Source organism: Rhodococcus sp. RCBS9 (assembly GCF_029457415.1).
GTDB classification, from domain to species: domain Bacteria; phylum Actinomycetota; class Actinomycetes; order Mycobacteriales; family Mycobacteriaceae; genus Rhodococcus_F; species Rhodococcus_F qingshengii.
In genome coordinates this window covers 56,070-111,093 of sequence record NZ_CP120422.1, presented here as the reverse complement: position 1 = coordinate 111,093, position 55,024 = coordinate 56,070, and the positions used below count along the sequence as shown (strand labels likewise).

Annotated in this window: 61 protein-coding genes, 2 tRNA genes and 1 riboswitch (2 of these 64 only partly in view); of the genes, 36 read left to right on the top strand and 27 right to left on the bottom strand. The window is 61.5% G+C overall.

What is annotated here, in order from left to right; translation table 11 throughout:
- Positions 1–217, top strand: partial view of an Ig-like domain-containing protein gene (locus P0M12_RS00645; protein ID WP_277377353.1) — the 3' end only. 1,022 nt of this gene lie to the left of the window's left edge; 217 of the gene's 1,239 nt are visible here — the last part of the coding sequence; its start codon lies beyond the left edge, outside the window; the stop codon is at positions 215–217.
- A gap of 14 nt (positions 218–231) precedes the next feature.
- Positions 232–1,008: an alpha/beta hydrolase gene (locus tag P0M12_RS00640; RefSeq protein WP_042924086.1), complete on the top strand. Its 777-nt coding sequence runs from the start codon at positions 232–234 to the stop codon at positions 1,006–1,008.
- On the opposite strand, the gene P0M12_RS00635 is transcribed toward P0M12_RS00640, so the two are convergent.
- Positions 1,000–2,604 carry an MFS transporter gene (locus tag P0M12_RS00635; RefSeq protein WP_277377352.1) on the bottom strand — a complete coding sequence of 535 codons (1,605 nt, stop codon included), beginning with the start codon at positions 2,602–2,604 and terminating at the stop codon, positions 1,000–1,002. The genes P0M12_RS00640 and P0M12_RS00635 overlap by 9 nt on opposite strands.
- 128 nt (positions 2,605–2,732) lie before the next feature.
- On the opposite strand from P0M12_RS00635, the gene P0M12_RS00630 reads away from it, so the two are divergent.
- The 5 genes from P0M12_RS00630 to era all read left to right on the top strand — a co-directional run bounded on the left by P0M12_RS00630 (position 2,733) and on the right by era (position 7,488).
- On the top strand, positions 2,733–3,428 hold the full coding sequence (locus tag P0M12_RS00630; RefSeq protein WP_080726650.1) for a TetR/AcrR family transcriptional regulator: 696 nt from the start codon (positions 2,733–2,735) through the stop codon (positions 3,426–3,428).
- Between the two features lie 199 nt (positions 3,429–3,627).
- Complete coding sequence (locus P0M12_RS00625; protein ID WP_223304543.1) at positions 3,628–4,629, top strand: PhoH family protein; 1,002 nt, start codon at positions 3,628–3,630, stop codon at positions 4,627–4,629.
- 48 nt (positions 4,630–4,677) lie between these two features.
- Positions 4,678–5,220 (top strand): rRNA maturation RNase YbeY, encoded by a 543-nt coding sequence (ybeY, locus tag P0M12_RS00620; protein WP_003944525.1) that lies wholly within the window; start codon positions 4,678–4,680, stop codon positions 5,218–5,220.
- Positions 5,221–5,241: 21 nt separating this feature from the next.
- The gene (locus P0M12_RS00615; RefSeq protein ID WP_003944509.1) at positions 5,242–6,546 is read left to right on the top strand and encodes a hemolysin family protein; all 1,305 of its coding nucleotides are present in this window, start codon (positions 5,242–5,244) and stop codon (positions 6,544–6,546) included.
- A 24-nt stretch (positions 6,547–6,570) separates the two neighbouring features.
- Positions 6,571–7,488 carry a GTPase Era gene (gene era, locus P0M12_RS00610; protein WP_003944451.1) on the top strand — a complete coding sequence of 306 codons (918 nt, stop codon included), beginning with the start codon at positions 6,571–6,573 and terminating at the stop codon, positions 7,486–7,488.
- Here the strand turns inward: era and P0M12_RS00605 are convergent.
- Both P0M12_RS00605 and P0M12_RS00600 read right to left on the bottom strand, forming a co-directional pair.
- A complete protein-coding gene (locus P0M12_RS00605; RefSeq protein ID WP_030536607.1) occupies positions 7,485–8,036 on the bottom strand; it encodes a TetR/AcrR family transcriptional regulator in 552 nt (183 codons plus the stop codon). The two genes, era and P0M12_RS00605, sit on opposite strands and share 4 nt — an antisense overlap.
- A gap of 4 nt (positions 8,037–8,040) precedes the next feature.
- Positions 8,041–9,459 (bottom strand): amidase, encoded by a 1,419-nt coding sequence (locus P0M12_RS00600; RefSeq protein WP_162113805.1) that lies wholly within the window; start codon positions 9,457–9,459, stop codon positions 8,041–8,043.
- Between the two features lie 329 nt (positions 9,460–9,788).
- On the opposite strand from P0M12_RS00600, the gene kdpF reads away from it, so the two are divergent.
- The 6 genes from kdpF to P0M12_RS00570 are packed head-to-tail and all read left to right on the top strand — an operon-like array spanning position 9,789 to position 17,556.
- A complete protein-coding gene (kdpF, locus tag P0M12_RS00595; protein WP_007731078.1) occupies positions 9,789–9,887 on the top strand; it encodes a K(+)-transporting ATPase subunit F in 99 nt (32 codons plus the stop codon).
- Positions 9,887–11,572: a potassium-transporting ATPase subunit KdpA gene (gene kdpA / locus P0M12_RS00590; RefSeq protein ID WP_003944472.1), complete on the top strand. Its 1,686-nt coding sequence runs from the start codon at positions 9,887–9,889 to the stop codon at positions 11,570–11,572. Before kdpF ends, kdpA begins: the two co-directional genes overlap by 1 nt.
- Entirely contained in the window at positions 11,569–13,674 is a 2,106-nt protein-coding gene (kdpB, locus tag P0M12_RS00585) for a potassium-transporting ATPase subunit KdpB (RefSeq protein WP_042924094.1), read from the top strand. Before kdpA ends, kdpB begins: the two co-directional genes overlap by 4 nt.
- Before the next feature lie 6 nt (positions 13,675–13,680).
- Entirely contained in the window at positions 13,681–14,331 is a 651-nt protein-coding gene (locus P0M12_RS00580) for a potassium-transporting ATPase subunit C (protein ID WP_050654653.1), read from the top strand.
- 7 nt (positions 14,332–14,338) lie between these two features.
- Positions 14,339–16,879, top strand: coding sequence for a sensor histidine kinase KdpD (locus tag P0M12_RS00575; protein WP_058039501.1), 2,541 nt, complete (start codon positions 14,339–14,341; stop codon positions 16,877–16,879).
- A complete protein-coding gene (locus P0M12_RS00570; RefSeq protein WP_003944545.1) occupies positions 16,876–17,556 on the top strand; it encodes a response regulator in 681 nt (226 codons plus the stop codon). The genes P0M12_RS00575 and P0M12_RS00570 overlap by 4 nt, the downstream gene beginning before the upstream one ends.
- Positions 17,557–17,565: 9 nt before the next feature.
- Here the strand turns inward: P0M12_RS00570 and P0M12_RS00565 are convergent, their stop codons facing one another.
- Together P0M12_RS00565 and P0M12_RS00560 are read right to left on the bottom strand one after the other, a co-directional pair.
- Positions 17,566–18,546 (bottom strand): zinc-binding alcohol dehydrogenase family protein, encoded by a 981-nt coding sequence (locus P0M12_RS00565; RefSeq protein ID WP_054781575.1) that lies wholly within the window; start codon positions 18,544–18,546, stop codon positions 17,566–17,568.
- Positions 18,543–19,004, bottom strand: a complete 462-nt coding sequence (locus P0M12_RS00560) for a MarR family transcriptional regulator (protein ID WP_030536603.1) — start codon at positions 19,002–19,004, stop codon at positions 18,543–18,545. The genes P0M12_RS00565 and P0M12_RS00560 overlap by 4 nt, the downstream gene beginning before the upstream one ends.
- Before the next feature lie 121 nt (positions 19,005–19,125).
- Between P0M12_RS00560 and dinB the strand changes: the two genes are divergently transcribed.
- Positions 19,126–20,424, top strand: a complete 1,299-nt coding sequence (gene dinB / locus P0M12_RS00555; RefSeq protein WP_277377342.1) for a DNA polymerase IV — start codon at positions 19,126–19,128, stop codon at positions 20,422–20,424.
- Here dinB and P0M12_RS00550 read toward each other — a convergent pair.
- Both P0M12_RS00550 and P0M12_RS00545 read right to left on the bottom strand, forming a co-directional pair.
- Positions 20,421–21,701 (bottom strand): LLM class flavin-dependent oxidoreductase, encoded by a 1,281-nt coding sequence (locus tag P0M12_RS00550; RefSeq protein WP_162113807.1) that lies wholly within the window; start codon positions 21,699–21,701, stop codon positions 20,421–20,423. The genes dinB and P0M12_RS00550 overlap by 4 nt on opposite strands.
- Positions 21,701–22,465: a 3-oxoacyl-ACP reductase gene (locus P0M12_RS00545; RefSeq protein WP_046379952.1), complete on the bottom strand. Its 765-nt coding sequence runs from the start codon at positions 22,463–22,465 to the stop codon at positions 21,701–21,703. Before P0M12_RS00545 ends, P0M12_RS00550 begins: the two co-directional genes overlap by 1 nt.
- 17 nt (positions 22,466–22,482) lie before the next feature.
- Positions 22,483–22,576: riboswitch (TPP riboswitch) on the bottom strand.
- Between the two features lie 138 nt (positions 22,577–22,714).
- Here P0M12_RS00545 and P0M12_RS00540 point away from each other — a divergent pair.
- Complete coding sequence (locus P0M12_RS00540; RefSeq protein ID WP_054781580.1) at positions 22,715–23,149, top strand: DoxX family protein; 435 nt, start codon at positions 22,715–22,717, stop codon at positions 23,147–23,149.
- Positions 23,150–23,251: 102 nt separating this feature from the next.
- Positions 23,252–24,241 (top strand): diiron oxygenase, encoded by a 990-nt coding sequence (locus P0M12_RS00535; protein ID WP_003944493.1) that lies wholly within the window; start codon positions 23,252–23,254, stop codon positions 24,239–24,241.
- Here the strand turns inward: P0M12_RS00535 and P0M12_RS00530 are convergent.
- Entirely contained in the window at positions 24,238–24,987 is a 750-nt protein-coding gene (locus P0M12_RS00530) for a TetR/AcrR family transcriptional regulator (protein WP_003944575.1), read from the bottom strand. The genes P0M12_RS00535 and P0M12_RS00530 overlap by 4 nt on opposite strands.
- Positions 24,988–25,083: 96 nt before the next feature.
- Between P0M12_RS00530 and recO the strand changes: the two genes are divergently transcribed.
- Genes recO through P0M12_RS00515 form a run of 3 tightly spaced genes read left to right on the top strand, consistent with a single transcriptional unit; the run spans position 25,084 to position 27,093 of the window.
- On the top strand, positions 25,084–25,899 hold the full coding sequence (gene recO, locus P0M12_RS00525; RefSeq protein ID WP_029255636.1) for a DNA repair protein RecO: 816 nt from the start codon (positions 25,084–25,086) through the stop codon (positions 25,897–25,899).
- Entirely contained in the window at positions 25,856–26,674 is an 819-nt protein-coding gene (locus tag P0M12_RS00520; protein WP_003944543.1) for an isoprenyl transferase, read from the top strand. The genes recO and P0M12_RS00520 overlap by 44 nt, the downstream gene beginning before the upstream one ends.
- Positions 26,671–27,093, top strand: a complete 423-nt coding sequence (locus tag P0M12_RS00515) for a YbjN domain-containing protein (RefSeq protein ID WP_019749000.1) — start codon at positions 26,671–26,673, stop codon at positions 27,091–27,093. Before P0M12_RS00520 ends, P0M12_RS00515 begins: the two co-directional genes overlap by 4 nt.
- Positions 27,094–27,098: 5 nt before the next feature.
- Here P0M12_RS00515 and P0M12_RS00510 read toward each other — a convergent pair whose 3' ends face one another.
- Together P0M12_RS00510 and P0M12_RS00505 are read right to left on the bottom strand one after the other, a co-directional pair.
- Positions 27,099–27,530, bottom strand: a complete 432-nt coding sequence (locus P0M12_RS00510) for a Fur family transcriptional regulator (protein WP_003944514.1) — start codon at positions 27,528–27,530, stop codon at positions 27,099–27,101.
- Positions 27,531–27,541: 11 nt separating this feature from the next.
- Positions 27,542–27,829, bottom strand: a complete 288-nt coding sequence (locus P0M12_RS00505; RefSeq protein ID WP_223257795.1) for a metalloregulator ArsR/SmtB family transcription factor — start codon at positions 27,827–27,829, stop codon at positions 27,542–27,544.
- A gap of 294 nt (positions 27,830–28,123) precedes the next feature.
- On the opposite strand from P0M12_RS00505, the gene P0M12_RS00500 reads away from it, so the two are divergent.
- Together P0M12_RS00500 and P0M12_RS00495 are read left to right on the top strand one after the other, a co-directional pair.
- Complete coding sequence (locus tag P0M12_RS00500) at positions 28,124–29,515, top strand: glycine--tRNA ligase (RefSeq protein WP_003944491.1); 1,392 nt, start codon at positions 28,124–28,126, stop codon at positions 29,513–29,515.
- 94 nt (positions 29,516–29,609) lie between these two features.
- The gene (locus tag P0M12_RS00495) at positions 29,610–30,191 is read left to right on the top strand and encodes a dihydrofolate reductase family protein (RefSeq protein WP_064074761.1); all 582 of its coding nucleotides are present in this window, start codon (positions 29,610–29,612) and stop codon (positions 30,189–30,191) included.
- On the opposite strand, the gene P0M12_RS00490 is transcribed toward P0M12_RS00495, so the two are convergent.
- Both P0M12_RS00490 and P0M12_RS00485 read right to left on the bottom strand, forming a co-directional pair.
- Positions 30,166–30,657, bottom strand: coding sequence for a MepB family protein (locus P0M12_RS00490; RefSeq protein WP_054781578.1), 492 nt, complete (start codon positions 30,655–30,657; stop codon positions 30,166–30,168). The genes P0M12_RS00495 and P0M12_RS00490 overlap by 26 nt on opposite strands.
- Positions 30,658–30,705: 48 nt before the next feature.
- The gene (locus P0M12_RS00485; protein WP_054781579.1) at positions 30,706–31,071 is read right to left on the bottom strand and encodes a nuclear transport factor 2 family protein; all 366 of its coding nucleotides are present in this window, start codon (positions 31,069–31,071) and stop codon (positions 30,706–30,708) included.
- Positions 31,072–31,302: 231 nt separating this feature from the next.
- Here P0M12_RS00485 and P0M12_RS00480 point away from each other — a divergent pair, with 231 nt between their 5' ends.
- Positions 31,303–32,016 (top strand): helix-turn-helix transcriptional regulator, encoded by a 714-nt coding sequence (locus tag P0M12_RS00480; protein ID WP_277377338.1) that lies wholly within the window; start codon positions 31,303–31,305, stop codon positions 32,014–32,016.
- On the opposite strand, the gene P0M12_RS00475 is transcribed toward P0M12_RS00480, so the two are convergent.
- Together P0M12_RS00475 and P0M12_RS00470 are read right to left on the bottom strand one after the other, a co-directional pair.
- Positions 31,991–32,728, bottom strand: coding sequence for a polyprenol monophosphomannose synthase (locus P0M12_RS00475; protein WP_003944487.1), 738 nt, complete (start codon positions 32,726–32,728; stop codon positions 31,991–31,993). The genes P0M12_RS00480 and P0M12_RS00475 overlap by 26 nt on opposite strands.
- Before the next feature lie 99 nt (positions 32,729–32,827).
- Positions 32,828–34,894 carry a TPM domain-containing protein gene (locus P0M12_RS00470; RefSeq protein ID WP_030536592.1) on the bottom strand — a complete coding sequence of 689 codons (2,067 nt, stop codon included), beginning with the start codon at positions 34,892–34,894 and terminating at the stop codon, positions 32,828–32,830.
- Between the two features lie 180 nt (positions 34,895–35,074).
- Between P0M12_RS00470 and P0M12_RS00465 the strand changes: the two genes are divergently transcribed.
- Together P0M12_RS00465 and P0M12_RS00460 are read left to right on the top strand one after the other, a co-directional pair.
- Positions 35,075–35,653: a YdcF family protein gene (locus P0M12_RS00465; protein WP_128638009.1), complete on the top strand. Its 579-nt coding sequence runs from the start codon at positions 35,075–35,077 to the stop codon at positions 35,651–35,653.
- A 5-nt stretch (positions 35,654–35,658) separates the two neighbouring features.
- Positions 35,659–36,957 (top strand): deoxyguanosinetriphosphate triphosphohydrolase, encoded by a 1,299-nt coding sequence (locus P0M12_RS00460; protein WP_007731110.1) that lies wholly within the window; start codon positions 35,659–35,661, stop codon positions 36,955–36,957.
- Positions 36,958–36,970: 13 nt separating this feature from the next.
- On the opposite strand, the gene P0M12_RS00455 is transcribed toward P0M12_RS00460, so the two are convergent.
- Positions 36,971–38,521, bottom strand: coding sequence for a serine/threonine-protein kinase (locus P0M12_RS00455; RefSeq protein WP_277377335.1), 1,551 nt, complete (start codon positions 38,519–38,521; stop codon positions 36,971–36,973).
- Positions 38,522–38,593: 72 nt separating this feature from the next.
- Here P0M12_RS00455 and dnaG point away from each other — a divergent pair, with 72 nt between their 5' ends.
- Entirely contained in the window at positions 38,594–40,513 is a 1,920-nt protein-coding gene (dnaG, locus tag P0M12_RS00450) for a DNA primase (protein ID WP_007731115.1), read from the top strand.
- Position 40,514: 1 nt separating this feature from the next.
- On the opposite strand, the gene P0M12_RS00445 is transcribed toward dnaG, so the two are convergent.
- The gene (locus tag P0M12_RS00445) at positions 40,515–40,766 is read right to left on the bottom strand and encodes a hypothetical protein (protein WP_003941570.1); all 252 of its coding nucleotides are present in this window, start codon (positions 40,764–40,766) and stop codon (positions 40,515–40,517) included.
- Positions 40,767–40,902: 136 nt separating this feature from the next.
- Here P0M12_RS00445 and P0M12_RS00440 point away from each other — a divergent pair.
- Positions 40,903–40,975: transfer RNA gene (locus P0M12_RS00440), tRNA-Asn, on the top strand.
- Between the two features lie 53 nt (positions 40,976–41,028).
- Here the strand turns inward: P0M12_RS00440 and P0M12_RS00435 are convergent.
- Both P0M12_RS00435 and P0M12_RS00430 read right to left on the bottom strand, forming a co-directional pair.
- On the bottom strand, positions 41,029–41,760 hold the full coding sequence (locus tag P0M12_RS00435) for a site-specific integrase (protein ID WP_277377333.1): 732 nt from the start codon (positions 41,758–41,760) through the stop codon (positions 41,029–41,031).
- On the bottom strand, positions 41,733–42,239 hold the full coding sequence (locus P0M12_RS00430; RefSeq protein WP_277377331.1) for an Arm DNA-binding domain-containing protein: 507 nt from the start codon (positions 42,237–42,239) through the stop codon (positions 41,733–41,735). The genes P0M12_RS00435 and P0M12_RS00430 overlap by 28 nt, the downstream gene beginning before the upstream one ends.
- A gap of 767 nt (positions 42,240–43,006) precedes the next feature.
- Here P0M12_RS00430 and P0M12_RS00425 point away from each other — a divergent pair.
- A complete protein-coding gene (locus P0M12_RS00425; protein WP_277377329.1) occupies positions 43,007–43,753 on the top strand; it encodes a phage Gp37/Gp68 family protein in 747 nt (248 codons plus the stop codon).
- Here the strand turns inward: P0M12_RS00425 and tcmP are convergent.
- The 4 genes from tcmP to P0M12_RS00405 form a co-directional block, all read right to left on the bottom strand.
- Entirely contained in the window at positions 43,737–44,750 is a 1,014-nt protein-coding gene (gene tcmP / locus P0M12_RS00420) for a three-Cys-motif partner protein TcmP (RefSeq protein ID WP_277377328.1), read from the bottom strand. The two genes, P0M12_RS00425 and tcmP, sit on opposite strands and share 17 nt — an antisense overlap.
- Positions 44,751–44,997: 247 nt before the next feature.
- Positions 44,998–45,540, bottom strand: coding sequence for a hypothetical protein (locus P0M12_RS00415; RefSeq protein WP_277377326.1), 543 nt, complete (start codon positions 45,538–45,540; stop codon positions 44,998–45,000).
- Between the two features lie 46 nt (positions 45,541–45,586).
- The gene (locus P0M12_RS00410; RefSeq protein WP_277377325.1) at positions 45,587–45,964 is read right to left on the bottom strand and encodes a hypothetical protein; all 378 of its coding nucleotides are present in this window, start codon (positions 45,962–45,964) and stop codon (positions 45,587–45,589) included.
- A gap of 22 nt (positions 45,965–45,986) precedes the next feature.
- On the bottom strand, positions 45,987–46,331 hold the full coding sequence (locus tag P0M12_RS00405) for a DUF2510 domain-containing protein (protein ID WP_277377324.1): 345 nt from the start codon (positions 46,329–46,331) through the stop codon (positions 45,987–45,989).
- Between the two features lie 89 nt (positions 46,332–46,420).
- Between P0M12_RS00405 and P0M12_RS00400 the strand changes: the two genes are divergently transcribed.
- Positions 46,421–46,768 carry a hypothetical protein gene (locus tag P0M12_RS00400; protein ID WP_277377323.1) on the top strand — a complete coding sequence of 116 codons (348 nt, stop codon included), beginning with the start codon at positions 46,421–46,423 and terminating at the stop codon, positions 46,766–46,768.
- Between the two features lie 117 nt (positions 46,769–46,885).
- Here the strand turns inward: P0M12_RS00400 and P0M12_RS00395 are convergent, their stop codons facing one another.
- Both P0M12_RS00395 and P0M12_RS00390 read right to left on the bottom strand, forming a co-directional pair.
- A complete protein-coding gene (locus P0M12_RS00395) occupies positions 46,886–47,671 on the bottom strand; it encodes an HAD-IA family hydrolase (RefSeq protein ID WP_277377322.1) in 786 nt (261 codons plus the stop codon).
- A gap of 132 nt (positions 47,672–47,803) precedes the next feature.
- Positions 47,804–48,001, bottom strand: a complete 198-nt coding sequence (locus P0M12_RS00390; protein WP_223304512.1) for a hypothetical protein — start codon at positions 47,999–48,001, stop codon at positions 47,804–47,806.
- A gap of 177 nt (positions 48,002–48,178) precedes the next feature.
- Between P0M12_RS00390 and P0M12_RS00385 the strand changes: the two genes are divergently transcribed.
- Positions 48,179–48,255, top strand: a tRNA-Ile gene (locus P0M12_RS00385).
- An 83-nt stretch (positions 48,256–48,338) separates the two neighbouring features.
- Here the strand turns inward: P0M12_RS00385 and P0M12_RS00380 are convergent.
- The 3 genes from P0M12_RS00380 to P0M12_RS00370 all read right to left on the bottom strand — a co-directional run bounded on the left by P0M12_RS00380 (position 48,339) and on the right by P0M12_RS00370 (position 50,553).
- Positions 48,339–49,445, bottom strand: coding sequence for a tyrosine-type recombinase/integrase (locus P0M12_RS00380; protein WP_210377369.1), 1,107 nt, complete (start codon positions 49,443–49,445; stop codon positions 48,339–48,341).
- 9 nt (positions 49,446–49,454) lie between these two features.
- A complete protein-coding gene (locus tag P0M12_RS00375; RefSeq protein ID WP_210377367.1) occupies positions 49,455–49,889 on the bottom strand; it encodes a hypothetical protein in 435 nt (144 codons plus the stop codon).
- Positions 49,890–49,953: 64 nt separating this feature from the next.
- Positions 49,954–50,553 carry a hypothetical protein gene (locus P0M12_RS00370; RefSeq protein ID WP_210377365.1) on the bottom strand — a complete coding sequence of 200 codons (600 nt, stop codon included), beginning with the start codon at positions 50,551–50,553 and terminating at the stop codon, positions 49,954–49,956.
- Between the two features lie 384 nt (positions 50,554–50,937).
- Here P0M12_RS00370 and P0M12_RS00365 point away from each other — a divergent pair, with 384 nt between their 5' ends.
- The 7 genes from P0M12_RS00365 to P0M12_RS00335 all read left to right on the top strand — a co-directional run.
- Entirely contained in the window at positions 50,938–51,141 is a 204-nt protein-coding gene (locus P0M12_RS00365) for a helix-turn-helix domain-containing protein (RefSeq protein ID WP_210377363.1), read from the top strand.
- Between the two features lie 462 nt (positions 51,142–51,603).
- The gene (locus P0M12_RS00360) at positions 51,604–52,383 is read left to right on the top strand and encodes a phage antirepressor KilAC domain-containing protein (RefSeq protein WP_277377313.1); all 780 of its coding nucleotides are present in this window, start codon (positions 51,604–51,606) and stop codon (positions 52,381–52,383) included.
- A gap of 12 nt (positions 52,384–52,395) precedes the next feature.
- Complete coding sequence (locus P0M12_RS00355) at positions 52,396–53,160, top strand: hypothetical protein (protein WP_277377312.1); 765 nt, start codon at positions 52,396–52,398, stop codon at positions 53,158–53,160.
- Positions 53,160–53,522, top strand: coding sequence for a hypothetical protein (locus P0M12_RS00350; RefSeq protein ID WP_210377358.1), 363 nt, complete (start codon positions 53,160–53,162; stop codon positions 53,520–53,522). The genes P0M12_RS00355 and P0M12_RS00350 overlap by 1 nt, the downstream gene beginning before the upstream one ends.
- The gene (locus tag P0M12_RS00345) at positions 53,519–53,698 is read left to right on the top strand and encodes a hypothetical protein (protein ID WP_210377356.1); all 180 of its coding nucleotides are present in this window, start codon (positions 53,519–53,521) and stop codon (positions 53,696–53,698) included. Before P0M12_RS00350 ends, P0M12_RS00345 begins: the two co-directional genes overlap by 4 nt.
- Positions 53,699–54,131: 433 nt before the next feature.
- The gene (locus tag P0M12_RS00340; RefSeq protein WP_210377354.1) at positions 54,132–54,959 is read left to right on the top strand and encodes a hypothetical protein; all 828 of its coding nucleotides are present in this window, start codon (positions 54,132–54,134) and stop codon (positions 54,957–54,959) included.
- Positions 54,959–55,024: the start of a hypothetical protein gene (locus P0M12_RS00335; protein ID WP_277377310.1), read on the top strand. It continues 513 nt past the right edge of the window; 66 of the gene's 579 nt are visible here — the first part of the coding sequence; it begins with the start codon at positions 54,959–54,961; its stop codon lies beyond the right edge, outside the window. The genes P0M12_RS00340 and P0M12_RS00335 overlap by 1 nt, the downstream gene beginning before the upstream one ends.

The window sequence follows — 55,024 nt, the reverse complement described above, 5'->3', positions numbered from 1 at the left end:
CGAGTTGGAGAGCACCGTCTGGGCGCAGGGAAACACCGACACCTCGCACGGTTGCCTCAATCTCAGTGCGGCCAATGCCAAATGGTTCTTCGATTTCTCGCAGCCGGGAGATGTCGTCGAGATCAAGAACACCGGCGGCGCTCCGCTGGAGGTGTGGCAGAACGGCGACTGGACCCTTTCCTGGGCAGACTGGGCCGCAGGCAGCGCCCTCGCCTGAGATAGATTTCCTCGGTGCCTCGATTCAAGATTCCGTACGGCCGACACGAGCAGCAGTTCGGGCATCTCTACGTTCCCGACGGAGTCGCTGACGGCCCGATCCCGGTCGTCATGCAGATCCACGGCGGCTTCTGGAGCGGGCAGTACGGATTGACTCTGGGCACCGCATTTGCCGTCGAACTCGCGCGGCACGGCGTCGCGGTGTGGAACATCGAATACCGCCGTCTCGGGGCGGGCGGTGGTTGGCCGGAGATGTCCGCCGACGTGAAAACGGCGTACGACGAAATCCCCGGACTGGTTGCCGGGAAGTCCTCGGCCGAATTGGATCTGAATCAGATTCGCTTGCTCGGGCATTCGGCCGGAGGACATCTTGCAGTGTGGCTGGCGGGGGAGAAGGACACGTTTACCCGGCCTGAACGGGTCATCGCACAGGCGGCCGCACTCGATCTGGCGTCGGCAGGCGAGCGTGGACGACGGATCAGCTTCATCGAGGATCTGTTCGGCGTTCCGTTCGACGCGGACCCGGATCTGTATCGCAGTGCGTCGCCGCAGCATCGATTGCCGATCGGCGTCCCCGTTGTGTGCGTCACGGGTGCGGAGGATCTGCAGGTGCCGGCCAAGGTGAGCTCCCGGTACGCGAAAGCCGCGGAAGCGGCTGGTGATCCCGTGGCACTGCGTGTGATCGAGGGCGAAGGACACGACGCATTTCTCTCACCCTCGACCGAGTCGTGGCGGGTCTCCCGCGAGTTGGTTCTCGCCGAAGACCCGCTGGCTCCGAGCACGTCAGACTGACGCGGGGTCGACTTCCACAGGGGCCTTCTTGCCCGGCAGGATGAACGCCACGACAACTGCCCCCACGAACAGTGCAAGACCGCCCGCCCAACTGGCCGCCGAAATCGCGTCGGCGTAGGCACTGCCTGCGGCGTCGAGCAACGGCCCTGCCTGAGCTGCAGCCAACGGGTTGCCTGCCATCTCTTCGGCGACCAACGAAGCGCCGCCGACGGATTCGCCCGACACCTCCATCGCGTACGCGGCCTGTTGTGCAAGTTCGCCCGTCAACTGCGGAACCTGCATTCCATCGATGAATCCGGCAATCGAATCCTTGTAGCTCGCAGCGAGGATCGAGCCGAGGATCGCGATACCCAGCGAGCCGCCGAGTTCGATGGCGGTGTCGTTGAGGCCACCCGCAGCACCGAGATCGTCCTCGGAGAAGTTGTCCATGATGGCGTCGGTGGCCGGCGGTTCGCTGAGACCGATGCCCAGGCCGAGCAGGATCAGTGGGACTGCGAACATCCAGTAGCCCGAATCGCCGTCGACCTGCGTGAGAATCAGAACGCCGATCGCGGCGACCACCATGCCGCCGACGATGGACGCCCGGACGCCGATCAGCGGAGTGATCCGCCCACTGACAACGGCGCCGATCGAAACGGCAATTGCCAAGGGCAGCAGACGAACACCGGTTTCGAGTGCGCCGTAGCCGAGGATGAACTGGAACTGCTGTGAGATGAAGTAGATGGCGCCGAAGGCGGCCAGGAACAGCAGAAGTACGGCGAGCGTCGCGCCGCCGACCATGCGCTGGCCGAGCTTACGGACGTCGAGCAGTGGCTGCGGGTGACGCAGTTCCCAGACGACGAACGAGACGAGGCCGATCGCAGCGAGTACGGCGGCACCGATGGGTCCGCCGGTCCACCCGAAGTGGAATCCGTTGATGATCGAGTACACGAGCGAGCCGATGGTGACCACCGAGAGTGCGCCGCCGATCCAGTCGATCCGGCCCAGTTGCTCGGCCTTGCTCGGCGGCACCAGAATTACGGCGGCGACGGCAGCGACTGCGGCGATCGGGACGTTGATCAGGAAAGTGATGCTCCAGGAATGACTGTCGAGAATCCATCCGGCCAACAGCGGACCGAGTGCAATCGCGAGACCCGATGTCGCCGCCCACGCCGCGATGGCGCGTGATCGCTCCGCTTTGGGAAAGGTAGCGACCAGAAGCGAAAGCGTCGCGGGCATGATGATCGCGGCGCCGACGCCCATGATCATTCGTGCCGCGATGACGGCGTTGGTGGTGTCCGCGATGCTGCCGAAGACGGCGCCGCCGGCGAACACGGCGAGTCCGGCAAGAAGTGCGCCGCGGCGACTGTACTTGTCACCGATCACGCCGAACAGCAGCATCAATGCGGCGTAGGGGACGGTGTAGCCGTCGATGACCCATTGAAGTTGCGTGCTGGTGAGGCCGAGGTCTCTGGTCATGTCCGGCGCCGCGACGATCAGCGCGGTATTCGCCATCACGACGATCAGCAGACTCAGGCACAACACCCCGAGCGCGGCCCACCGCCGTGAGTACGGCTGGTCCATCTCCGAGACAGGTTTGCTCATGAGTGTCGTCATGACGCGACTCCGTTCCTGATGATCGAAGACACTCCTCGATCTATTTGCACACTGATGTGTAAGTTAATAACTTGCACACCGATGTGCAACTATGATTGACCTAGATCACAGTTGGGCAGTCGAAAGAGGTGGAACGCGCGTTGACGCATTCGGGCACAGTCGTTTCGGGAACTGCCGAATCGGGCGGACGGCAGCGTCGTAGTCAGGCCGCGGCCAATCGCAATCGCATCATCGAGGCGGCGATCACGGCGTTCGCTGCTGATCCGGATGCGAGCATGGACGATGTCGCAAAGGCTGCCGGTGTGGTCAGGCGAACCGTGTACGCGCATTTCGACAGCCGAGAGGCGCTGATCAACGGCATCGTGGACGAGGCGTCGACCGATCTCGTAGCTGCGCTGAGCCAAGCCGGCGAGCCGCCCGAGCGCCCGGATCTGGCGACTGCCGTACTGGCATTGCTGTCATGGCCGGTCGGTGATCGCTTCCGGATGCTGCTCAGCTTTGCTCGCAAAGAGTTGGGGGAGCAGCGGATTCTCGATCTGATGGAGCCCGCGCGTGCCGTGAGTATCAGCGTCGTCGAGCGCGGTCAGCGTGACGGAACCTTCTCGAAATACCTGCCGGCCGAGACTCTGGTAGCGATGACCGAGGCGATCACGATCACTTTGTTCGATCAGGCCAACAGTGGGCTCATCACGGACTCGGGCGAATCCTTTGCCGCCGTGTGCCTGGTCATCGCGGGTATCAGTCCGGACAGAAGCTCCGAGATCGTCGCCGAAGCGTCGGAGTGGATCCGCGAATCGCTGCCGTCCGGTCGCCGCGAGGGTTAGGCCGGGACGATTAACAAGTGGGCCGTGTCCGACTCTGGCGCTAGACTTCGAAGTATCGAGGCTCACGAGTCGAGTGGGCTGATCGGACCAGAAAGCAGGCCATATTCACCACGTGAGTGAACACAGTGAACTCGACGGGAACCGTGTAACCACCATCACCGAGCGCGCTCTGCCCGCAGAGCGCACCGTCCGTTCGAGTATGGATCTGGCGCCGGAGACCGTGCGCCAAATCCTGGGGGCGACGGACGAGAATCTCACCGCGATCGAACGTGAGCTTCGTGCCGACATTCATGTACGTGGCGGAACCATCTCCTTGTCGGGGACGGCTGCAGACGTGGCGCTGGCAGAACGTGTGTTCAGTGAATTGGCGTCGCTGGCCGGTCGGGGGCAGCCCATTGCCCCGGACGCTGTTCGACGAACCATCGGCATGCTCACCAACGAGGTCGGCGAGTCTCCGGCCGAGGTGCTCTCCCTGGACATTCTTTCGCGTCGGGGCAAGACGATTCGGCCGAAGACCCTCAACCAGAAACGCTACGTCGACGCCATCGACGAGAACACCATCGTGTTCGGAGTCGGCCCGGCCGGTACCGGCAAGACCTACCTCGCCATGGCCAAGGCCGTTCAGGCGTTGCAGGCCAAGCAGGTCTCTCGGATCATCTTGACCAGGCCGGCAGTCGAGGCCGGCGAGCGACTGGGCTTTCTGCCCGGCACGCTGCACGAGAAGATCGATCCGTATCTCCGCCCGCTGCACGACGCATTGCACGACATGATGGATCCCGAGGCGATTCCGAAGTTGATGCAGGCCGGAGTCATCGAGGTCGCTCCGCTCGCCTACATGCGTGGCCGGACGCTCAACGACGCCTTCATCATCTTGGACGAAGCGCAGAACACCACGGCCGAGCAGATGAAGATGTTCCTGACCCGCCTCGGGTTCGGTTCCAAGATCGTGGTCACCGGAGACGTGACCCAGGTCGATCTGCCGGGCGGGGCCCGTTCGGGTCTGCGCGCGGCATCCGAAATCCTCACCGGGATCGACGATATTCATTTCGCCACTCTCGACAGCAGCGACGTCGTACGTCATCGGCTGGTCTCTCACATCGTCGACGCTTACGAGCGTCACGAATCGGATCGGTCCGGCGAGTTGGCGGTCGGAAACCGGGCGCAGCGCCGCGCTGCACATGCTCATTCACCGCGACGGTAGGCTGAGCGACGCATCAACCCCTACTTTTCCCAGGAAAGAGCGTCGCACATGAGCATCGAGGTCTCGAACGAATCGGGCATGGACATCTCCGAACCGGAGTTGATCAGCGTTGCCCGTTTCGTGATCGCTCGGATGGATGTCCATCCGGCGGCCGAGCTGTCGATGGTTCTCGTCGACTCCGCGACGATGGCGGATCTGCACGTTCGCTGGATGGACCTGCCGGGTCCGACCGACGTCATGTCGTTCCCGATGGACGAACTCGAGCCGGGTGGCCGTCCCGATTCCCCCGAGCCGGGGCCGTCGATGCTCGGCGACATCGTGCTGTGTCCGTCTTTCGCCGCGGATCAGGCTGACAAGGCCGGGCATTCACTGGCTCACGAACTTGCCCTCCTGACCGTCCACGGTGTGTTGCACCTTCTCGGCTACGACCATGCGGAGCCGGAGGAGGAGAAGGAGATGTTCGGCTTGCAGAACAGCCTCCTCGAAGAGTGGTACGAAGACCTTCGCCGTATCGACCGCGAAGCAGCACTGGCCGAACGCGATCAGAAGCTGCTCGGTAAGACCGGTTTCGTCGACGGAGTGGACCGATAACAGTTATCCGGGGGTTCTGTAGTGAGTAGCGCCATAGCGCTCTTTGTTCTGGCGATTGCTCTTGTCCCGGTCGGTGGTGTGTTCGCGGCCGTCGACTCGGCGCTCAACACCATTTCGTCGGCGCGGATCGACGAGATGGCAAAGGAAGAGCGAGCCGGCGCCGCGCGAGTGCAACGCATCCTGACCGATCGCCCGCGATACGTGAATCTGATGGTCCTGCTTCGCATTTTGTGCGAGATCACGGCCACCGTCGTACTCGTGGGCGGCCTGATCGACGTCCTCTCGCTGGGCTGGGCGCTGACCGTCACCGCGGTGATCATGGTTCTCGTCTCGTACGTGGTCATCGGCGTCGGACCGAGAACGCTTGGGCGCCAACATGCGTACTCCATCGCGATGGCCGCGTCGCTGCCACTGCTGTGGATCGGGGTTCTGCTCGGGCCGATCAGTCGCGTCCTGATCCTCGTGGGTAACGCATTGACCCCGGGTAAGGGCTTCCGCAACGGCCCGTTCGCGTCGGAAATCGAGTTGCGTGAACTCGTGGACATGGCGCAGGAACGTGGCGTCGTGGCCGACGAAGAACGCCGAATGATCCAGTCCGTCTTCGAACTCGGAGACACGTCGGCGCGCGAGGTGATGGTGCCCCGCACCGACATGGTGTGGATCGAGAACGACAAGAATGCCGGGCAGGCAACGTCGTTGGCCGTCCGCAGTGGTCACTCGCGCCTGCCGGTCATCGGGGAGAACGTCGACGACGTGCTCGGTGTCGTCTACCTCAAGGATCTGGTCAAGCAGACCTACCACCTGCCCGACGGCGGCCGGAACGTCAACGTCTGCGACGTCATGCGGCCCGCCGTCTTCGTTCCCGACTCGAAGCCGCTCGACAGCTTGCTGGCCGAGATGCAGCGCGACCGCAACCACATGGCGATACTCGTCGACGAGTACGGCGGAATCGCCGGGCTCGTCACGATCGAGGACGTCATCGAAGAGATCGTCGGTGAGATCGCCGACGAGTACGACGAGGACGAGACGCCGCCCATCGAGGATCTCGGTGACGGAATGTTCCGCGTATCCGCGAGACTTCCCATCGAAGACCTCGGTGAATTGTTCGATCTCGAACTCGAACTCGACGAGGTGGAGACCGTCGGCGGGCTGATCGGATACGTACTCGGCCGAGTGCCACTTCCCGGTTCCGAAGTGGAGTACGACGGTTTGATCCTGCGCGGCGAGGGAACCAATACGGGCCGAGGCCGGGTACGCATCAGCACGGTGTTCGTGCAGCGCATCCCGCCGTCCGAAGACGAAGAGACAGAAGACACCGATGACTGAGCGAGAGTTCAGCGAGGAGCAGTTATGAGCAAGAACGAATTCCGGTCAGGCTTCGTGTGTTTCGTGGGTCGACCCAATACGGGCAAGTCCACGCTGACCAACGCGTTGGTCGGCAGCAAGATCGCGATCACGTCCTCGCGCCCGCAGACGACGCGCCACACGATTCGCGGCATCGTTCACCGCGAGCATGCGCAGCTGATCCTGGTGGACACCCCTGGACTGCACAAGCCCCGCACTTTGCTCGGGCAGCGCCTCAATGACCTGGTTCGCGACACGTACTCCGAGGTCGACGTCATCTGCCTGTGCATCCCGGCCGACGAGGCCATCGGGCCCGGAGACCGCTGGATCGTGCAGCAGGTCCGTCAGATGGCGCCCAAGACCAAGCTTGTCGGCATCGTGACCAAGATCGACAAGGTCAGCCGCGACGCCGTCGGAAAGCAGTTGCTCGCGCTGTCCACCCTGCTCGGCCCCGAATCCGAGGTCGTTCCGGTGTCCGCGAAGTCGGGTGAACAGGTCGAGATCCTGGTCGACGTCCTCGCCGGTCTGATGGACGAGGGCCCGGCCTTCTACCCGGACGGCGAATTGACGGACGAGCCCGAAGAGGTGCTCATGGCCGAACTGATCCGTGAGGCTGCGCTCGAGGGGCTCGGCGAAGAATTGCCGCACTCTCTGGCTGTGGTGATCGAGGAGGTCATCCCGCGTGAGGGTCGCACCGAGAAGCAGGGCGAGATGCTCGACGTGCATGCGTTGCTCTACGTCGAGCGGCCCAGTCAGAAGGGCATCGTCATCGGTAAGGGCGGAGCGCGTCTGCGGGAAGTCGGTACCAGTGCGCGCCTGCAGATCGAGAAGCTGCTCGGTGTGCGGATCTTCCTGGAGCTGCACGTCAAGGTCGCCAAGGACTGGCAGCGCGACCCGAAGCAGCTCGGCCGGCTGGGCTTCTAGGGCCGGAGGACCCTGAGGATCGCCGCGCCGATGTCCTGCTCGTCGACGCCGGTGGCCAGGCGTCGGAGTTGGAGGCCGGTGATGACGGCGACGAGCGTCGATGCAATCGACTCCGGATCAGGCACACCGAGTGCCGTCAGAATCGTGACGGTCAAATCGTCGTAGGCGGCGAAGCATTCGACGGCGACTTCGTGGAGTTCGTGGTCGCGCCCGGCGGCGATGTACATCTCGAACGGCGCGATCCGCTCGGCCGAGAACGAAAGATCTCGCGTCACCTTTTCGGCTATTGCCGCGGCGTCCTCGACGCTCAGACCTTTGTCGCGGTACTCCTCGGCCAAGGCGCGCAGGCGCGTCGTCTCGTCTGTCACGAAACGAGACAGAGCAGCGCGGAGCATGTCCGACTGGCTCGCGAAGTGATACGTGATCGATCCGAGTGAGACGCCGGCCTGCGCGGCGATGCGCCGGTTGCTCACACCCGGGATGCCGTCGGTACCGACGACGTGCAGAACGGCGTCGAGTATTCGCTCGCGGACGTCCCGGTTACTCATCGGGTCACCACCACGGCTCGGGGCGGATCTGATCCCAACGCAGGACCGATTCCAATTGTGAAGCGAGGGAGACCAACAGAGGTTCGGTGTTCTCGTTGCCCATCAACTGCGCACCGATGGGAAGGCCGGTGTTGCTGAATCCGGCCGGTACGTTGACCGAGGGCCAGCCGAGGACGTTCCACGGCCACGCGTACGGGCAGGCGCCGGTCATGACCTTGTCTGTGTCCCAGCCACCGATGCCGTCGATCGCGGTCGCCATGATCGGTGGAGTTGCCGTCGTGGGTGCCAGGACGACGTCGTAGGTGTCGAAGATCGCTCCGATCCGCTTTCGCATCCGCGGCTCGGCCGCGCGGGCCGCGCGCAGAGGTGCGCCGCGAAGTAGCTTGCCGTTCTGGGCATTTCCGCGTGTTCTGGCATCGACCAGTTTCGGGTCGGGAACGCGTCCGAGCCAGTCGTGGACCCCGACGAGCGAGCGGGGCAGAAAGTTCAGGCCGAAGATCAGGCCGTATGCGGGATCGTCGACGACGACATGGTGTCCGAGTTCCCGCAGCGTGTCGGCGATCGAATGCACGGCCAGGCGCACTTCCGGGTCCAGCTTCACGGGAGTGGCGGTGAACGGATTGCGAAGGGAAAGCGCGATTTTCAGTTTTCCGGGGTCGCGTCCCACCGCGTCGCTGACGGTGACCGGTGTCGGCTTGTGGAGGTCGCCGTCATGGTTGCCGGCAGCGACGTCGAGCAGCAGTGCCGCGTCGGCGACGGTGCGAGCGAGCGGGCCGTTGACCGTCAGGCCGTAGAACGCTTCGGCGTCGGGCCAGGTGGAGATGCGCCCGCGCTGCGGTTTGATTCCGACGAGGTTGGTCCAGGCCGCAGGGATTCGGATGGAACCGGCACCGTCGGAACCGATTCCGGCGCTGACCAATCCGGCGGCGACGGCCGCGGCGGTGCCGCCCGACGATCCGCCTGGAGTGTGGTGACGCGACCACGGATTGCGCGTGTAACCGAAGGCTGAACCGCTCGTGAGCGGCCACTGGCCCAATTCCGGACTGTTGGTCTTGCCCACGATCACTGCGCCGGCGTCGCGAAGGCGTCGAATCATCTCCGAGTCCTCGGTCTTGGCCGGGAAATCGCCAGGGCAACCGAAGGCCGTGGGTTCGCCGGTGATGTCGACGTCGTCCTTCACTGCGATCGGCACACCGAGCAGCGGCAGACGCTCGCCGCGTGCGAGACGTCTGTCGGCCTCGGCAGCTTCCTCGAGTGCCTTCTCTCGCCGCACGATCTTGAACGCATTGAGGTGAGGCTGAGTGGCCTCGATCCGGCTCAGCGTTGCCTCCGTGGCCGCGACGGACGAGGTGGCGCCCGAGGCCAGACTCGCAACCTGGTCGACAAGACCGGGGGCGAGATCGTGGTCGGTTCGAGAAGTCATCAGGTTCCCTTCGCAAAACTGTTCGTTCGAACGAACAGTAACTTGTTTCAGTATTAGTGAACTTCGGTTTCGCGTCAAGATCGCGTCAAGACGCCAGGTCAGTGCGTAAGCGGATCGTCAGAGACGCGGAATCGGCCTTTCCGGAGGTCGAAGCTGAGAGAGCGCATCCGGTCGAGGGCGACCGCGCGTCATGGCTGCGATGCACAGCAGCACGGCAAAAGATTTCGAAGAGGGAAGCTCATGGCCGATCTGGCCTACGTTGCTCTGATTCTCGGCGGTTTTCTCGTGTGCGCGCTGGTACTGCGCGCCCTACAGGCGAGCGCTCCCAAATGACGGTTGCCGGTGTGGTCAGCGTGGTTCTGATCGCCGTCGCCGCGGCATTGGTCATTTACCTGCTCGTTGCACTCGTAGATCCTGAGAGGTTCTGATGTCGCCCGCTCTTGCAGCCGGCCTGCAGATCGCTTTTGTCCTCGTCGTTCTGGCAATCGCCTACGTTCCGGTGGGCGACTACATGGCGCGTGTTTACTCGTCGACGCGAGATCTTCGGGTCGAGAGTGTGATCTACCGCGTCGGTCGGATCGACTCCAGGGCCGAGCAGACGTGGTACGGCTACGCCGCAAGCGTTCTCGGATTCTCGCTGGCCAGCGCATTGTTCCTGTACTTCCTGCAACGGATTCAGGGAGTACTGCCGCTGAGTGACGGTCTGTCCGGGGTCAGTCCTGCCGTAGCGTTCAACACCGCGATTTCGTTTGTGGCGAACACCAACTGGCAGTCGTACACGCCGGAAACGACGATGAGCAACTTCGTTCAGCCCGTCGGTCTGGCGGTGCAGAACTTCGTCTCGGCAGCGGTCGGCATGGCGGTGGCCATCGCATTGGTTCGCGGCTTCATTCGGGTGGCCAGGGGCGGCGAGATCGGCAACTTCTGGGTCGATCTGACGCGTGGTTCTCTGCGCATCCTCCTCCCGTTCTCCTTCGTGATCGCCCTGATCCTGTTGAGCCAGGGAGTGATCCAGTCGTTCCACAGCGGTTTCGCCTCCACCGGCCTCGACGGCAATGCGGTCACCAACGCACTGGCCCCCGTCGCGTCCCAGGAAGCGATCAAGGAACTCGGCACCAACGGTGGCGGGATCTTGGCTGCCAACTCGGCGCACCCGTTCGAGAACCCCACCCCGTTGAGCAATGTCGTCGAGATCCTGGCGATCCTGTTGATTCCGGTCTGCCTCACCCGAACGTTCGGAACTCTCGTCGGGGATCGTAGGCAAGGCCTCACCCTGCTGGCAGTGATGGGAATCCTGTGGAGCGGGCTGCTCGCAGTCACGCTCGCTGCCGAATCCGGCGCACGCGGTGTTGCCGCCACAGCAGCTGGTTCGATGATGGAGGGCAAGGAAGTTCGCTTCGGAATCCCCGGATCGGCGTTGTTCGCGGTGGCGACCACGGGAACGTCGACGGGCGCGGTGAACTCGGCCCACGACAGCATGTCCCCCCTCGGCGGCGGCGCGGTCCTGCTCAACATGTTGCTCGGCGAAATTGCGCCAGGTGGAGTCGGAACCGGCCTCTACGGGATTCTTGTGCTGGCATTGATCGCAGTGTTCGTCGGCGGACTGCTGGTCGGTCGCACGCCCGAATATCTCGGCAAGAAGTTGGGTCGACGCGAGATCACCCTTGCGGCGCTGTCGATTCTGGTCATGCCCGCGCTGGTCTTGATCGGTACCGCCATCACCGTCATCCTCGGTTCGACCACCGGTTATCAAGGCAATGGGGGAGATCCGGGCACGCCGGGATCGATCCACGGGTTCAGTGAGGTGCTTTACGCCTTCGCCTCCGCCTCCAACAACAACGGCAGCGCCTTCGGCGGTCTGACGGTCACCAGCGACTGGTTCCAGTCGTCTCTCGGAATCTGCATGCTTCTCGGCCGATTCCTGCCGATCATCTTCGTTCTCGCTTTGGCCGGTGCTCTTGCCTCGCAGAAGAAGGTGGCGCCGACGGCCGGCACCCTCCCGACGTCCGGACCGATGTTCACCGGTTTGTTGACCGGCACCGTCGTTCTTGTTGCTGCACTTACATTCTTCCCGGCCCTCGCGCTGGGCCCGCTAGCGGAGGCTCTTCAATGACCGTGCGTATCAGTGAGAAACCCGTGGTAGCGCAAGACGCCGCCGACAAGGCTGATCCAGGGCAGTCCCGTCAAGTACACGCAGGCGTTTTCAACCCGCGGCAGATGATCACCGCGTTGCCGGGGGCCGTGCGCAAACTCGACCCACGCCACCTCGCCCGCAACCCGGTCATGTTCGTGGTGTTCGTCGGTTCCGTCATCACCACTGTCATGGCGATCGCCGATCCCTCGGTGTTCTCCTGGGTGATCACCCTGTGGCTCTGGTTCACGGTGATCTTCGCGAACCTCGCCGAATCCGTGGCCGAAGGGCGCGGCAAGGCGCAGGCGGCGAGCCTGCGAAAGGTGAAGCAGGACACCACAGCACATCGGATCACGATGAGCGGTGCGATCGAATCGGTTTCCGGCACCGAACTGGTGGTCGGCGATCGGGTGATAGTGGTTGCCGGCGAGGTCATCCCCGGCGACGGCGACGTGGTCGAAGGTATTGCCTCCGTAGACGAATCGGCGATCACCGGTGAATCCGCGCCGGTGGTCCGTGAATCCGGTGGTGACCGGTGCGCCGTCACCGGTGGTACGACGGTTCTCTCGGACCGCATCGTCGTGGAAATCACCGCAGCACCGGGCAGTTCGTTCGTGGACCGGATGATCGCGCTCGTCGAGGGTGCTTCACGTCAGAAGACACCCAACGAGATTGCGCTCAACATCCTGCTCGCGTCGTTGACCGTCATCTTCCTCCTCGCCGTCGTAGCCATCGGCCCGATGGGCTTGTACGCGGGGCACGAGCAGGATCCGATCAAGCTGATCGCACTTCTCGTCTGCCTGATCCCGACGACCATCGGAGCGCTGCTCTCGGCGATCGGTATCGCGGGCATGGACCGCCTCGTCCAGCGCAACGTTCTCGCGATGTCGGGACGCGCGGTGGAAGCTGCGGGCGACATCGACACCCTGTTGATGGACAAGACCGGAACCATCACTTTCGGTAACCGCCGGGCCACCGCACTCCATCCGGCGCCCGGTGTATCCGCCGACGATCTTGCTGCGGCAGCTCGCTTGTCGAGCCTGGCCGACGGAACTCCCGAGGGACGGAGCATCGTCGAGCTGTGCGCAGCGGATTTCGGTCTCGCTGCCGAGCCGACGCTGGACGAGGAACGCGCAGAGTTCGTTCCGTTCACGGCACAAACCCGGATGAGCGGACTCGACCATTCCGGACGCCAAATCCGAAAGGGTGCAGCAGATGCGGTGATGAACTGGGTCGTCAGTGGCGGTGGACACGCGGAGAGCGCGGTGACCGACACCGTGAACGACATCGCCCAAGCGGGCGGAACGCCGCTGGTAGTTGCCGTCAAGCATGGTGAGAGTACCTCGATCCTCGGCGTGATCGCGTTGTCCGACGTCGTAAAGCCGGGAATGGCTGACAGGTTCGCCGAACTCCGGGCGATGGGTATTCGCACGATCATGATCACCGGCGACAATCCGTTGACCGCGAAGGCGATTGCCGACGAGGCGGGCGTCGACGACTTCATGGCGGAGGCCACCCCGGAAGACAAACTGGCCCTGATCCGGAAGGAACAGGAAGGCGGACGTCTTGTCGCGATGACAGGTGACGGGACCAATGATGCTCCCGCCCTTGCCCAGGCGGATGTCGGGGTCGCGATGAACACGGGAACCTCGGCAGCCAAAGAGGCCGGGAACATGGTCGATCTCGATTCCGATCCCACCAAGCTGATCGAGGTGGTGGAAATCGGCAAGCAATTGCTGATCACCCGCGGCGCGTTGACCACATTCTCGTTGGCGAACGACCTGGCGAAGTATTTCGCAATCCTGCCGGCCTTGTTCAGCGGCATCTACCCGCAGCTGGACGCGTTGAACATCATGCGTCTCGCCACCCCCGAATCGGCGATCGTCTCGGCCGTGATCTTCAACGCCTTGGTGATCATCGGTTTGATTCCGTTGGCACTCAAGGGTGTTCGATACCGACCGTCGACGGCATCGCAGTTGCTCGGACGTAACCTGCTCGTCTACGGTCTCGGCGGTGTGATCACACCGTTCGTCGGTATCTGGTTGATCGATCTCGTCGTACGTTTGATTCCTGGAATTGGGTGACCTGACATGCGTTTCACTATCGGTTTTGCCAAACAGGTGTGGGCGGGTTTGCTCGTATTGCTCGCGCTCACCGTCGTTCTCGGTGTGGTCTATCCCGCCGCGGTGTGGGGTGTCAGCCGGATCAGTTCCGGATCTGCCGAAGGCTCACCGGTCACCGATGCCGCCGGTTGCGTGGTCGGCAGTGCCTGGGTGGGTGTCGATCCGCAGGTCGCCGAAGGGCAGCAGGACCCGTTCTTCCACAATCGTGTTGTCGGATCCGTTTCGGACGAGGATCCGTTTGCCACCGGTGATCCCGCTGCGGCACTGCCGTCCAACCAGGGGCCGAGCAGCGAGATTCTGGCCGGATTCGTCATCGAGCGCCGGGCAGCCATCGCGGCACGTGAGGGTGTCGACCCGGCATCGGTTCCCGTCGACGCAGTCACCGGTTCGGGCTCGGGTATCGATCCCCACATCAGTCCGGCGTACGCCCAACTGCAGGTCGCGAGGGTGGCGGCGAACAACGGCATCTCGGAAGACCAGGTGCGGGACTTGGTGGCCGAGCACACCGACGGTCGGCAACTCGGATTTCTCGGAGCCGAGCGAGTCAACGTCCTGGAATTGAACCTGGCACTCGGATTGACGGCACCTACGTGTGCTGCACCGACGACTGGTGGATGATTGTCACGTGAGTTCTTCGGAGAAGGTCGGTCAATCTTTCGGTAGGGCACGCAAACGTGGTGAATTGCGTATCTACCTCGGCGCTGCGCCCGGCGTCGGAAAGACCTTCGCGATGCTCGGTGAGGCTCATCGGCGTCGAGATCGTGGCTGTGACGTGGTCGCGGCCGTCGTGGAGACACACGGCCGCGCCCGCACCGCGGCGCAGATCGGAGACCTCGAAATAGTGCCGCCCAAGCTGGTGGATTATCGCGGAACACGGATGCCGGAACTGGACGTCGAGGCCGTGTTGGCTCGGCGTCCGGCCCTTGTCCTGGTGGACGAGTTGGCACATACCAACACGCCAGGGAGCAAGAATCACAAGCGCTGGCAGGACGTACAGGAACTGCTCGAAGCCGGGATCGACGTTCTGTCCACGGTCAACGTGCAACACCTCGAAAGCCTCAACGACGTTGTCGCGCACATCACCGGCGTGGTTCAGCAGGAGACGGTTCCGGACGCGGTAGTGCGTAGTGCGGCGCAGGTCGAGCTGGTCGACATCACCCCGGAGGCGCTGCGCCGCAGACTTTCTCACGGAAACGTGTATTCACCGGAACGGGTCGATGCGGCCTTGGGCAATTACTTCAGACGCGGAAACCTCACGGCGCTACGCGAACTGGCTCTGCTGTGGGTGGCCGATCAGGTGGACGCCGCACTGGCGAAATACCGGGCCGAGAACAAGATCACCGATACCTGGGAAGCGCGCGAGCGTGTCGTCGTTGCCGTGACCGGGGGACCGGAGTCGGAAACCCTGGTACGACGCGCATCTCGAATCGCGTCGAAGTCGAGCGCCGAGCTGATGGTGGTCCACGTCGTACGCGGTGACGGACTCACCGGAGTCTCGGCCCCCGAGATGGGCAAGGTGCGCGCGTTGGCTGTCGGAGTCGGCGCCACGCTTCACACTGTTGTCGGTGACGACGTACCGTCGACGCTCCTCGAGTTCGCGCGTGAGGAGAACGCCACACAGTTGGTGCTGGGAACGTCGCGGCGTTCCCGCCTGGCTCGCATCCTCGACGAGGGGATCGGCGCTGCGGTGGTTCAGCAGTCCGGTGGTATCGACGTTCACATGGTCACGCACGAGGAAGCGACGGCGCGACGACGCATTTCGGTGCTGGGGCGCTCGGAGCGCCGGGTCCTGTCGTGGATTGCGGCGATCGTCGTGCCTTCGCTCGCGGCCGCGATCATGGGTCTCGTCGACCGAATCTCCGGGGTCAACGGCGAGAACGCGCTGTTCTTCGTCGTGGTCGTTCTGGTCGCCCTCCTCGGCGGCGTCGGCCCGGCGATATTGTCGGCCCTGATCTCGGGACTGCTGCTCAATTACTTCTTCACCGATCCGCGGTACAGCTTCACCATCGCCGAACCTGACAACTTCATCACCACTGTCGTGCTGTTGATCGTGGCTGTGGCAGTTGCCGTTCTGGTCGACGCCGCAGCAAAGCGCGCCCGCGAGGCGAAGCGCGCATCCGAGGAAGCCGAACTGCTCACACTGTTCGCGGGATCAGTTCTCCGCGGAGCGGATCTGTCGACACTTCTGGCGAAGGCACTCGAAATCTATCGCCAGCGAGGGGTTTCCGTCATTCATCACGACGACGGAGTCATCGCCGCCGTGGGTACGCAGCCGCCGACCACGGACGACGAAGCGGATACGGTCTGTGAGGTCAACGACGGGGAATACGCGCTGTTGTTGGCTGGGCCCGACCTGAGTGCGCGGGATCGACGAGTGCTGACGGTGGTGGCTCACCAAGCAGTTGGGATGATCCGCCAGGAGAAACTGACAGTCGAGGCGAGCAAGGCTGCCGCGCTCACCGAGGCTGATCAACTGCGTCGAGCCCTGCTGTCAGCGGTAAGCCATGACCTGCGAACGCCTCTCGCCGGAGTGAAGGCGGCGGTGTCGAGTCTGCGCAGCGACGACATCGAGTTCTCGCCCGAAGACACCGCTGAATTGTTGGCAACCATCGAGGAGTCGGCGGATCAGTTGACGGCACTGGTCGGGAACTTGCTCGACTCGTCCCGCCTTGCCGCCGGGGTGGTGAAACCCACGCTCCGGCCGGTGTATCTGGACGAGGTGGTTCACCGCGCGTTGCTGGGCCTCGGCATCGGTGGACGCTCGGATTCGCGGGCTCGAAGTGTAGTCGTCGACGTGGGTACCGTTGCAGTGCAAGCAGATCAAGGTCTGCTCGAGCGGGTGATTGCGAACATCGTCGACAACGCTCTGCGCTACGGGGGAGAAACCCCGGTGCGCGTCGGGGCGGCGCAACTCGGTGATCGTGTGGTGATCAGTGTTGCCGATACGGGCCCAGGTGTTCCGCGAGGTGAGGCCGAAACGATGTTCCAGCCGTTCCAACGGATGGGAGATCGCGACAACACCGGCGGAGTGGGCCTCGGACTTTCCGTGGTGCGCGGGTTTGTCGATGCGATGGGCGGAACGGTCAGCGCCACAGACACACCTGGTGGGGGATTGACGATGATCGTGGAGTTGGCTGCGGCCGGTACGAATGGGAATGGATCATGAGTCGAATCCTGGTAGTGGACGACGAACCGCAGATTCTGCGAGCTCTGCGTATCAATCTTTCGGTGCGCGGGTACGAGGTGGTGACCGCGTCGACGGGCGCCGGTGCCTTGCGGGCTGCTGCCGAGCGTCCACCGGACGTCGTGGTACTCGATCTCGGACTGCCCGACATGGACGGCACCGAAGTGCTTGCCGGCCTGCGTGGCTGGTGCACGGCGCCGGTCATCGTGCTGTCGGCGCGCACGGATTCCGCGGACAAGGTCGAGGCTCTCGACGCCGGTGCGGACGACTACGTCACCAAACCCTTCGGGATGGACGAGTTTCTGGCCCGCGTGCGCGCTGCGGCGAGGCGGGGAACCTCCGCGGCGGACACTTCGGAACCGTCGGTCGAGACCGCGTCCTTCACGGTGGACTTGGCTGCGAAAACAGTGAGTCGGCGCGGTGAACAGGTGCACCTGACTCCGACCGAGTGGGGCATGCTCGAGATGCTTGTGCGCAACCGCGGAAAGCTGGTCGGGCAGAAGGAGTTGCTTCGGGAAGTGTGGGGACCGGCGTACGACACCGAGACCCACTATCTGCGTGTCTACCTGGCTCAACTTCGTCGGAAGCTCGAGGATGACCCGGCGAACCCCAAGCATCTGATCACCGAGGCAGGAATGGGTTATCGATTCGTGGTGTGAGAAGCCAGGTCAGAGCACAACTACCAATTTGCCACGTGCCGTACCGGCTTCCATCTTGGCATGTGCTCGCGCGATGTCCTCGAACGCGAACACCTCGTCGATCGGTGCCACCGCCTCGCCTGACGCCACAGCGGAGAGGAAGTCTTGCAGTACGCCGGCAGGCAGGTCGGACGCGTCCCCACCGTACGAGGTCAATCGCACTCCGCGTGGAATGTAGTCGATCGGATAAAAGTCTTTGACTGTCCACTCGTTGGACAGCATTCCCGTGAAACACACGGTGCCGTGAACGCGGGTCGCGCGCAACGTGTCGGGAAGTGTTGGTGTTCCGACCAATTCGAGGGCCAGATCAACACCGCCCGGGAGGATGTCTCGAACCTGGCCGGCCACAGCACCGTCGTCGACGATAACGTGGTCAACCCCGATCGCGGTCAACGACGACGCTTTGTTCGCATCTCGGGTGGTCGCAAGGACAGTGAGTCCCCACTGCTTCGCCAGGACTGCGGTTGCCATGCCGACCGAGGAGGTTCCTCCCCGGATCAACAGGGATTGACCGGATTTCGCGTCCAGTCCTACCGTCAGCGAGCCGTAGGACGTCTGCAGCATCTCGGGAACAGCTCCCACTGTCGACCAGTCCAGTTCGCTCGAGAAGGGAACGACCTGACTGACGGGAACGCACGTGTACTCGGCATAACCGCCGTCGAACGTCCTCCCCATCCCACCCATCATGGCGGCGACTTGCCGGCCTTCGGTGAGCTCCCCGCCGGGGCAGTTCACCACTTCGCCGACGGCCTCGATGCCCAGCACCCTCGGGAATGTCACGCCTTCGGCGAGGCCGAGGCGGGTGTGAAGTTCGGATCGATTGAGGCCGAAAGCCTTCACCCGGACCAGTACCCAGCCCGCAATCGGCACGGGTATCGGAATCACTTTGATAGTCAATGCTTCTGGCGGGCCGGGGGCGTCGAGCACGATTGCGCGCATTGTGTCGGTCATGCTTTTTCCTTCGTGGTCGGTGTCAGGTTTCGATTGGCTTCACGCAGCGTGGCCAGTGTGGCGCCGAATCGATCGAGAGCGTCGGGCGTCAGCACGGAACCGAGACGGCGCTCCAATTCGTCGTCGAACGTTGCCTTCGCCCGCCGCAACAGCTCATTGCCCTCGGGAGTCAACTCGATGAGTGAGGATCGTTTGTCGGTGGGATTGGATTTTCGACGGCAGTGTCCAGCCGCTTCGATTCGATCCACCAGCTTGCTCGTGCCACCGACGGTGATCGCGAGGGCCTCGGCGATGTCGAAGACCCGACAGGAGCCGAGCCTGTCGATGATCTGCATCGGCTCGAATCGACTCAGTGGCAGGTCGTGCTCGATTCGGAGTCGCTGGTCGACGGCCGTCCACAGTTCGGTTTCGAAGCGGACGAGGTTGTCGAAGTGCCTGCTCAGGGCTGATCTGGTCAAGAGCAGACTCCGAACCGATATGCATTCCGTGGAATCATTTTCTCACCGTACGCCCGATTCGTGATTAATTCCATGGAATCTATTTGCGGCCTTTCATTGTGTCGGTGGCGCATGGGAACATATGTTCGTGTCGCATGAACCGCTGGATCAAGAAACGCCAGGTAATCGCCCTGGCGGTGCTCGTTCCGGCGGTAATCATTCTGGCGGTAGTCGGTCCACAGGTGACGCAACAATCCTGCATGCGGACCTCGATTCGTTCTACGCATCAGTCGAGCAACGCGACGACCCGACTCTGGCCGGCAGGCCGGTCATCGTCGGTGGTGGGGTGGTCTTGGCGGCAAGCTACGAGGCCAAGGCGTTCGGGGTTCGCACAGCCATGAGCGGTGGTCAGGCCCGATCACTGTGTCCTCAGGCGATAGTCGTCCCTCCGCGAATGTCGGCGTACTCGCAGGCGAGCAAAGACGTGTTCGACGTCTTTCACGACACGTCGCCGCTGGTCGAAGGAATCTCCATAGACGAGGCCTTTCTCGAGGTCGGCGGGCTCGCCAAGATCGTGGGAAACCCGCTGCAGATCGGAGCCAACCTCAGACGCGATGTGGCCGAGCAGGTCGGACTACCGATCACGGTCGGAATCGCACGCACCAAGTTCCTGGCCAAGGTCGCCAGTGCATTCGCGAAACCCGACGGATTGCTGCGAGTGCCGCCGGAGGGCGAGACCGAGTTCCTGCATCCCTTGCCGGTCGAGAAGCTGTGGGGCGTCGGCAAGATCACGGCCCAGAAGCTGCGAAACTTCGACATCGTGACGGTGGGTGACATCGCTCGGCACGACGAATCCTCGATCGTCTCGATTCTCGGGGGCGGCGCCGGTCGCCATCTCTACGCACTCTCACACAATCGAGATCCGCGCCCCGTCCGCGCCTATCGTGGCCGCAGTTCGATGGGTGCTCAGCATGCGCTGGGTCGCGGATCCCATCCCCGCGCAGAACTCGATGCGTCGTTGATGTCCCTTGTCGACCGTGTCAGTCGACGCATGCGTTCGGCGCAGCGGACGGGGCGCACGGTCACGCTCCGGCTCCGCTTCGCGGATTTCACGCGGGCAACTCGATCTCACACGCTGCGCCGGTCCACCGCCGACACAGCGGAATTGCTGAACGCCTCGATGGTGCTGCTGGACGAAGCGATACCGATGATCGCGGACAAGGGCATCACGTTGATCGGCGTCGCTGTCTCCAACCTGGATCGGGACGGCGCCGAACAACTCGAATTGCCCTTCGACGGTCCAGGATTCGCGGGTCCGGACACTGCCGCCCTCGACTCGGCAATGGACAGTGTCCGGAAGAAGTTCGGCTCCGCGGCCCTCACGAGGGGAGTGCTCCTGGGACGCGATCCGGATCTGTCGGTGCCGCTACTGCCGGACTAGGTGAGGTTTTCTCGCAGAGTCGCTCCCTCGTATTCGCGACGGAACAACCCACGCGCCTGCAGCACTGGAATCACGTGATCGACAAAATCTTCCAGGCCCTGCGGATAGGTCGGCGGCATCAGATTGAAACCGTCGGCACCGCGGCCGTTCAACCAGGATCCCATCTCGTCGGCAATCGACTCCGGTGTTCCGATCATCGTTGCGTGACCACCACCCGCAGCGAGCGTCCCGAGGAGTTCCCGCACAGTCGGTGCGTCCTTCTCGACGATCCGCAAAATAGTGGCGTAGCGTCCCTGCGGCCCGGTGAACGCTTCGAGTGAAGGCAACGGGGGCACGGGCCCGTCGAGATCCCAGTTCTCGCAATCCTGTCCGGTGAACAACGAGAGTTGGCGTATCGACTGTTCGGTGGGCAGCAGGAGATCGAGTTCGGCCTTCTTCGCCCTGGCCTCGGCGACGGTGCTGCCGACGTAGGTGACCAGTCCCGGCATCACGGCGACAGAGTTCGAATCCCGGCCGGCTCGCTCGATTCTCGATTTCACGTCCGCGTAGTAGGCCTGTGCGCTGGGTAAGTCGTAGGCAACCGAATAGATTGCCTCGGCGCGACGCGCCGCCAGATCGCGGCCCTGCTCGGACGCCCCGGCCTGGAACAACACCGGCCGGCCTTGCGGGGAGCGCGGAACCGTCAACGGCCCGTCCACCCGAAAATGTTTGCCGTCGTGATCGATTCGAGAAATCCTGTTTGCGTCGGCAAAACGCCCCGACCGGTCGAGAATCAGCGCGTCTTCCGACCATGAATCCCACAATGCGAGGGCCACTTCGACAAATTCGTCGGCTCGTTCGTATCGGGATGCGTGATCGGGCATCGCCTCGAGTCCGTGGTTGCGCGCCTCCTGGTCGAACATCGAGGTCACGACGTTCCAGCCGGCCCGTCCGCCGCTGATGTGGTCGAGCGAGGCCAACAGTCGCGCCGCGTGAAACGGCGTGTAGAAAGTGGTGGAAATGGTGGTCACCAGGCCGATGTCCGCTGTCGCTCGTGCCATGGCAGTCAATGCGGTGATCGGCTCGAGAAACCACGACGCACCCGACTCGGGTTCGCGAACACTGTGACCGTCAGCGAAGAAGACGGCGTCCAGCTTGCCGCGTTCGGCGATCTGGGCGAGCGACTCGTAATACGTTATGTCGCCGAGACTTTCGACCGGTGAGTCGCGATGACGCCATGCCGCACTGTGATGTCCGCAACCGAGCAGGAACGTACCTATCCGCAGCTGTGCGCCCATCAGTTCTTGACGAGTCCGCCGTCGACAACCAGGTTCTGGCCGGTCACGGCCCGCGACCATGGGGAGGCGAAAAAGAGTGCAGCGTCGGCAAATTCGTCCGGCGTGGTGACTCGGCGCAGGGGAGTGCTTGCCGCGATCATGTCGAACACGGCTTCCGGTGTTGCGGCGCTCGCATCGGTGGTGCGGAGCAAGCCGCCCGAGACCATGTTGACTGTGATCCCGTCCGGACCGAGGTCGGCGGACAGCGTCCGTGTCAGTGCCAACAGTGCGGCCTTGGCAGCGGTGTAGTCGTGGTACGGAACTACCGGATTCTGGACCAGATTGGTTCCGACAGTGATGATTCGGCCGAAGCCGAGTTCGCGCATGCCTGGTAGCGCTGCCTGGGTGGTATTGAGTGTTCCGGCAACAGCTCCGCGTAGTTGAGAGTCGAAGTCGGCCCAGGTGATCGTGTCCGCGTTCGGCCGTGCATCGCCGTTGAACGAGAAGTCGACCAGTGCATTGTCGACCACGGTCGAGATCGGTGCGTCGAATCTCTCGCGTGCAGCGGAGAACAACTGGTCGACGGAACTGCGGTCCGTCACGTCCGCCTGGACTGCGAAGGTGCGATCCTCACCCAGTTCGGCGACCAGGGCCTCGGCGGCATCGCGGCTCTTGTTGTAGTTCACGATTACGCGGGCGCCCGAGCGGGAGAATGCTCGGCTCAGTGCGGCGCCGAGCCCGCGGGCGCCACCGGTGATCAGAACGATCTGCTCGTCGAGGTTCAATGCGCGCTGAAATTGCTGTTCGGTCACGTCGACATCCCTCCGCCAGTGCTAACTGGTCAGGTTCATCGGGTCTGATCTCAGCCGACTTTTTCGGCACCCCGTGTCACCGTCCATCAGACCACGTGAGGTGAATCGTCCTGAACGCCGGGTGCGTTGTAACGGCCGGCGCGATGAGTTTTCGATCGCGCGGGAGTCGTAATTGCAAGCGAAGTGGCAACCGGCCGCTCGCCTTCGCCCCAGGAGATTCCGATGACCACCCAGCCCGTCCACACTGTTTCCGGTAACGCCACGACGACGACACCTTCGGCCACGGCTCGCAAGCTCGGATACGTCCTGAGTGGGCTGTTCGTCGTTTTCATGCTCTTCGACGGCATCATCCACATTCTCAACCTTCAGACAGTCAAGGATGCGTCGGCTGAACTTGGGTTGCCGGACTCGCTGGCATTGACGGCTGGGGTGGTGCAACTGATCTGCCTTGCGCTGTACGTGATTCCGCGAACGTCGATACTCGGCGCGATTCTGCTCACCGGTTACCTGGGGGGAGCGGTGTTGACCAACCTTCGAGCTGAACAGCCTCTGCTGAGCACGACCCTGTTTGCCGTCTACACCGGAATCGTCATGTGGGCGGGACTGTATCTCCGGGACGAGAAGGTTCGCGAGATCATCCCGCTGCGTCGGGCCTGAAATAGGCCCCGAGGGGGTTGCGTGGGACGCGGTGTCCCATTATGTTTGACCTCATTCAAGTCCGTCGACTGCAATCGACGGACTGGCCGTGAGGAGACACCGATGGCTCGGTCAGCGTCGATCGAAGTGGAAAAGCCGTACCACCAGGTACTGCAGACTTTGTCCGAGGGCTCAGTTGCCCGCAGTTTCGATCCCTATCTCGACATCGACTGGGATTCACCAGAGTTCGCGATCGATCCGCATGATCCGAGATGGGTGCTCTCGTCCGTGTCGGACCCCCTCGGGGCGACGCAGTGGTACCAGGATCAGTCGTTGGAGCGTCGAATCGCCATGGGAATGTGGCGTCAGGCGAACGTGACCAAGGTGGGTTCGGCCTTCGAGAGCATCTTGATCCGGGGAATGCTGCAATACATCATGGCGCTACCCAACCAGTCGCCTGAGTTTCGGTACTGCCTGCACGAGATGACCGAAGAGTGCAATCACATCCAGATGTTCCAGGAACTCGTCAATCGCATGGACATCGACGTGCCGGGTATGCGTCCGATGTTCCGGCGACTGTCGCCGATCATCGGAGTGCTGGGAGCAAAGTTCCCGGTCATCTTCTTCATCGGCATTCTGGCTGGTGAAGAACCGATCGACCACTTCCAGAAGGATCTCATCCGTGAGGGTAAGGACACGCCGCCGGCGATGCTCCGCACCATGGAGATCCACATCGCCGAAGAAGCGAGACACATCTCGTTTGCTCACGAGTTCCTGCGCAATCACGTCCCCAGACTCAGTCGTACGAGTCGAGCCATCACATCGGTCGCCTTCCCCGGCGCGATGCGTTGGCTTGCGGGTGAAATCATGTCACCGCCAAAGGAATTCGCCGAAGAATTCGGAATCCCGGACGAGGTGATGAAGAGCGCCTTCTGGGGGAGCCCGCATTCACGCCGCATCCTGGGTAACTACTTCGGCGAAATGCGAGCCCTGGCAGACGAACTCGGATTGATGAATCCGGTGTCGAAGCGTGCGTGGCGAAAGCTGCGCATCGACGGCGACTACGCCCGCTACCGCGGCGAGCCGAAGCGTTCCGACAAGACCCGGATCTAGTCCGGCCGCGAAGTTCCTCCGTCGGAGGACACCAGCTCGGCTATGAGCGTGGACAATTCGACATGGGGATCGATCTGTAGTCCGCTCGAGCGGGCAACGCCGTCGAACATGTACCAGGTGTATTTCGCGAGGTCGGCGACGATCTCTTCGCGGCTCGGTTTCGGATCGGTGCTTCGGACCCAGTGGGTGAGCGTGCCCTCGACCATTGTCACCACTGCGAACGGTAGTGAATCGAAGGGTGAGGAGTCGATCCCCACGGATCGACCGACTTCGGTGATAGTGGTGCGGGCGGAGTCGGCGATTGTGGCCTTCAGACTGCTGATCGCGTCGATGCTCTCGTCGTCGTAGTCGGTGGGGCCGGTACCCATGAACTCGTGAATCCGCGGATGCTCGGTGATCCACTCGGCGACGGCGCTGATGGTTCGGGTCAGGATCTGGTCGAGAGTGCCTACCGAAATGCTCATCGAAGCATCCAGGGCCGCCGCAAATTGGCCGAGCACAAACGCTCGCACTCGTCGATCGAGGTCGTCTCGGCCGCTGAATTGGCGGTACACCACCGACTTGGCGAGGCCGGCACGATCGGCGATCTGCTGGACGGACACCTCGGCACCTGCCGCACGCTCTTCGATCAGTTCGACCGCCGAGGTGAGTATCCGTTTCTGACGCTCGGAGTTGTGTCGCTCCCACCGCGCTTCGCGACCGGTCAACTCTGCAGTGACAGGTTGCACAATTGCGTCGCTCGGCATCGCGCCAGTCTATCCGGACGGACCTGCCGTGTTTCCGACTTGTCATCGGGCGCGGCATCGGGATCGGTCGTCGGTACAACGTGGGACACTGGTCGAGTGAGGTTGTATCGAGACACGGCGGTGGTGCTGCGCCTGCACAAACTGGGCGAAGCCGACCACATCGTCACGTTGCTCACCCGTCAGTTCGGGTTGGTACGTGCCGTGGCCAAAGGTGTCCGCCGAACCACCTCCAAATTCGGTGCCAGACTCGAACCGTTTGCTCACATCGACGTGCAACTACTTCCGGGCAAGAATCTCGACATCATCACTCAGGTGCAGACGGTCGACGCATTCGCCACCGACATCGTCGACGACTACAGCCGGTACACCACGGCCTGCGCCGTACTCGAAACTGCCGAGCGGTTGGCCGGCGAGGAACGCGCGCCGGCCCCGCAGCTTCAGCGATTGACGGTGGGAGCACTGCGTGCGATCGCCGAGCAGGCACGACCGGTCGAGTTCGTGCTCGACGCGTTCTTGTTGAGAGCCATGGGCTATGCGGGTTGGGCGCCTGCCCTCGAAGAGTGCGCCCGCTGCAGTGCTCCTGGACCGCACCGGGCCTTTCATGTCGCCGCAGGCGGAGCCGTGTGTACCTATTGCCGCCCGGCGGGTGCTGCGACGCCGTCGCCCGGAGTGCTCGACTTGATGGAAGCCCTGCTCCGAGGGGAGTGGGAGGGTACCGATTCGGCGCCCGCGACGCTGCGGACGCAAGCCAGCGGACTGGTCGCGGCACACCTGCAGTGGCATCTCGAGCGCCAATTGCGGACGTTGCCGCTGATCGAGCGTTCGAGGCCGCATGCAGCCGTCGAGGTCGACTTGCCCGTGAGGCAGGATGGAACACGTGATTCGACGACGCGAACCGCGAACTCCGCTTGATTCTGCTGCTGACCGGGTGATCCGACCACCGGACCCACATCCGTCCGGGGCGACCCCGCCGATCCTGCAGACCGAACTGATCCCGCGCCACGTCGCTTTGGTGATGGACGGCAACGGACGATGGGCGCAGGAGCGCGGTCTGCCCCGAACCGCCGGGCACGAACGCGGCGAAGCTGTCCTGATGGACACCGTCTGCGGGTGCATCGAGATGGGTGTCGAGTGGCTCTCCGCTTACGCCTTCTCCACCGAGAACTGGAAGCGCAGTCCCGACGAGGTTCGATTCCTGATGGGCTTCAACCGTGATGTCATCCGCCGTCGACGCGACGAGATGAACGAAATGGGTGTGCGTGTTCGCTGGGCCGGTCGTAAGCCACGCCTGTGGGCCAGCGTGATCAAGGAACTCGAGATCGCCGAAGAACTGACCAAGAACAACACCGTCATGAACTTGACCATGTGTGTGAACTACGGCGGCCGGGCCGAAATTGCCGATGCGGTAAAGGAAATCGCGAAGCGTGTCGCGGCCGGTGAGATCAATCCGGACAAGATCACCGAGGCGACGGTTGCCAAGTACCTCGACGAACCCGACATGCCCGACGTCGATCTCTTCCTGCGTCCGTCGGGGGAACAGCGGACGTCCAATTTCTTGATCTGGCAATCCGCCTACGCCGAAATGGTGTACCAGGAGAAGCTGTTTCCCGATTTCGACCGCCGCGACCTTTGGGCCGCCTGCGTCGAGTACGCCTCACGTGACCGTAGATTCGGTGGCGTCAAATGACAGGGGAGAACATGACCGACACCACCGACGAAGCAGCCCGCCTACAAGAACGCGCGGCCGCCTCGCTGGCGCATTTCGTGACGGTCGATGTGGCTGCCGACGGATCACTGGGTTTCCAGTACTCCGGCGCGCTGTGTTCCATCCAGGCGATGAATCTGTCCGAGGGTCTGGACGTGCTGTCCATGACGTGCGTTCTCGCATGGGACCGACCGGTCAGCGCGGCACTGCATCGCAAGGTGGCCGAGCGAAATCGCACCATCCAATTCGGCTCCATCGCGGTGTTCGGCCACGGCAGTCTGGCGGACGTCATCCTGCGTTACACGTTCCCTGCCGCCGGACTGGACGACGAGGCACTGACCACGATGTTGCTACTGGCGCTCACCGGTGCCGATACCGCCCGGCAGGGTTTGATTCCCTGACGCTCTCAGGCGGCGGCGCAGTCGCGGCAGGTGCCGAAGATCTCGACGGTGTGACTCACTTCGGTGAAACCGTTGTCCTCGGCGATGGTCTGTGACCACTGCTCGACCGTCGGGCCCTCGACCTCGACGGTGAATCCGCAGTTGCGGCACACCAGGTGATGGTGGTGCCCGGAGGAGCAGCGTCGGTAGACGGACTCACCTGTGTCGGTGCGTAGGACGTCGATGGTTCCGGCGTCGGAGAGTGCCTGCAGCGTGCGGTAGACGGTGGTCAGGCCGATGCCTTCACCTCGCTTGCGCAGTTCGTCGTGCAATTCCTGTGCCGACTTGAATTCGTCGATGTCGTCGAGCAGGGCGGAGATGGCGCTGCGCTGTTTCGTGGAACGAACGCCGACTGTGGCCGGTCCACGTTTCGAGGTCGTACTGCCCGGGGTGTTCATGCGGTGGAATCTCATCCTTCTTCGGCGTGGGCGACAGCGTCGACGACGATGTGTGCAAGGTGATCGTCGACGAGTCGATAGAGAACTTCTCGTCCGTTGCGCTCGCCGCGGACGACGCCCGCTGCTTTGAGTACGCGCAGATGCTGGCTGATGAGTGGCTGAGTGACACCGAGAGCTCCGACGAGTTCGTGAACGCAACGCTCCGACTCGTGCAACTGAAGCACGATCGCGATCCGAACGGGTGCAGCGAGCGCCCGCAGAATTTCGCCGGCGGCCGCCAGGGTTTCCTTGGGCGGCACGGGCGCGGGCGGTGCGGCTTCGAACGGGTCGTGCGTGTGTCCGAGGTCGGAATGATCATGGCTTTTGTGGAGATCGCCGGTATCCGCAATGCTCACAGCGAGGCTCCTTCGAGGGGTAGATCATGATGTCCGGGCATAGCCATCTCACCACATTATTGCAAATCACTTTCATTTTGATATGCACAAGTATGCATGTCAACCTTGGACGGAAGTGCGTGGCAGCCGCCAGATAGGCTGATGGTGCGAAAAGCGCACGAAAATCATGCATCTATTACCCAGATGGAGAGCAATCGAGTGGCACCCAAGTCCAAGATCGAAGCCGTTGTCAATCTCGCCAAGCGGCGAGGCCTGGTCTACCCGTGCGGTGAGATCTACGGCGGTACCAAGTCCGCATGGGACTACGGCCCATTGGGTGTCGAGCTCAAGGAGAACATCAAGCGCCAGTGGTGGCGCAACATGGTCACCAGCCGCGAGGACGTCGTCGGCCTCGACTCGTCGGTGATTCTGCCCCGCGAGGTGTGGGTCGCGTCCGGTCACGTCGGTGTCTTCAACGACCCGCTCGTCGAGTGCCTCAACTGTCACAAGCGTCACCGTCAGGATCACCTGCAGGAGGCGTACGCGGAGAAGAAGAAGCTCGACAACCCGGACGACGTCTCGATGGATGTCATCGGTTGCCCCGATTGCGGCACCGTCGGCCAGTGGACCGAGCCGCGCGACTTCAACATGATGCTCAAGACGTACCTCGGCCCCGTCGAGAGCGAAGAGGGCATGCACTACCTTCGCCCCGAGACCGCACAGGGCATCTTCGTGAACTTCGCCAACGTGCTGACCACCTCGCGTAAGAAGCCGCCGTTCGGCATCGGCCAGATCGGCAAGAGCTTCCGCAACGAGATCACCCCCGGCAACTTCATCTTCCGCACCCGTGAGTTCGAGCAGATGGAGATGGAATTCTTCGTCAAGCCGGGCGAGGACGAGCAGTGGCATCAGTACTGGATCGACTACCGCCTTGACTGGTACACCGGCCTCGGTATCAACAAGGACAACCTGCGTCTGTACGAGCATGCGCCGGAAAAGCTTTCGCACTACTCGAAGGGCACGACCGACATCGAGTACCGCTTCCACTTCCAGGGCAGCGAATGGGGCGAGCTCGAAGGTATCGCGAACCGTACCGACTTCGATCTCTCGACGCACTCCAAGCACTCGGGCACCGAGCTGAACTACTACGACCAGACGACGGGCGAGCGGTACACGCCGTACGTCATCGAGCCGGCGGCCGGTCTCACGCGTTCGCTGATGGCCTTCCTGGTCGACGCCTACACCGAGGACGAGGCGCCCAACTCCAAGGGCGGCGTCGACAAGCGCACAGTGCTCCGCCTGGATCGCCGACTCGCTCCCGTCAAGGCTGCCGTTCTGCCGCTCTCGCGTAACGCGGACCTGACGCCGAAGGCCAAAGATCTTGCAGCGCAGCTGCGTCAGAATTGGAACGTCGAGTTCGACGACGCCGGCGCCATCGGTCGTCGTTACCGTCGCCAGGACGAGATCGGCACACCGTTCTGCATCACGGTCGACTTCGACACTCTCGAAGACCAGGCTGTGACGGTGCGTGAGCGTGACTCCATGGCGCAGGAACGCGTCGCCCTCGATCAGGTGGAAAGCTACCTGGCCGCACGGCTGATCGGCTCCTGATTCTCGTTCGAAGCTGACGGGCGGTCCTTCTCAATCGAGAAGGACCGCCCGTTTTCTCTTTCCCCGATGGTCCTTCAGGCGCAGGATCGAAGTTATGAGAAAACTCAGCGTGACCAACAGCGTGACTCTCGACGGTGTCATGCAGGCGCCCGGTGGGCCGGACGAGGACCGTCGTGGCGGATTCGAGCACGGTGGGTGGGCAGCACCCTTCAACGATTCCGTCATGGCGCAGAAGATGGGGGAGGGGATGGCGAAGAAATCGGCGTTGCTGTTCGGTCGCAGAACTTACGAAAACTTCGCCTCGTACTGGCCGTTTCAGACCGACAATCCGTTTACCGAGGTGCTCGACAACACGCAGAAGTACGTAGCGTCAAGGACTTTGGGTGAACCGCTGCCGTGGAAGAACTCGACCTTGTTGAAAGGTGATGCCGCCGAAGCGGTCGCCACGCTCAAGGAAAGTGAGGGCCCGGATCTGGTGATTCTGGGCAGCGGCGACTTGATCACGTCCTTGGCCGAGCGACGTCTCGTCGACACCTACACTCTGCTGATACATCCGCTGGTTCTCGGAACCGGGCGCAGATTGTTCCCCGACGGAGCTGCGCTCGCTCAGTTCACCCTCACCGACAGCGTCCCCACGACAACAGGCGTCATCATCGCGACGTATCAGTTGAGCTGAACACAGTTGAGCTGAACACAGTCGAGCTGAGTACATCAGGGAACTCGCCGAAATGCCGGATCTGCCAGCGCTGAGTTCTGACTGCTTGCGCGCTGGTCGGCGTAACCCAGGGTGCATAGACCCGGACAGCGCGCTTACCGCCGGAGAAGTTCGTCGAGACGATGTCGTGTTCGACGAGGGTTTCGACGGGAAAGACGAAGTGCCCCGAATGCTCTTCGTCGTATACCTTCACCACGAACAGCATCACGCGGTCGCTGGCGTCGAAGGGGCGGATGGGCCCGGCCTCGGAACGGCGCCACAGTGTGACGAACTGACCGAGCTTGGTCGGCGTCGTCTTGGCGGTTCGATAGACGGTGGGAAGGCCGTTGACGGTCAGCGTGTGAGCGTCGTACTCAGCACCCTCGGACTCGGGAATCGGTGTGGACCAGGTAAATCCGTCGGCGTTCATCGGCACCGATGATGCCACGAACCACCGACAACCTTCGTGACGAACGCTGTCGGTGGTAGTCCCGATTCAGGCCGAAGGCACCTTGTCGAGAAACCCGAGGACAAGCGTCACCCGGCCGTCGTCGTCGCGTTCGAGTACGTCGAATCCGTCGATCAGTGACTCGGCCCCCGACGGGCCGAGAGCCCAACCGAATCGGGCCTGTCGGTGATGCGCGTCCACAGGTCCGACGAGGGTGAAGTGCATGCCCGGAAATTGTTGCTGCACAGCGTTGATCATCGCGTCGATCTGATCGTGTCCGGTGACGTCCGCGAGCGGATCGGTGTAGCGACCGCCGGGTGCGAACAATTGCTCGACCCGTGCTTTACGGGCGGTGGTATCGGTTTCGTTCCACATGTCGATGTAGGCGTCGGCGATTGCGTCGAAGTCGCTCATGGTCGCTCCCTTGATCAGTTTCCGGTGGTGAATGTCCGGCGGCCTCGCCGGCTGAGACCACTGTTCCTCCGAAACTGCGTCGGGTCGATTACCTCTGAGGTCATGGCCTCGGCTACCTCGGGTCGCTAACTTGAAAGAATGACCTTCGAGACGATGGACGTGGGCTCCGAACTCAAGCGGTGGCGGGAGCGGCGAAGGCTCACTCAGTTGGGACTCTCGGCGGCGGCATGAGTGTCGACCAGGCATCTGAGCTTCATCGAAACCGGCCGCTCCAAGCCGAGCCGGGACATGATTCTTCACCTGTCCGAATGTCTGGATGTTCCTCTACGACAACAGAACACGCTTCTGCTGGCAAGTGGCCACGCGCCGGAGTACTCGCAGAAGTCGTTGGCAGAAGCGCCGATGTCAGCGGTGAGTGAGGCCATCGATCGCATCATCGACGCGCATGACCCGTATCCGGCCGTGGTGGTCGATCAGCAGTGGGAGATGGTCGCCGGGAACCAGGCCGTGGGAATTTTGACCGCGGGCGCCGCTGATTTCCTCCTGGAACCACCGGTGAACGTATTGCGTCTGAGCTTGCATCCCGAGGGCATGGCGCCGCGGATCGTGAACCTCGCGCAGTGGCGGGCCCACCTGCTCACAAGGCTGGCTCGGGAAGTGGAGGTCAGTGCGGATGTGCAGCTGTCGTCGTTGCTCGACGAGCTGCGCGCCTATCCGAGCGGCGGAGACTGGCACGACGACCGCGCGAATTCCCTGCTGGTTCCGTTGCGTGTACGCGTCGGCGATACCGAACTGGCGATGTTCAGCACCACCACCGTGTTCGGTACGCCGCGCGACGTCACGCTCGCAGAGATTGCGATCGAATCGTTCTACCCGTCGGACACGCAGACGGCCGACTACTTTCGATCGGCCGCCGAGGTCACAGGGACTTCTTGCCGAACTTGAGCTTCCACGGCACCAGAGCAGACTCCAACTGAACCGAGAGACTCATCTTGGAGACGCCTTCGGTGCGCTCCTCGAAGCGGATGGGCGTTTCGGCGATCTTCATGCCGCGCTGAACAACTCGGTAGTTCATCTCGACCTGGAACGCGTAGCCGTTGCTCTGCACCGATTCGACGTCGATGTCGCGCAAGGTCTTTGCATGCCACGCCTTGAAGCCGGCGGTCGCATCCTTGACGTGCAGTCGCAGAATGGCGTTGACGTAGAAGTTCGCCCAGGCGGACAAGGCCTTGCGGTGCCACGGCCAGTCGCCGGCGACTGCGCCGCCTTCGACGTAGCGGGAGCCGAGAACGACTGCCGCATCGGTAGTGGTGAGGATCTCGATCATGGCGGGGATCGCTTCGGACGGGTGCGAGAGATCTGCGTCCATCTGAATGACGATGTCTGCGTTCTCCGCCAGAGCCCGGCTCATGCCCGCGACGTAAGCACGGCCGAGACCGTCCTTGACCGTGCGGTGAAGCACTCCGACCGGGATGGGACCATCGATACCCAACTTGTCCGCAACCTCGCCCGTTCCGTCGGGGGAGTTGTCATCCACCACGAGGACGTGCAGGTTCGGGATCTTCAACGCGGCGAGGCGATCGACGAGCTTTGGCAGGTTCTCACGCTCGTTGTATGTGGGTACAACGACGGTTATCTGCGGGGCGACGCTTTCCATAACACCTTCGTATGATCTGTGATCCCGACTTGCCGGATGAAGCGTACGACGAGTGCGGTCGTGAACAAAGTAGGGATTTTACTACCTCGACGGGATCCGTCAGAACCGGCCGCCGCCGCCTCGACTGGTTCGGCCGCCGCCCCCGCCGCCGAAACCACCGCCGCCGCCACCGCGACCGGAGCGTCCGCTGCTGCTCGGTCCGCCGTACGAACGGGGCCCTCCGCCACCTCGCAGAATGCTGTTGATCAGGATGCCGCCGAGGATCGCTCCTGTCGCATCGCCACCGCCGCCACGGGGTCGTTGGTTTGCTTCCCAGGTGTTGACGTCGTTCTGCGCGGCGCGAAGTGAGTGCGTCGCCAAGGTGGTCGCGGCCTGGGCGTGTTGCAGCGCCTTCGACGGATCCGAGGCCTGCAATTGCTGGGCCGCCTGCAGGTGCCGCTGAGCCTCGGCGTAGCGAGTGCGCGCCTCCGCTCCGATCGCGCCGCGTCTGGTTCCGAGGAAGTCGCCTGCAGCGGTCACCTGAGCCTGTGCGGCCAGAATGTCCTGGGCGAGGCGCTGCTGTGCACGTTCGAGCTGCTGCTTCTGCTCCTGAGCGTCGGCAAGAAGCGCGTCGAGTTGGGCGTCGGCTGCGACGATCTGGTTGAAGGCTGTCAGCGGATCGCTGTCCTTCGACGTCTGAGCATTCGCCAACGCTGCCTGGGCTGCGGCCTTCGCGTCCGCCAACTTCTGCCCGCCTTGCGCCAGGTAAGCGTCCGCAGCGGTGATGCCCTGCTGGACGTCGTCCATCGCGGACGGAAGTGTCGCGATGGCGTTTCGGATGTCGTCGGCGGCGTGATCGACGCCGTCGAGTAGCTTGCGTGCCTGATCGAGGGCGGCTTCGGCCGTGCGAATCGCAGTGACGGCAGCGCCTTGCTTACCGGCCGGCAGTGCCGTCGCGTCTCGTCCTTCCTCGATCGACTTCTCGGCGAGCGTCAGGCGCTCACTCGCCATCGTGACGTTGTTCACGACCGATGCCAGCGTCGGCGCGGGGAATTGATCCTTCAATTTGGTCAGAATCGCCTCGGATTCGGGCAAGCGCACGCTGAGAGAAACAACACTCTGCGTCAACGCATCGAGACGGGCGGGGGCGTTGATGAGAAGGTCGCGAAGCCCGTCGAACTCCTCGACGCGAGCTTCGAGTTCTTGGTCGGCTCGACCGCACGAGGAAATGATGTCGATCAGCATCTGGCGGCGTTGATCGGGAGTTTCCGGGATGGCGTCGTCGAGTCGCTGCCTGATCGCGAAGGCTTCGGCGAGGGTGGCCTTGGCCTTGTCGAATGCTGCCGAGAACGGTGCGACGGCGGAATCTCCGAACTCGCTGCGGGCCAGATCGAGTTCCTCCTGGCTGCCGGCGATCGCGTTGTCCGTCTCGACGAGGATCTCCTTCGCGCGTTCGTCGAGCGTTGGCAGCGGGAGTGCATTGAGGCTGGCGATGTCGTCGGGGGAGATGTTCTTCGCGGCTTCGACGCTTGCCTTGTTCTTGTCGTTCTTGCGCTTGCGTGAGTACAGGACCACGCCGCCCGTCCCGACCACCACAGCGCCGCCCGCGATGAGGAGTGTTCCGACTCCCATTCCGCCGCTCGTGTTGTTCGCGTCGCCGAGTGCGCCGGCCGCGGCAATCGCCGCGCCGGTCCAATCATCCTCGGCGAGAGCCGGTTCCACCGCGTCGGTATTGATCGATTCGATGTCGGAATCCGTGATGTTGCTCAGCTCAGCGGGCACATCGAGGTAGTAAGCACGCTCCGCCGTGGCAACTGCAAGCAGGACGGATTTGGTACTCAGCGTCGACTTCGTGGCTGTCTGCTGCGCCCACGCCTGGCCACCCAGGTTGTTGAAATCGGGGACGAACGCGACCCACAGATCGATCTGGTGGTCCTCGCCGAGTTGATCGATCGCGGCTTGTATGTCGCTGCGTTGCCCGGCGTCGAGAACCCCGGAGGTGTCGGTGATGTGATTCGGCAACACCATCGGGGCGTCCGCCGAGGCGAGCGCAGGACTGAAGACGAGCGCCAGCAGAGCGAAAATCGCAGCGACGGCGGCGGCGCTTCCCCGACGGCGAACGGGTCGGGTGATTGTCCGACTCTGCTCTACCGAGGACAACTGCGAGAAGTGTGGTGCGAGGGCCATGACGCAAATCTATCCGTTGTGGCGCGTCGGCATCGGAGGTGATCGCCGCGAACTGGCAGAATTGCGGGAGTGAAACCTGCTTTCGGTAACCGCCCCCACGACCCATCACCCTCACGGGCGGGCGGCTTCGGGGCAGGATTGGCTCGCTGGACGCGCCGACTGATCGCCGGTGCCGTGTTGATGGCCGTGGTTCTGGTCGGGGGTACTGCGTTCCGGGTGTGGCAGGTGGCGCGCATCGACGACACGCGGCCGGCCGACGCGATAGTCGTTCTGGGCGCGGCTCAGTATTCCGGCACTCCGTCGTCCGTCTTCGAGGCCCGACTCGAGCAGGCGTACAAGCTGTACAAGCGCGGAGTGGCGCCGCAGATCATCACTGTCGGCGGCAAACAAGAAGGTGACGAGTACACCGAAGCGGCGTCGGGAAAGATGTATCTGACCGATCGCGGAATTCCTTCGAGTGCGATCACCGCGGTGGAGACCGGTTCGGACACACTGCTCAGTATCGACGCGGTGAGCGCCGAGATGTCCTCGCAGGGAATCAATTCCGCTGTCCTGGTCAGTGACCCGTGGCACTCCTTGCGAACGCGGACGATGGCCCGCGACACAGGACTCCAGGCGTGGACCGCACCTACTCGTCAGGGCCCGGCTGTCTTCACCCGCGAATCCCAGTTGCACGGAATCGCTCGCGAAACCGGCGCGCTGCTCTGGTATCAGCTCACGCACTTCTCGGCAGACTTCCCCTACACGGCAGGGCAATAGAGACCATGACAGCTCACACCACCTACGGAGGCGGCACCTACTCCGAACACGACCTCGAACGTCGTGTCGTCGAGGCGCCGAAGCGAGCGGGGTTGCCGGGTTCGCAGATCGCAGCGGCGCAGCATCGTTCGGACTTCTCGCGAGATCGGGCGCGTGTCCAACACTCCGCGGCTTTGCGGCGCTTGGCCGACAAGACCCAGGTTGTCGGCCCGCGCGACGGTGACACACCTCGCACGCGGTTGACGCACTCGATGGAGGTCGCACAGATCGGGCGAGGGATCGCCGACGGACTCGGTTGCGATCCGGACCTGGTGGACCTCGCCGGTCTCGCGCACGACATCGGGCACCCACCGTACGGTCACAACGGCGAGAAGGCCCTCGACGAAGTCGCCAAGGACTGCGGAGGTTTCGAGGGCAATGCGCAGAATCTGCGGATCTTGACCAGCCTCGAACCCAAGATCCTGCGCCCCGACGGTCTGAGCGCAGGCCTCAATCTCACCAGGGCGTCACTCGACGCAGCCATCAAGTATCCCTGGACCCGCCCTGAGCCCGGCGCGAAGTTCGGGGCATACGACGACGACGCAGAGGTGCTCGCCTGGGTTCGCGAGGGAGCGCCCGAGCGTCGGCAATGCCTGGAAGCTCAGGTCATGGACTGGGCCGACGACATCGCGTACTCCGTGCACGACGTGGAGGACGGGGTGATCGCAGGCCGTATCGACCTTCGCTCGCTTGCTGATCCGTCCGAGCAGCGCGCACTGGCAGAACTGGGGGCCTCCGAGTTTCGGGGGTTGGTAGTCGACGATCTGATCGACGCCGCTCAACGGTTGTCCGAACTCCCCGTCGTACGCGGGGTCGGAAGTTTCGACGGAACACTCGGAAGTTCCGTCGCGTTGAAGAATCTCACGAGTGAATTGGTGGGTCGCTTCGCCACCGCGGCGATCGCCAGCACCCGGCTGACACACGGTGACCGACCCCTCTCGCGCTATCAAGCCGACCTCGACATACCCGAGGCCGTCGCATCCGAGGTGGCGTTGCTCAAGACCGTGGCGCTGTACTACGTGATGTCCGACGCCGGACACAAAGCGCGTCAGGATCGGCAGCGTGATCGTGTTCATCGCGTCGCGGAATGGCTGCTGGCAACTGCGCCGGCCGGGCTCGATCCGATCCTGCTGCCCGCGTGGGAACGCGCCGCGGACGACGGTGCTCGGGTCCGGGTAGTGGTGGATCAGATCGCGTCGTACACGGAGAGTCGGCTCGAACGGGTGGACAAAGCGAGCCTGGGCGCGCAGGCCAGCTGGGGCTGAGCCACTTACGCCCTCAGCAAGTCATCCGCGTCGACGGGTCGGTAGTGGTATCGAGCCACTTGCCGTAAGCGTCGCCACCTGCTGCGCGAACGTCCTTGCAGATCTTCGACTCGGTGTTCCCGGATTCGCGATACACCGTGTAGATCGCCGTCCCCGAATCGGAGACTTGACGCAGTGACGGGCAGGACTGGTCTGTGCGTAGGTATTTCGAGCCGGGGAACGCGTCGAGGTAGTTCTGGATCTCGCTGGCGTACGTTGCCGGATCGGTGGCATTGGCCAACACCACGATTCCGGTTCCTTTGCATGAGGGGACGGTGATCGGCTTGCTCACCCCGAGATCGCCGTTCTTCGTGGCGGGGTTCGGCGCCCGCGTGGTCGTGGTTGCCTGCTGTCCGGCGGTGGGTAGCGGCTCGAGCTTCGGCGTTCTGACCGGATCCTGAATGGGCGCCAGTGCCGACGTGGCGGTGGAAGCTGCTACAGCGGTTGGTGATTCGGGGCCCGAATTCCCCAGCGTCACCCAGGCCGCCGTGCCTCCTGCGGCCAGAACGAGTGCAATTCCAGCCGCACCGATCGCGATCGGTGCTCGGTTTCGCTTGGTCTTTGTCACGATGTGCGTGTAGTTCCCGTGAGCGGGATTCGCCGTGGTGTAGGTGGGCTGCCCGACGATCGTGGGTTGCAATCCGCCGGCGGCACCGGGGGTGTGGGTCGTCGAGAGGGCCTGCCGCGCTTGGAGTGCGAGCGCTCCCGTAGTCGGATAGCGGTGTGCGGGATCCTTTGCCATGCCGCGAGCCACGATGGCGTCAAGGCCTTGCGGGAGCGACGGAACCGCCAGTGTGGGGCGTGGCGGCGGAGCGTTCAGGTGCGAATTGACCAGATGCTCGATGCTTGTGGTGTTGAAAGGTGTTGTTCCGGTGAGTGATTGGTAGAGGACACAAGCCAGGGAATAGACATCCGCTGCGGCCGTCGGCGTTTCGATTCCGAACCGCTCCGGCGCCATGTATGCATACGAACCGACTGCGCTTCCCTCGGTGGTGATCTTCGTGTCCGTCTGTGAGTATGCGATTCCGAAGTCGACGAGGTAGGCGAAGCCGTTGTTCGTGAGAATGATGTTGTCTGGTTTGACGTCACGATGGATGAGCCCGCGGGCATGGGCGGCGTCCAACGCCGACGCGATTTGCGAGACGATGTCGACGGCTCGTACAGGCGTGAGTCGGCCGAATTCGGTCAACTCGGCTCGCAACGTATGACCTTCGACCAATCGCATGTCGATGAAGAGAACTCCGTCGATCTCGCCCCAGTCGTGCACCGGGATCACGTGCGGTTCGTTCAGGGCGGCGGTGGCGCGAGATTCTCGGCGGAAACGAGCTTGGAATGACGGGTCGGCCGCAAGCTCTCGATGGAGCAACTTGAGAGCGACCAGGCGATCCTTCGAGGTGTCGTACGCCTCGAACACTTCACCCATTCCGCCTCGGCCGAGGAGGCTACGCAACTCGTACACGCCGAATCGGGTTCCTGATCGCCCTTCGTGCGAGCTCGAGGCGTTTTCAGTCATCGTCGGTCCCATCGCTGCGGTGCAGAGTCGGCCATCAACATATCGTTGTCAGGAGGTGCCGGGGGACCGCCTAGACTGATGTACGTGGCGGGCCGAATTTCTGACAGAGACATCGCGGCCATTCGCGAACGCACTCGCATCGAGGACATCGTCGGTGAATACGTTTCACTCAAGCGTGCCGGTGGCGATTCGATCAAAGGTCTGTGTCCCTTTCACGACGAGAAGTCGCCGTCGTTCCATGTGCGACCCAACCACGGCCTCTACCACTGCTTCGGCTGCGGTGAGGGTGGTGATGTGTACTCGTTCCTGCAGAAGATGGATCACATCAGCTTCGTAGAGGCCGTCGAGCAGTTGGCGGATCGACTCAGCTACACGATTTCGTACGAGGGCGGCGGACCGTCCGTTCAGCGCGATCGCGGCACCCGTGCACGCTTGATCGCAGCAAACGCGGCGGCTCAGGAGTTCTACGCCGCTCGTCTGCGCGAACCCGATGCCCAGGCGGCTCGCGACTACCTCACCGAGAGAAACTTCGACGGTGCAGCGGCCCTGCAGTTCGGGTGTGGATACGCGCCAGAAGGTTGGGACACTCTCACAAAATACTTGATGTCCAAAGGTTTCGAGTTCAAAGAACTAGAAGCAGCCGGGCTGTCCAAAGAAGGCCGGCGAGGTCCGATCGACCGGTTCCATCGCCGACTTCTGTGGCCGATCCGCAGCGTCGCCGGTGACGTCATCGGCTTCGGTGCCCGCAAGCTCTTCGACGACGACACCATGCCGGGTAAGTACGTCAACACGCCGGAAACGATTCTCTACAAGAAGTCTCAGGTCTTGTTCGGCTTGGACCTCGCCAAGCGCGACATCGCCAAGGGGCACCAGGCGGTAGTCGTCGAGGGTTACACCGACGTCATGGCGATGCATTTGGCGGGCGTCAAGACCGCCGTCGCTTCGTGCGGGACCGCCTTCGGTGAGGAGCACCTTGCGATGCTCCGCCGACTCCTGATGGACGACAGCTACTTTCGCGGTGAGATCATCTACACCTTCGACGGTGATGCCGCGGGGCAGGCCGCTGCGATGAAGGCGTTCGAGGGTGATCAGAAGATGGCCGGGCAGACGTTCGTCGCCGTCGCGCCCGACGGAATGGACCCGTGCGATCTGCGTCTGAAGTCTGGTGACGCCGCCGTTCGCGACCTCGTGGCACGGCGCACTCCGATGTTCGAGTTCGTGGTGAAGTCCATCCTCACCGAACACGACCTGGAGACCGCTGAAGGTCGTGTCGAGGCACTGCGTCGTACCGTGCCCGTCGTTGCGCAGATCAAGGAATCAACTCTGCGCGACAGCTACGCGAATCTGTTGTGCGGATGGGTCGGTTGGGACGATCTTCCGTCGGTTCGACGACGCGTGCGTGACGAAGCTCGCAAACGGGCGTCGACGCGTGGATCGTCACCGGCACCCAAGCGTCGTCAGGTTGTCGACCAACCTGCTGCCGATGCGCTTGCGCTGCCGATCGGAATCTCCAGGCCCCGGCCCAACGATCCCGCGCTCTCGACGCAGCGAGCTGTCCTCAAGGCCGCATTGCAGCACCCTGGCATCGCCGGCAGTGTCTTCGACTCGTTGCCGCCCGAGACGTTCACCCACCCCGCCTACGTTGTCATCAGACAGGCAATGGCTGACGCCGGTGGAACGAGCAAGGGACTCGGCGGCGCCGAGTGGATCGAAGTCGTCACCAAGGGCGTCGAAGACATGACGGTGGCCTCGGTTGTATCTGAGCTGGCCGTCGAACCGATGCCGTGTGACGAAGACACGGTTCCGCGCTACATCAACGGAGTGCTCGCACGACTGCAGGAAGCGTGGGTGGGCGAGCAGGTTGCCGACCTCAAATCCAAGCTTCAGCGCGTTTCACCTGCTGCAGCCCCCGAGGAGTACAACTCACTGTTCGGCGACCTCGTGGCGCTGGAGCAGTATCGCCGACAGCTGCGTGAGCAGGCTGTCGGCGACCAAAGCGTCTGACCTAACGGTTTTTCTTCAACTGGTCGTGGGGGACCAGAATCGTAGTCTCCTCGTTGATCGGCTTCATCGGCTCGAGCTTGGGCTGAGTACTCAGTGAGTCGGCCAGCTTCTGCCGTGACGCGTCCAACACCTTCTTGGTGGCCGGACTGGTGGCCACCGCCTTCGCGGCCCGGCTGATCTGCTCGTATCGTGCGCGGCCCGCTTTGGTTCCCAGGACGTACCCAGCTGCAACACCGATCAACAAACGCATCATTCCTGCTTCCCTCCAGCACCGATCGTCCTGACTCCATCCTGCCTGATGACTCGCTGGGCAGGCGATTTGGTACTTCGGTGAAGGATTCGCTACAGTTTCTCAGGCAACGCCGGAACGGGCGAAGCGAGCAAGACAATCCCCTGTAGCTCAATTGGCAGAGCTTCCGACTGTTAATCGGACGGTTGCTGGTTCGAGTCCAGCCGGGGGAGCGTTAGAAAAAGTCCCTGATCTGCAGAAATGCGGGTCGGGGATTTTTTCGTTTTTAGGAAGATTTCGGTTCGTTGTCACGGATTGTCACAAGCGATCCCAAACTCGTCGCAGCCGCAGCAAGAGCGTCGGTCTGAGAGTGCGTGTAGGTGCGCATTGTGAACGAACTATCAGCGTGACCAAGCCACGTGGCGATGACCCCGATCGGGACTCGCTGGAGGTGCGTGAGGGTTCCGCAGGTGTGTCGGGCATCGTGGAGCCGAACCTGAGCGACGTCCAAATCTGCGAGGATCGCTTTCCATCGCTTGGTGAGGGTGTCGGGGTGCAGGGGTTGTCCGGCTTCGTTGCAGGCGACATATCCGCCGTCGCCGTAGCCTTCGCCGAATGCCAGCTTTTCGGCCGCTTGTTGTCGTTGCGCGGCTTTGAGTTCGTCGGCGAGTGGTTGAGGCAGAGGCAAGGTTCGGCCCGATGTGGTTGACTTGGCGTCCTCTTGGTCGATGGCTTCGCCGCCGGCCGACACTCGACTGGGTCCGATCCTGAGCGTTCTATTCTCCAGGTCCACATCGGCCCATCTCAGTCCTCCGAGTTCGCCGCGTCTAAGCCCTGATAGTGCGAGGTGCCAAACGTGCCGAAGGCGATCGTTCTTGATCGCGCCGAGAACGACCTGAACTTCGTCGGCAGTCAGCGTTTGGAGTTGTTTCCGTGTCTGCGGAACGTGGTCGACGAGCGCGGCTACGTTTCGGACGAGTTGTCCTTCCTTCACGAGCTGCTCAAGAACTTGAGACAAGGTGCCAACCATGAGGTTGCAAGTTCGTGGGCCCCATTTCTTTCTGGAGTGTCCTGTCGATCTGGTGAGCCTTCTCTCTCTCGCAGTTCTTTGATGAGTTTGTCGATGTCTAGGCGGGTCAGCTTCTGGACGGAGATGTCGCCTAGTTCTGATCGGACCGGCTTGAGGACGTCTTCGTATCCGACCTTTGTCGACGGCTTAATTCCATGGAGCGATAAGAGCCAGTTCGTGCAAGCTTGCTCGACTGTGAGATCCATTGAGTGAACGAATGTTCCACGCTGCACTTCGTTTTGAATCCTCGCGAGTTCGTCACTCGCGTCAGCTTCCGTGGCGAATCTCTTTCTTAACTGTTTTCGACGGCCGGTGATCGGATCGACCCCGGTGTCAACCGTCAGCTGGTATCTGATTGCGTTTTTGCCGCGTTCTTTTTTCGCGAGTTCGATCTTTTTGATCTGCGGAGGCAGTTGTTGTCGTGCCATTTTTTGTCCTTTCTGTGCCAGAGGTCTCGCCACACGTGGATGAGTTCCACGGTCACTTTCAGTTCGTGTGCGATGCCGGCGAAGTGCGCACCGTGCATTCGTTCTGCTTTCCGGTAGGACTCCTCGGAGATGAGAAGTCGTGCCGCGTACTCGTCGGCCTGGCGTTCTTGGAAGTAGTGAATCCGAGCGTCGGGTGTCGACATGTCGTGGTTATGTGTGGCATGTCCAAGTTCATGCCCGAGGGTGGTGCGTGTGTAGTCGAGCGGGATCCGTACTTGCAGGACGATGATTCGCGGTTCCGCATACCAGCGGCCACGTTCCTTGCCTGGCAGGTTGCCTTCGACTATCGCGATGCCGTTAGCGCCTGCCAGGTCTTCGAGTTCTTTCAATTACGCGTCCCAATCGTGGTCATCTTCCGGAAGGCGCTCGGAACTGGTGTTTGCGGCGTAAGCCCACCGACCGGCGAGGCCGCGACGGACTCGACCCACACCGAGTCGACTACATCTGGAAAACACAATGATCACGGTTTGAACCGGTGTCTTGTGCCTTCGCCGCCTCCGTAGCCTCCATCTCTATGAACGCAGTGCCCCTAACTTTGATGAGTTGGGGCACTTTCGGTTCCGGCACATAGCGTGCGGATTTTTGAATAATGTTGGGGTGCAACATGATTAATTGATTTGGTGATATTTTCAGGACGGATGGTACCGTTCGGGCGGTATTGATGCAGCGTGGATTATCGAACAAATATTCGAAGGTGGTGGATCGTCGTGGCCGACAAGTCGTCGATCGAGTGGACTGAGGCAACATGGAATCCGGTGACGGGTTGCGATCGAGTCTCCGCTGGCTGCGACAACTGTTATGCCTTGACGCTCTCGAAGCGCCTCAAGGCGATGGGTGCGGCCAAGTATCAAAACGATGGGAATCCGGTAACTTCCGGACCCGGTTTCGGCGTGACGATCCATCCCTTGGCGCTTGATCAGCCGCGGAAGTGGCGTAACCCTCGTGTGGTGTTCGTGAATTCGATGAGTGACCTCTTCCATGCCAAGGTGCCGATCGGATTCGTGCGAGATGTCTTTGATGTGATGCGGGAAACTCCCCAGCACACGTACCAGATCCTGACGAAGCGATCGCTGCGACTGAGTCGGATGGCGGACAAGATTGAATGGCCAGAGAACGTATGGATGGGCGTATCGGTCGAGAACTCTGATCACCTCGACCGAGTAGATCACTTGCGTGATGTACCCGCCGCGGTTCGGTTCCTCTCGTGTGAACCTCTCTTGGGGTCGCTTAAGGGGATCGATCTCTCTGATGTCGGGTGGGTCATCGCCGGCGGTGAATCTGGAGCGAACTACCGACCCATGGAGTTGTCTTGGGCGCGGGATATTCGAGACGCATGTAACGCGGATTCTGTACCGTTCTTTTTCAAGCAGTGGGGCGGCCGAACCCCAAAGGCGATGGGACGACTGCTCGACGGTGAACTCTGGGATGAGATGCCGACTACGGCTTTGGGTTGATGGGGTACCTGAACGGTTCTATGGGGGGTAGCAGCGGTTCGCGGACTTCTTGTTGTGTCAGAAGGCTGGTCAGTTCCTCCGATTCGAAGAATGAGCTGACGCCCTGGGCTTCTTCTTTCTGAAGGAGCTTGCTGGCTTTGTGAGCATTCCGCATCTTCTGCAGCGCATCGCCATGTTTGTTGAATACGCTGCTCATGATCTTTTCGCCGATGTTGTTCGACGTGGCGAAGATTACGGTGTAGATCGGGTTCCCGTTCTCATTGGTGAACTCCAGCGGTAGTGTCGTGCAGTATCCGAGTTCATGCTCAAGTCTCCATCGCATGAGGTTCACGAGTTCACCTCGGAAGTCTGCGCCGGAGAGCGCGCCGTCAACTCGGGCTCGCCACAACTCCCTCCATTGCTTCGTTCCGAACATTTCATCTATCCGGTCCGCGTATTCGCGCACTCGCTGCTCATCGCTTTCGGAGGGGGCGTCGCCACGTCCCAATCCTCGGGGCAGTAGTCCGTGTCCGAAGTAGAGCCAAAGCCCAACCTTGAACCCGCGTTTATTTCGGCGATAGGTTGAAAGGTACTTCAAGGTCTTCCACGATATTTCCGCGGAGTACTGGTCAACCATCGCGAAAATGGCCGCGTAGTTTCGCCAATCTATAGACAGCTGAGACAAGTACCTTGGGATGGCTACATTGCAGTCCTCTGCCAGGACCACCAGGTCACGCCCAGCGTAACTGGAGCGCAGGCTCGATTCGAGGTTGTCTGCGGTCTTTTCTTGCATCTCACATAACACGACGCGGTTAATTGGTGGGTTCACGTCGAGAGCGCGTTTCCCTGAGTTTGCGATGACGCTTCCGGTGCCGCGCTCGAAATTCTCGGGTGCGCCAGCGAAGAGGTCCAGATACAGAGTTCGAGTCTTACTGGACGCTCGTGCGAAAGCGTTGAGATAGTCCTCGAGGGCTTCCAGTTTGATTCTTGACCACGGACCCCAGCCTCTTTTCGCCATCTACTTGCCGTCAGCGGAGACATCGAACGAGTGCCGGAAATGGAGTAGTTGAGTACCGTGGTTCATGTCGACATTCACCTGTCGGCCGGGCCTCGGGGGTGTTTGCCGCATCCGCCGGGGCTGATCTTTGTGGTCCGGGAATCATCGCATGCCGCAACCGGCCAGCATCACCCGAACCGTACTTACCCGTCTCAAACATAACGAAGGCCCCACCAAATGGTGAGGCCTTCGGGACGTCTTGCGGGACCTACGACTCGATAGCGGGGAGAAGTACAGGCTTCGTCCCGGCCGGTGCGTACTGCGGCAGATACGAGAGTTTCGATTTCCGGTCGCTAACGTCTAGAAGAACCCAGCCTTCGTACTTGCTTGATGGCTGCAATGATGTGTCGAACTCGTCGCGTTCTTCGAGGCAGTTGTACTCGTTGCTGTCGGCGCTCTTGGTGATTCCAGCTGGTGTGATCTCGGAGAAATCACGGCCGGTCGTTCGCATGAATTCGTTTTCATTGTGCTTTGCAGTCGTTTCGACCTGCATCTTGACTGCGACGTAGATGCCTTTCGGTTTCTGGATTTTGCCGTACTTCTTGGTGCAGTGCGGGGTCGTTTCGATCTCCAGGAAAGTGACTGTGCCAAGAGTCCGATCCGTGGGTGCGACGATCGTTACGGGAACATTGAACTCTGCCTGTGTTGGGCCGGCAGGGACGGAGGGCTCTGCGGCGTTTCCGGCTTTTGTGGACGAGCATCCAGCAGCGAGGCAAGCCACCGCGAGAACAGCAAGCAGAGTTCGTTTCATGGCAAATACATACCAGACGGTCAGTGCGGGTGCGTGAAACAGGGACTTATTTCGGGCATCTGTACGTAACGATGACATCTACGAGGTCGGAAACTTTCTGCACTTCGTCCTGCATTTCAGACTGCATGAGCACCTTGATTTCTTTGGGTGAAGTTCCAAGTCCAACTTCGGTGCAAATTATCCCTGCGATCTGTTCGACGTCTTCAGGCGGGGCAGGTTCACCAATCGCTTTGCTGACCAGCTCAGCTAGTTGGAGAGTACTAATCTTTCCGCCTTGTTGGGTGCTGACATTCTCATCTGATATCCCCACGATCGTGTCGGCAGCCCCGTCTGAGGGGCCATTGTCCGCGCCGGGGCTGTCTTCCGTCGCACAGCCGGCAGCGAAGCTCGCAACAGCGATCACGGCGAGCAGTGTTCGTTTCATCGAATTATGTACCTTGTCTGAATCAGTAACTTGGCGGAGGCGGTGGTGTCGTGCCTGGCTGGACATGGTGCGTCCATTGAGTGCCGTCGTACCAGCGGATCCATGCGGGGTTTTGCTGATCTGGATACCAGCCCGCACTCAAACCTGATGGTGGCGCGACGAACTGCACGGCGGGTGGCCGCTTGTCGCCGATGCGGATGAGCGCGCGGATTACGAGGGCGACGAATGTGATCGGGAGGACGATGAAGATCAGGAACAGGAATATTTGTGCTGGTGATGTTTCGTCCAATGCGCCGCCACCAACGATGATCGCGAAAGCGAGCACGCCTGCAAGGTAGAGGGCTCCACGAACTCGCTTGTCGTCCATGACTGGCCTTTCGGGAAGTGTCCGTAATACATACCAGACAGTCCGGACACTGCGGAAACTTTGTCGGTAGTTCAGTGCAGCATGCCGCTATGGCGATTCCATTGGCTACTCGAATCCTGGGGATCTACCCCTTCAGTGAACTGCACTCCCGCGGCTGGGTTCTTGAGAACATGTCGGAACCGTTTGCGCGGTTACCTGGCAGAGATCCGGTGAGAACTGCGTACTTTTCGTGGGGGTACGCGGGGTTCACATTCGATGTGGACGAGACCGGACAGATGAGTGAGTTCGCTACCTTCGTACGCGACGACGACATCACCCTCGTGGCAGATACTCCGCAGGCCGTCGCCAGTCTGGTCGCCAGCTCACCGAAGGCCAGTCTGGAGGAGTTGTGCGCGATACCTGGCGTCGCCGACTTCCATCACCGACACAATTCCTGAGCGATCGCATCAGGCCCACAGTTTGGTCGGTAAGAAATTTCACGTAGTTGTCACAAGTCATGCACCGGTGACACCCGACGACTCCCGTTTACCCCCGGCATTCCTAGATTCCCCCGGCTAGTCCCGCCCCAGTGCGCCTTTTACCTGGACTGTTAATCGGACGGTTGATGGTTCGAGTCCAGCCGGGGGAGCAGCGAACCCCCTCACCTGAGAAATCGGGTGGGGGGCTTTCTTGTTTCGGTCTGACCGCGTTTTGGTCAGACCTTGTTTTTGTCTGACCGAGTGCGCTCGCAGCAGACCCACCGATCGAAGTGCCGATTCGACGTCTGCCGCCTTGTTTGCTTGTTCGCCGCGAATTCCCAGCCGTCGAGCGCTGAGGACGTTCACCGGGTTGTCGTCGACGAAGAAGGTCTGCTGTGGCCGCGCATCGAGCAACTCCAGCGCAGCCAGGAAGGCCGCAGGTTCGGGTTTGGTAGCTCCGAGCATGCAGGAGAAAACATGCTCGTCGATTGCCGATGGAGTTACGACACTCTCGATGGCGGCCAAGAGAACAGGTCCGTTGTCGGAGAGTGTGGCGACCACGACCCCCTCGCTTCGAAGCGCGATTGCGAGATCGATGACCGCGCGGTCCGGGATGAAGGCCTTGGCCCAGGCTCGGCGTAGCTCGTCGCGGTCACCAGGAAACCCGAGCCGTCGAAAGCGTTCCAGGATCGCGGTTTCGGAGTGAATGCCGAGATCGCATTCCTGGTCGAACCCGGACGCGAACACGAGGGCATGAATCTCGTCTTCCGTGACGCCGATGGCCGCAGCCAGTTCTGCGGCGCGACGGTCAGGCTCGAATCGACACAGCACGCCACCCAAGTCGAACAACACGAGTTCAGGTGGTCCGCTGTCGTTCGCCATGTCGCAGAGGATAGGCGGCATCAGCATCAGTGAACGCGAAGCGAAGATGATGGCGGCGGAGATGCGAAAAGCCCGACGCAATACTCTGCGTCGGGCTTTCGGCGGAACCGTCGAACTGTTCGGCCGGTGCGCCTACTTCGCTGCGCGATCCGACGGCTCGAACAGTCGGACGATGTGGCTGGGGTTGATGTAGTAGACACCATTCGGAGAATTGAGAACGAGAGTGTCTTCGGTGAAATCGGTGACGGTGCCGTTCAGCTTCGCGCCGTCGGACATGATGATCCGGATCGTGGCCTTCGAGTTCTTGAATTCGGTCAGTGCAAGCTTCATGTGGTGATCCTGTTCCGTGGGGTGTGCACTCCCACGGTATCGGCTCATCGCGCCTGTGCCGACCAACCTTGGAAGACTCGACTCGAAAGAGTGCAACGCGTCACCGCCTGCCCGATTGTGATCCGCGTCGGATGTGCCGGTAACATTCGGATTCGCCGCGATGCATCGCATCCGGATGGGGCGGTAGCTCAGTCGGTTAGAGCCGTGGACTCATAATCCATTGGTCGCGGGTTCGAGCCCCGCCCGCCCCACCAAATAACTGCAGTTCAGACGCCCTTTCGGAGTAATCCGGGAGGGCGTCTTTTTGCGTCTGCCCACATTTTGCCCACATTTGAAGTCAGGCACGCTTCCGATTGCCACTGGATGCATTGCTTTGTGCAAGTACTGCGGCATCGATTTTCGACGCCACATCGTCCAGATGATCGTCAAATAGGTGGCCGTACAAATCCAAGGTCATGGTTGCTGTCTTGTGCCCGAGCATGGTTTGAACGCCCTTGAGGTTCGCGCCGGCGGCGATCGCGATGGAGGCCGCGGAGTGGCGGAGGTCGTGCGGGGTGATGGCAGGGACTTTCGACATTTCGACGGCGGCATCGAACCAGTCGCGGCGGGCATTCTTATTTCGCATGACGCCTCCACCGCTTGCGGGGCACAGGAGGTCAGTTGAGGATCTTCCAGCGATTGCAGCATTTATTTCATCGGCCACGAAACGGGGCACAGACACGGATCGGGCCTGGTGATTCTTCACAGGCCCCCACGTTAGTTTCCCGTCGATTTCGGTTACCTGTTCGGCGATGCGGAGTCGTCTGCGCTCTGGATCCCAGCGCTGCCCTTTAAGGGCTGCCATTTCTCCCCAGCGAAGTCCGCAGAAACCGAGAATAAGAATGGAGAGTTTGCCGACTCCTGATGCTTCAGCGAGAGCGATGACTTGTTGGCTCGACAGAAATGTCGGTTCGGTGTCTGCAATTCTCGGAAGGGTAAGGCCCTTTGCAGGGTTGGATTGGATCCGATAGTCGCGCACTGCAAGGTCGAGCAGCATCGACAAAAGTTGGTGGGCCTTTTTTACGGTTGTCGCCGAATACGGATGTGCGACAAGTTGCGCCAACCACACTTCAATTCCGGATGCTGTCATGTCGGACAGCTTCACGTTCTGCCACGTTGGAGCGACTTGGCCTTCCCACGACAACTCGTATCGGCGGAGGCTTGATGGTGCGAGGTTGAGTTTGGTCGGTCGCCACTGTTTGTACATTTCCGCGACTGTGGTTTTACCGGCCGCGGGGGAGACGTAGATACCTTTGAGTTTGTCGACTTCTACGTTCGCTGCCCAGGCGTTCGCTTCGGCTTTGGTGACGAATCCGCGCTTGTCAGTTTGCTTGCCCTGTGGTGTCCGGTATCGGACTCGGTAGCGCCGGCCTGCTGCGGTGTCGTATGCCTTGACGTTCGCCATGGTTTCCCCTTATGGGTGGTCTCGTTCTTGGAGCCGGGTTTCGATGTACCTGCACTCGTCAGCGCTGAGGGTTTGGAACCAGACGCGGAGGGTGTGGTGGTCTACTCGGAGTTCTTCGGCCGCGTGTGTTGGCGGGACCTTGTTTCCGAATGGGATCGCGGCAATGAAGGCGTCGATGTGGATGAGCTGGCGCGCCACGAGTTTGTCGATGGCCATCTCTTCGCGGTAGTTAGTGAGGTGCATCGAATGGTTGGTTTCGCGTTTGATGTGCCAGAGCTCGTGGCAAAGGGTGCAGCGGAGTGAGTCGCGGTCGAGGCTGCTGCACAAGTAGATGGTGTTGCCTTTAATGCATCCGCGTAGCCCTGGAGGCAGTTTGTGACTTCTGTCGATGAGGTAGTCGGGGTGGTTGTCACGGGCGTACCTCCAGGGGTTGAAATCGGGCATGGCGGAATCATGAGGGTCGCTACCGACATATTCCGCCGTGCGCCTCTTTACTATTGACGCCAAGTTACGGTGACTCCAAACCGTTTTCGGGGATGACTTGCTTCTCTCCGTGACTGGCTGCGTCGTATTCGCTGAAGTCAGGCTTGTAGGTGGGGTCGTATGTGGGCGGCTCATCCTTCGTGGCAGCCTTTTCGCCCCTGTCTGCAAGCTGCGCCTCGAATGCTTCGGATGCTGATCTGATGGGGCGAGCGCCGGCTTCGATTGCAAGTTCGGTGACGATACGTGTCATGATCGCCGCTCGCGAACGATCCGGAAGTGAAGCGATGAGCGGCGCTAGTGCGTTTAGCCACTCGGATACTGCTGGAGGCCACTTCTCATCTGAGTCGGCAGCAGCAGTCTCGGTTGTGGCACGCAATGCGTGCACGGTCCCGTCTTGCTTTCGCGCATCTCCCTTAAGGCCGAGGAGTTCGTCGACAGCGGCATCGCGATCGAGGCCGAAGTACTCAGCGGCTGACACCACGTCCTGGTAGTCGTAACGGCGGTTCTTCCGTCGGTAGAACGTTGACCGTGTGAGCCCGGTTGCTTCCAGCATCTCCTCAACCGTGACGCGGCGTCCCAGCGCTCGCTCCACGTATGCGGTGAGGTCCCATTCCGATTCGGTCATGACACTATCTTGTCTCATATTTGGGACTATTGCAAGTGGCTCTGCCTGCACGTTTGACCCGAGTTGACACCCCATCTGTCCCAAATGTGGAACAACATGGTTGACATTCGGCACGAGTCGGCTCATAGTTTGAGGCATGCCAATCACGAAACCCGCTGGCCTAGCCGCACTTCGAGTTCGGACTGACGCAATCCAGGCGGCGATGTCGAAACGAAACATCCCAAACTATTCGGCACTTGCGGTGGAACTAAAAGTTCCAAAGGCGACACTGCATCGAGTCATGACCGCTCAGTGCCAGCCCGGTCCTGCTGTCATCGCGGCAATCAGGCTTCGTCTCGGAATCCCATACGACTTCATCGTTGAGGCTTATGAGGTTGATGCCGCATGAAGGCTGCAGAGAAATTTGGCATGACGGAGTACATGACTCCGGCTGAAGCGGCCGAGATCGCAAGATGTAACCGGACACATGTGTATGCGGCGTTGACATCGGGTGAGCTTGAGGGTCACCAGCGTAAGCGCCGCAACAAGATCAAGGGCCCTTGGCTTATTTCTCCTGAGGCGCTTGATCGTTGGATTCGCGGCGAGTGAGCTAGGAAGTCCCGAATGGTTTGTGCGGGTTCGATTCCCGTGCGGGACGCGCAGCCTCAGGTCTGAGGTTTTGCACAACAACTTCTTTCAACCGTCTCTGACGGCTTCTTAAGCGCGGGTTTTTGCCGAGTCGCCTACGGGTGGTGGTGGCAAATGGATGCCCGTTGCTGCATGTCCTTCGAAAATTCCACAGCGTGTTTTACGTGCGGTGCCTGACCTTTGTGGGCCTGTCGTGACTGTCTGAACCCTGATGTGACTTGTCTGCGGGGGTGATGGTTGCAGGGTTTGTGGGTTGGGGTGTTTGCTGCACGGTTTGGCGCGGGATACGGGACTGGTTGTCCTACACCAACTTTTGTTGAGGTAAATGCGTCGAACGGTTTGGTGGTCCTGCCCAAGGTTGGTTGCCCGTTCGAGTCGGGCCAGGACACGGTTACACCCACTACTACATTCTTGGAGGTTGTTGTGACGGAACTTGTTTCCGTGGATGTGCAGTCGCCGTTTGATTCCATCCGCAAGGTTCGACCAGATGGCGTTGAATTCTGGTCAGCGCGTGACTTGATGCCGATGATGGGTTACGCCAAGTGGCAGGCATTCGAAGTGCCTGTCGCCAGGGCCATGCAATCGGCAAAGAATCAAGGCCACGACGTGACCAGTCATTTTACGGGATCCCGTAAAACGCCACCTGGGGGTGGGCCAGCCACTTTGGACTACGCCCTCTCTCGTTTTGCCGCGTACCTCCTAGCAATGAACGGCGACCCGAACAAGCCTGAGGTTGCAGCCGCTCAGTCCTACTTCGCGATCAAGACTCGCGAAGCCGAATTAGTGCAATCGCAGATCCCGCAGACATACGCCGAAGCATTGCGCGAAGCAGCGGCATTACACGAACGAGCCTTGCAGGCTGAAGCCGCTGCACTCGAAGCGAACACCAAAGTAGTTGAGCTGGAACCACTTGCCGCCGAATACGAACGGTTCCTCGATGCCGAGGGGACGCTGAAGATGGGCGGTGTCGCCAACATGTTTGGCATCGGCAGAACGACACTCTTCAAGCATCTGAAGGAAGAGGGTGTGTTGCAGCCGGATCGCAGGCCGTATCAGCAGTATGCGGATTGGTTCAGGGTGATTCCGCATGGCTACCAGAACAGTAAGGCTGAGGATCGGATGGCTTTTACGCCGACGTTGAAGCCTGATGCGGTTGATCCGATGCGGAGGTTGCTTATTCGGCGCGGCCGGCTCGCAGCTTGAATCTTCACTGACTTGCCCAAATGGAATGGCCCGGCACTGCACCACCAGTGGCCGGGCCTACGAACATCCCACTCAAAGGACCATTCAATGGAAACTATATCAATTCGCCGTGATGTTTGGGAAAACATGCAATCGGCGTTGGCGAAGGCCGTCCACTACATCACTGATCAAGAGTCCAGCGGAAGTGGTTGGCTGGATCGGCTGGGGGATTTGGTTGCGCAGCCCGGCACTACGATTGTCAGTCGAGATCAGGTTGCCGCTGAGGACGCCACGTTCGAGGGTTTTGCGGAGTTCTCGGATCACTCGCCGATCCCGTACACGTTGGCACCCCGCGTTTTTGATCGCGGTGACACCATCCCCGACGATGTGAAACGCCTCCGGCTGTCGAACGAGGAGAACAAGTCGTTCCAGGTTGTGGAACGCAAGGGATCTGGCAATTTCGGATTCCTGCATGTCAATCACAATGGCGGGTGGGGGCCGAGCGATACGACAGATCCCGCATGGGAAGACAGTGACTTCCCACTCACTGAGGTGTTCGAGGATGTGACGTACAGCGTTTTCGAGGCCCTCGATCATCTGAAGCATCACGGTGTTGATACGAATGCGGTTCGGCTGCATCGGTTTTTGAATACGGGTGCGGCTTGGACTGATGGGTTCGGGTTCCCTCGGGACTGTGTTTCGGAGTATCTCGTCGCAGGTGACGCGATGCCAATTGAGTTGCGGTTCTCGCCGGCGGGCCTGGCCGAGTTGGTTCGTATCATGAAGGTGGCTGTCTGATGGCGTACACGGATTCAGATCTGATTCACGAGTACAAGCATTTCCGGTCCTTCGGTTTCTCGAATGCGGAGATTGCCGAGAAGTTGGGCTATGTGAAGCCTGACGTGATGATGGCTCGTCTCAAACAGCTTGGGGTTGTCACGGATTCGGCGTATCAGGCGCGTGCTCGTGAGGTGGTGGATCGCTTGGTTTGTTCGGGTGTTCCGTTCACGGTCGAGATGTTGCCGACGTTGGCGGAGCCGTCGTTGGGATTCTCGTTGGTCAGGACTGCTCATGCTGAGGGGCGTGTTGTGAAGGTTGGCCGGTGTTCTTCTCGGCGTCCGCATTCGGGTGCTGTTGCGTGGCAGGGGGTTGCGGCATGACGAATCGTGAGCTTGAAGCTGCGGCTGATCGGTTGCTTGCCGCTGATCCTGAATGGTGCGAGGAGCGAGTCACATTCGCGGATCCTGCTGGTACGGCGGCTGACATGGATGTGTTGATCAATGGTGAGGGTTGGTTTCCGGATTTCCTGGCCCGCAAGTTTCGGATCCGGCGATGACCTCGTTGCCTCCTGATGAAGACCCGGAGGGTGAACTTGACTGGGTTAAGGGAGCTTTCGGCGCGACGATGCTATTGGGTGCATATGCGTATGCGCGGTTCAGGGGGTGGGTGCAGTGAAATCGCCTGTGTCTGTCAATGAGTGGCGTTTCTATGGGGCTGTGCTGGCTTCTTATCTGTTGGTGTGGTCTCAGATGGTGGGTGTGTTGTGAGTGTTCCGAGTGGTCCTCCGGTGTTGGATCCGCCGTTGGTGGGGTTGGGTTTTGATCCGGATGATGTTCCGGCTGCGTGCCCGCATTTTGATGTGGTTGAGGTGGCTGCTGCGGAGTTTGGTCGGGATTGTGTGTTGGTTGCGGGGCATGTGCCGCCGTGTGTGTTGGTGTCGGGTTCGGTTTTCAATGTGACGGAGGGCGATTCAAATCACTGATTACAGCGTGGTGAGAGATCAGTACGGGAGGCCCTTCGTCACCACAGACGGACAGCCACTCAAATACGAAGGCAAAAAGAAGACCCCCGTCAACGCTGTCGGCTACACCCGAGTATCGACACTCGCCGGCGCACTCGATGACAAATCGAACCTGGGGGACTGGCTGGCAGCGCAGACCGCTGTCGGTTTGATCCGCGAAAAGTCCGTCGCCGCGCAGGTCGCGTCACTGGTGTCCAAGTACAAGGATCCGTGGTCGCAGGCGAAAACGCAGATGAAGCAGCTCGTTTCGCGTGCTCAGACAGCTGCGTCGTCGGATGACGGATCGGGAAAGGGTACGGCGTTTCACGAGTTCACGGAGATTGTGGATGCGGGTGGTGAGCCTGAGTTCATGCCTGAGGAGTTCAAGCCGTGGATGGACTGCTACCGGGAGGTGATGTCCGACTACGAGGTGTTGGCTGCTGAAGAGTTTGTGGTTGTGGACGAGCTGCAGGCGGCGGGTTCGTTCGACAAGCTTTTGCGGCATAAGCGGTCTGGGCGTGTGCAGATTGGGGATTTGAAGACTGGTGCTTCGGATCCCCGGTATCCGCTGAAGGCTGCGATTCAGTTTGCTTCGTATGCGCATGGTGAGCGCTATGACCAAGTGACTGGTGCTCGTGAGGTGTTGCATGCGGATTTGGATTTGTCGGAGGCGGTGTTGATTCATGTGCCGATTCGGGGAAAGTCTCCTTCTGCTGCTGCGTATTCGGTTGATATTGGGGCTGGTTGGGAGTTCGCGAAGTTGGCTGTGCGGGTTCGTGAGGCTCGGAAGATGAAGCCGTTGGAGGTTGTGGCGTAATGGGCTATCAGAAGAATGACGACTACATCGAAGTTCCGGAACGGATCGCGGAGTTCCGAACCAAG

Excerpts from the sequence above, each read along its gene's own strand:
- dinB (WP_277377342.1), top strand. The coding sequence starts at position 19,126 with ATGTTCGTGTCGCATGAACCGCTGGATCAAGAAACGCCAGGTAATCGC.
- P0M12_RS00400 (WP_277377323.1), top strand. The coding sequence starts at position 46,421 with ATGGCGATTCCATTGGCTACTCGAATCCTGGGGATCTACCCCTTCAGT.
- kdpB (WP_042924094.1), top strand. The coding sequence starts at position 11,569 with ATGACCGTGCGTATCAGTGAGAAACCCGTGGTAGCGCAAGACGCCGCC.
- P0M12_RS00415 (WP_277377326.1), bottom strand. The coding sequence starts at position 45,540 with ATGAAACGAACTCTGCTTGCTGTTCTCGCGGTGGCTTGCCTCGCTGCT.
- P0M12_RS00540 (WP_054781580.1), top strand. The coding sequence starts at position 22,715 with ATGACCACCCAGCCCGTCCACACTGTTTCCGGTAACGCCACGACGACG.
- P0M12_RS00410 (WP_277377325.1), bottom strand. The coding sequence starts at position 45,964 with ATGAAACGAACACTGCTCGCCGTGATCGCTGTTGCGAGCTTCGCTGCC.
- P0M12_RS00635 (WP_277377352.1), bottom strand. The coding sequence starts at position 2,604 with ATGACGACACTCATGAGCAAACCTGTCTCGGAGATGGACCAGCCGTAC.
- P0M12_RS00375 (WP_210377367.1), bottom strand. The coding sequence starts at position 49,889 with ATGCCCGATTTCAACCCCTGGAGGTACGCCCGTGACAACCACCCCGAC.
- P0M12_RS00485 (WP_054781579.1), bottom strand. The coding sequence starts at position 31,071 with ATGAGCGACTTCGACGCAATCGCCGACGCCTACATCGACATGTGGAAC.
- P0M12_RS00460 (WP_007731110.1), top strand. The coding sequence starts at position 35,659 with ATGACAGCTCACACCACCTACGGAGGCGGCACCTACTCCGAACACGAC.
- era (WP_003944451.1), top strand. The coding sequence starts at position 6,571 with ATGAGCAAGAACGAATTCCGGTCAGGCTTCGTGTGTTTCGTGGGTCGA.
- P0M12_RS00390 (WP_223304512.1), bottom strand. The coding sequence starts at position 48,001 with ATGAAGCTTGCACTGACCGAATTCAAGAACTCGAAGGCCACGATCCGG.
- kdpA (WP_003944472.1), top strand. The coding sequence starts at position 9,887 with ATGTCGCCCGCTCTTGCAGCCGGCCTGCAGATCGCTTTTGTCCTCGTC.
- P0M12_RS00625 (WP_223304543.1), top strand. The coding sequence starts at position 3,628 with ATGGATCTGGCGCCGGAGACCGTGCGCCAAATCCTGGGGGCGACGGAC.
- P0M12_RS00515 (WP_019749000.1), top strand. The coding sequence starts at position 26,671 with ATGACAGGGGAGAACATGACCGACACCACCGACGAAGCAGCCCGCCTA.
- P0M12_RS00350 (WP_210377358.1), top strand. The coding sequence starts at position 53,160 with ATGGCGTACACGGATTCAGATCTGATTCACGAGTACAAGCATTTCCGG.
- P0M12_RS00510 (WP_003944514.1), bottom strand. The coding sequence starts at position 27,530 with ATGAACACCCCGGGCAGTACGACCTCGAAACGTGGACCGGCCACAGTC.
- P0M12_RS00600 (WP_162113805.1), bottom strand. The coding sequence starts at position 9,459 with ATGACTTCTCGAACCGACCACGATCTCGCCCCCGGTCTTGTCGACCAG.
- P0M12_RS00465 (WP_128638009.1), top strand. The coding sequence starts at position 35,075 with ATGGCCGTGGTTCTGGTCGGGGGTACTGCGTTCCGGGTGTGGCAGGTG.
- P0M12_RS00455 (WP_277377335.1), bottom strand. The coding sequence starts at position 38,521 with ATGGGACCGACGATGACTGAAAACGCCTCGAGCTCGCACGAAGGGCGA.
- P0M12_RS00550 (WP_162113807.1), bottom strand. The coding sequence starts at position 21,701 with ATGGGCGCACAGCTGCGGATAGGTACGTTCCTGCTCGGTTGCGGACAT.
- P0M12_RS00565 (WP_054781575.1), bottom strand. The coding sequence starts at position 18,546 with ATGACCGACACAATGCGCGCAATCGTGCTCGACGCCCCCGGCCCGCCA.
- tcmP (WP_277377328.1), bottom strand. The coding sequence starts at position 44,750 with ATGGCGAAAAGAGGCTGGGGTCCGTGGTCAAGAATCAAACTGGAAGCC.
- P0M12_RS00380 (WP_210377369.1), bottom strand. The coding sequence starts at position 49,445 with ATGGCGAACGTCAAGGCATACGACACCGCAGCAGGCCGGCGCTACCGA.
- P0M12_RS00535 (WP_003944493.1), top strand. The coding sequence starts at position 23,252 with ATGGCTCGGTCAGCGTCGATCGAAGTGGAAAAGCCGTACCACCAGGTA.
- P0M12_RS00520 (WP_003944543.1), top strand. The coding sequence starts at position 25,856 with ATGGAACACGTGATTCGACGACGCGAACCGCGAACTCCGCTTGATTCT.
- P0M12_RS00475 (WP_003944487.1), bottom strand. The coding sequence starts at position 32,728 with ATGGAAAGCGTCGCCCCGCAGATAACCGTCGTTGTACCCACATACAAC.
- kdpF (WP_007731078.1), top strand. The coding sequence starts at position 9,789 with ATGACGGTTGCCGGTGTGGTCAGCGTGGTTCTGATCGCCGTCGCCGCG.
- P0M12_RS00405 (WP_277377324.1), bottom strand. The coding sequence starts at position 46,331 with ATGGACGACAAGCGAGTTCGTGGAGCCCTCTACCTTGCAGGCGTGCTC.
- P0M12_RS00370 (WP_210377365.1), bottom strand. The coding sequence starts at position 50,553 with ATGACCGAATCGGAATGGGACCTCACCGCATACGTGGAGCGAGCGCTG.
- ybeY (WP_003944525.1), top strand. The coding sequence starts at position 4,678 with ATGAGCATCGAGGTCTCGAACGAATCGGGCATGGACATCTCCGAACCG.
- P0M12_RS00580 (WP_050654653.1), top strand. The coding sequence starts at position 13,681 with ATGCGTTTCACTATCGGTTTTGCCAAACAGGTGTGGGCGGGTTTGCTC.
- P0M12_RS00570 (WP_003944545.1), top strand. The coding sequence starts at position 16,876 with ATGAGTCGAATCCTGGTAGTGGACGACGAACCGCAGATTCTGCGAGCT.
- P0M12_RS00605 (WP_030536607.1), bottom strand. The coding sequence starts at position 8,036 with ATGAGTAACCGGGACGTCCGCGAGCGAATACTCGACGCCGTTCTGCAC.
- P0M12_RS00430 (WP_277377331.1), bottom strand. The coding sequence starts at position 42,239 with ATGGCACGACAACAACTGCCTCCGCAGATCAAAAAGATCGAACTCGCG.
- P0M12_RS00495 (WP_064074761.1), top strand. The coding sequence starts at position 29,610 with ATGAGAAAACTCAGCGTGACCAACAGCGTGACTCTCGACGGTGTCATG.
- P0M12_RS00345 (WP_210377356.1), top strand. The coding sequence starts at position 53,519 with ATGACGAATCGTGAGCTTGAAGCTGCGGCTGATCGGTTGCTTGCCGCT.
- P0M12_RS00470 (WP_030536592.1), bottom strand. The coding sequence starts at position 34,894 with ATGGCCCTCGCACCACACTTCTCGCAGTTGTCCTCGGTAGAGCAGAGT.
- P0M12_RS00365 (WP_210377363.1), top strand. The coding sequence starts at position 50,938 with ATGAAGGCTGCAGAGAAATTTGGCATGACGGAGTACATGACTCCGGCT.
- P0M12_RS00395 (WP_277377322.1), bottom strand. The coding sequence starts at position 47,671 with ATGGCGAACGACAGCGGACCACCTGAACTCGTGTTGTTCGACTTGGGT.
- P0M12_RS00445 (WP_003941570.1), bottom strand. The coding sequence starts at position 40,766 with ATGATGCGTTTGTTGATCGGTGTTGCAGCTGGGTACGTCCTGGGAACC.
- P0M12_RS00530 (WP_003944575.1), bottom strand. The coding sequence starts at position 24,987 with ATGCCGAGCGACGCAATTGTGCAACCTGTCACTGCAGAGTTGACCGGT.